Origin of the sequence: Haloferula rosea, assembly GCF_016595525.1 — a bacterium.
GTDB lineage: Bacteria > Verrucomicrobiota > Verrucomicrobiia > Verrucomicrobiales > Akkermansiaceae > Haloferula > Haloferula rosea.
Genome location: NZ_JAENII010000009.1, coordinates 173,015 through 227,201, shown reverse-complemented (window position 1 = coordinate 227,201; position 54,187 = coordinate 173,015). Strand labels below are relative to the sequence as shown.

Here is a 54,187-nt window from a genome sequence, read left to right as displayed (position 1 = left end):
GGCCGCGAGAAAGTGGCCGTGATATGGAAACTGTGGAGCATCATGCACAACATCGGCAAAATCGCGCTCTACCGTCCGGAATACGGGGTTGAAGGCGTGATCCGGGGATGAAAGGGCGGCTCAGAAGCCCTCGTGACCCCCAAAGAGAGGGACATCAGCGCCCCTCAGCGCCCCATTGCGCATCCCAGATCGAATCTGCTCCCGATTCACTCGAAACCGGACCTCCACAGCCCCCCCTTAGAAAACTTGGTTCTTCAAGGGCCTACTGGGGTTTCCCGACAGTCTCCTTAGCCTTGGTTGTGTAATCCCTAAAGCGGCCGTCCTTGCGTGCCTCCTCAAGAAGCCACAGTAGATCTGTGTCCCAAGTAGTGCCGCTCACCGACTCAGGCGGTCCGACAATCGCCCACAGGAGGGTAATCTTATCGACGAGATCCAACCTGACTGTCACACAGAATGCTCGAGCAGCGTCACGAACCTTACCCTCTCTTACCGCTCGGGACATGATCGTGTGATTGGTGATGCCGTCCGCCATGAACACGATCTTCTGATCCTTCCACGCTGTCACGGAACCAAGTTGTCCACCGGTGCTGCCGGAGCTCGGCACCAGGTAGAACGAGTGACTACCATCCCTGTTCTTGTGGACCTCGTAGTAGGCGCCCTTTGTATTCTTCTTTGTCACAAAGTCGGCGGATGCCGAGCCCGTAAGAACGGTGAGCGTCACGATAAGTGCTTTAGTGATCATGTTTTTAGGCTAGACCCTATGGCTGCCGGTTGATCTGGGCGCAGCATTTCGGGCCGAGTTCAGGTTGGTAAGAGAAGTGGTGGGTCTGGTTCAACTCGTGGGGCTACCCCGACAGGTCGGGGCCTATCCACATTCAATGCATTACGAAGAATGAAAACGAACTCAGACACACCGCAGAAACCCTACCTCGGACTCGACGTCCATAAAGCACAAACCACCGTCGCCATCGCCGATCCCGGCGCCGGAGGGGAGGTCCGCCATTACGGTTCGGTCGCGACCACCCACACCGCCTTGGAGCGGGTGGTGCGGCGAATCGCCAAAGCACACAAGATCCCGCTGGACGCCCTTGAAGTCTGCTACGAGGCCGGCGGATGCGGCATGTGGATCGCCCGGCATTTCGACAAGATCGGCGTGCCCTGCACCGTGATTGCCCCCTCGCTGGTCCCTTCCCAGTCCGGCGACAAGGTCAAAACCGATCCGCTCCCGCCAAGGCTACGGACGGCCAGGCAAGAAGGATGCGCGCCAACTCGCCCGTCTCCACCGCGCCGGAGAATTGACCGCCGCCTCGGCATCCACTACCCGGCAAAGGCCCATCCTCATTCGGCCCTTGGGAACGTGTCGTCAAAAACTACGGTTTCCGCCGTAGCAAGCTCTTGTCGGTCCCAACCACGCCCAGACATCGCTCGACAAGCGCCCTGCACGGCCCCTGCGTCTGCGACGCAAAGACCGTGGCCCCTGCCAATGAGCCGAGAGATCACTTCGAAACCCGATCACCACCGCAAGTGCCTGAACCTCAGGCACGAATCGATAGCGCATCGGCTTCGATCATCCCGCTGATCTCAACAAGGCCCGGCCCGTCCAACAACGGATCGCTGTAAGGCAAGCTCACCAGCCATCTTCGGGGTTCGACTCGGAGGAGACGGCTCGCAGCCACTACCTCCACCAGAATTCCTTGATTTTATCTACGGGAAGAACGCGACCGCCAGTCGCTTCTTCTAAGACGATATAGTTTTCATGAAAGTGAATTGCGCTCACTTTCTTTGGTTTCTCGCCTGTTCCAGCGGTCGACGTGGGACTTGTCTGGAGTTCGTAGAACACATCAAAGGATCCCCGTAGTGATTCAGGCGGCGAGGGAGCTACTGGTGAACCACTCGGAACATGCTTTTCTGTACATGCAGTTAGTGCAATCAACGAACACACTGTGCCGACTGCAAATATAGTTGTCAGTTGTTTCTTCATTTTTGAATCTCGGATTTTATTGCCGATGGTCCGAGGTCTGGCACCGCCTGCCTGGAAGCGCCGCTTCGGTTTCGCTCATGATGACCTAGCCACCCTAAGAGTTGAAGCCCTCAGCGGGCAGGCGGTTGTTCAGCACCGTCTTGTTCGCTGGAGTTGTTTGGCAATGGCGGTCTGGCCACCCACTTACTATCTCGCAGTTGAAACGCTCGTCCCGGAATCTCTTGCTCTTCGACGTTCTTCAGGAACCAGTCGAGTCGGTCGACAATAGCTTGCCGGTTAGGTTTCTTAAGCGCTATCACCACTATTCCCGTGTGGTCTGGGAAGCGGTGTTGCAGAGTATGGTAGAAGTCACGATCCGTGGTCAGCAACACGGCGCGCATTCGTCGGGATTCTGCGAGGAGAGCATCATCCTCAGCCCCCTCAAGCGCAGTTCCTCTTGGGTCAAAGCAGTCGTGTCCTGCCGCCTTAAGCAGGAGAGCAGCGGACTTCGGAAAATTCTCGTCGAGAAAAAACCTCACGCGACCGATTCGTAGCCGGTCTCTTGGTAGTCACTTAGCGCGCTAGCAAATTCTAGGGCAGCGCCGATATCTTCCCGCGCGATATTCGGATAGTCCTCTAGAATCATCTCCACCGAATCCCCTCCAGCAAGGGCTCCGAGAATGGTAGAGACCAACACCCGGGTGCCGGCTATCACAGGCTTGCCGTGACAGACTGCTGGAACTATGGAGATCCTCGGGTTCATGACTTTAAGTTCGTTGAACTGGGCTAAGAGTCAACACAGATGGTTCTTCAGCAAACAGTTTTCTTCGTAACACCCCAAGCCGATATGCGTGGGATTTATTAGGACGAGATTCCGCCATTCGAATGGGTCGAAGTCAAGAAGCCTCGGGGATTGGAGGCGGTCTACTCAGCTCGAATTGAATATCGGGAACCGACGTAGAATGGCATGGGTTTCGTTTCCGGAGGTCTTATTTCGCATATCACTTTTTCAGGAATCCAGGAACTTCAAGAAGTACCAAACAGCCTTGCTGATTCTGCGTCAGGGACGTCGAAGAGCCGGAGGTGGGGACGCTGTCGGTGGAGCCACGTGTGCTTTCGGTGTGACGAGGAAGCCGTGTGCATCCCGCCGGTGGATCGTGGGGACACGTGGCGGAATTCACTTCGTAGAGCCACCCCGTGAGGAAGAGATGACGAGCTCGCGCAGCACGCCGTGGCGGGGGGCGATGACGCTGCGACCGACCGCGAAGGGGCGTTGGCCCGATGCGCTCCCAAGGCGCGATTCATGGGGGAGAAGCCAGACGAAGCATGATCCGCTATCGCAAATTGCTTGCGTTAGTGGGTTTTGCAATTTACTTGCGTTAATCAATGAACGCTTCAGCCATTCCTTCCTGTTTCCGGCGAGATCTCTCGGACGGGTTGCAGCAGCAGATGTTCTTCTGGGGACGGGATGTTCTGCGACCGACCGGGAACTTCCTCACCGCCCAGGGCTTCGTGCGGAGTCCATCCCCAGGTTTGAAGGGGACAAGTTGCTACCGCCTGCCCTGGCAAGGTGGCCTGGTCGAGCTGTATGGCTCGTGTGCCGGATGGTATGGCCCGGAAGGAGGGTTCACGTTCTACCGGGCCCGCCGGCGCTGCTACCTCTGGACCTCGGGAACGGAAACCCCGATCCCGGGCCAATGGCAAAAGGAGCTTTTCGAATCCGGGACGGATCGGGAGCTCCACCACGCGGCGCTTCCTTTCCTCGACTGGTTGATCGCCTACGAGCATGCCGTCCTCGCGCGTTTCGGCCTTGCCTATCGAGCGGAAAACTTCCGCCAGTACCGCAAGGTTCCCAAAGCGAAGCAATGGGTCGAGCCGTCCGCTGCCTTGCAGTGGTTCCAGTGCCTGCGCGACTCGCCCGGCGAACTTCGACGACCGAAGCAGTACGCCCAAGCCGTCCATGCCTAGTGCGATTCGACCCGCTGGCCATCCGCTGAAACCTCCCGCTTCGCTTCGTCCCTCATTGCCCCTTTCCCGACCCATGAATGCCACGACTTCGATTCCCGCCACCCTCTCTCCCACCCTGCAGAAAGCCGATCGGGTCGGGGTGGCGGCCTCGGTCCTCTGTGCGATCCATTGCGCGCTTGCCCCCATCCTGCTGATCGCTCTCCCGAGCTTCGGCCGGGTGTGGGCGCATCCGGCCTCCCATGTTCTCGTCGCAGTCTTCGTCGTCCCGCTCGCGGTCTTCTCGATTCGCAAGGGATATCGGACGCACCAGAAGCGGTGGATTCCGATCACCGCCTCCCTCGGGATTCTGCTGGTGCTGATCGGTGCGATGCTCCCCGCCTTCAGCCAGTCCGGTGAAACCGAGGCTTCCGTATCACTCCGGGTTCCCGGTGCAGCGGAATCCACGAACCTCGTGAACCCGGCGGTGGCTTCGTGCGAAAGAAGTGCCGTGGGAGGGAGCAGCGATCGGATCGCGGCAACGGACGAGGCTTCCCCGACCACGGCCTGTGTCGACCCATGCTGTCCGAGCGTGCAGGTGGATGAAGCCGGAGTCACCAGCTTGCACATCCCGCCTGCCGCCATCGTCACCACCTTGGGCGGCCTCTTGCTCATTGCGGCCCACATTGGAAACCTGTGCTCCTGCGGCCACGCCTGCCGTGCAAGCCGGCGGTGACTGTGGGTGAGGACAAATCGGAGCCAGAATGGAGGGTGGGTGGAAGGTCCCGTGGTCGACGATGCAGGGCTTCGCAGACAGTTCGCTTATTCCGGAGATAGAATCAGCGTCGCGGGCTGGTTCTGCTTCAGGGCAGGATGAGCAACGGGCTTCAATTTGATTTCGCCCGAGGCGATGCCCTCGTGGCGGATGCGCAGCACGGATTCGTGGGCGTGCCAGCAAATCAAGAAGTCCCCCGTCATGTCCGGAAGATAAGGGTCCGTGAACTCACCGCCGCTGAATTCCCAGAGCAGACGCTCCGGCAGCGGGTCACCATCCGCGGATCGGATGAGCGATTCGATGGGGATGACCTCGTGATCCGGGATGACGACATCGATCCTGAAGGTGCTGGACGGTGGGGACTTCCTGTAGCCCGCGAGGTGCATCAGCAGTTCCAGATGCAGAGGCCTGGCATCGGTCGTGAACAAGGTTTCGTGGGATCGCCCGGTCGTCGCACAGAGGATCAGCTCGAGTTCGCCGGGATGCCGACTGTCACTCTCCTTCGGAAAACAGACGGCGACGGGAATCTCAATCTTCCCCGACTCCTTGTGGTGAACGATGCCGCCGAGCATGGTGCGTTGCTCCTCCTGTCGGAAGGGATGCTTCTCCTGCAACCGGTCGGTGATGCGGTGGATCCCGGCGGTCGCTTCCGCGCGTTGGGATGCGGTGGAGCCGGGGTTCGAGGCGAGGTCCTCGGCCTCCTCGAGTTGCCGCCAGAGTGTCCCCTCGATGACGGGAAGCAGGGGAAACTCTGCGGCGAGCCTCCGGCTGACTTCTCGCGGATCGGCGGGAGCCGCTTCGACGCTCCGGGGGTCGTCATGCTCGCATGAGCCGATGGCCAACAGCGTGCATGCCAGAAGGCCGGCGGTTCGGCAGGCCCTTACTGAGGCTGGATGGGCGGCAGGCACTTCGGGTGTTCCGATTGCGGCAGGGTGCCGCGTTTGGAAATCAGGTTCGGGTTGTGGTAGAAACGCAGGGTCTGGAATTTCATCGGGCTCCCATGCTTGATTTCCAGTCTCCACAGCGCGGCCTTGGTATCAGGGAAGGTGGGATGATGACTGGTGTTCACCGAGTAGTTGTCCCAGACGAGGGGAATCCAGGTCTCCCCATCCTGATACCAGACCCGGATGAAGCAGGACCCGCCGTAGTTGGCGTCGAGACCGTTCAGGGTGACCTCCTTGCCGAAGTCATACTCGATGATGCTCTTCGACTCCTCGCTGACGAAGTCACACGAAGTACTAGGGTCGAAGTCGTAGATGTCATCCTTATTGCCGTTGACGCTGCCTCGAATGCTCTTTTCCGATCGTGGTTTGAACAAGGTCACCTGGCTTGATTGATCAAACTCAAGCGAATGCACCCAGGGGCAGATGAAATTCTCGCTGGCGATGTCCACGATGACTTCGTCGCCCTCATGGATGTTGACCTGGTCGCCGTTCCCGGGTCCCTGGACCTCAAGCATGCGTTCCGCAGGATACATGCAGTCGAACGGAATCCCGGCGATCACCAAGGGCTGGCTCTGATAGTAGGCGCGCGGTGCCATGCTCAATCTGAGCTTCATCCGGCGGAGATTGTAATTGTTCGAGTGGGCGAATTCCTCGTTGAATTTCAGAGGCCGATCGTAGGTCACCGTGGTGGCACCGATCTTGAACGAGATCGTGGCGCTTCCATCAAACTGGGCGCGGCCAGCATCCTTGAGCGGCCTTCTTGCCGACAGCTTGCGGGTTCCCTGATCCAGATCGAAGTCCTGGGTCCCCTCGGTCTCGAAGAGAATCGGTTCAGCGAGGTTCTCGGCCTTGATCTCGACCTTCGTCCGTAGCGGGAAGGGCGATTTCGAGAACATGGTGGACTTGTCCTCATCGAGCCAGTTCAGCTGGTGAAGCGGCAGATTGATCTGCAGGTCGACCTGTTGGTCGCTGCCATTCATCCGGTCGTGGATCTGGAAATCCAGACCGCTGATGAGTTCGATGGCATGAGCCCGCTGCGCCTTATCCAGCGACCGGTCGGCGGCGATCTTCCTGACCAGACCGGGTGCATGTTTGAGAACGATGGCCCTCGTGCCGGGAACCATCCCGGTGGTTCGTGGAAGGACATTCATCTCTCTGATGCCGGACCATAACTCATGGGGTGCCCTGCGTCCCAACAGCTCGGCGGCGAGACACCAATTGCGCAGGTAGTAGGAGTGGACTTGCCCGCCCCATTCGCTGACGGCGACCGTGGGGATGCTCTCCTTGCTCCAGAGTTCCTTGCGCCCGGTGATGGCGAGATTCTTCTTGAGGGCATTGAGCACGAGGATGCTCCCCGCACTGCGAATCCATTCGGCGGTGACTCCTTCGCCACCCTGGAAGTCGAGCGGGAAGGCGGACTTCAGGAAGCCTCCCTCCCAGTTGTCGTCGAGGGTCAGCTTGTATCTGAAATTCTGCATGTGCTTGAGAAACACCTCCTCATCGGCGGCGGCGATGGCCAGCGAAGAGAAGATGAACGCGAGCGAGCTGGTGGCGTGGGAGTTGTCGCCATCGCCAATCGAGGCATCCATGCGTTCGACCATCTCTTGGATCGCACTGCGGTGTCCGCCGCCGATCTGCACACCGAGAAGCCCGGGGCCCGACATGGCATTTCCGCCGCCGTGCTGACGGGAATCATTGCGCGCCATGCGACGCCCCCGACCATAGGCGTAGGTGCCATTCACACAGACCTCACCCGCGTGCTGAATGATGGACTTCACCAGCGTGGAGTCCACCGTGATCGGGGTGCGGGAGGCAAGCGCGATGGCAAGGGCCAGGTGTCCCGTTCCGTAGTGTTGGCCGGCGGTGCCGTAGCCGAAGCCATTCACCTTGTGGCCCGCCATGTGGTCGGTTTTGCAGCAATCCAACAACTGGTGATAGGCGGCCTGAATGCCCGGCACGATCTCGGCATCCTTGGTGCGCAGGTAGTACTCGCTCAGGAACATCAGACGCATCGCCCGCTCGGCCGTCCACTCGCTGGGGGCATCCTCGTAGGCGATCCGGTAGGCCGCCTTGCGCACGGCTTCGTCGTACTTCGGGTCCCCGTCGGACATCAGCGCGAGCCCGCACCATGCGGTATCCCAGCCGTCGCGGGTGTAGCCGGCAAGCCGTGGCCAGCTTCCATCCTCACGTTGCTGGGCAGCCAGCCACTCCGTGTGGCGTTTCACCGTGATGGCGGTCTTGGCGCAGTCCTTCGGATAGGTCGCGCTGAAGCTCCCGGTTTTCCCGATCGGGAAGCGGACATCGACCAGCCTGTCCCGGTGGAGTCCGGTCAGCGGCAACGCCAGATTGGTATGGAACACCTTGGGCTGCACCTTGCCATAACTCAGCGCGGCGAAGCTGCCCTTGATGCGCTTGGTGCCTTCGGGGAGTCGCCACGTGGCGGCGCCCTGGGCATGGAGGTCGAGGGCTTGCGCGTATTCCTTGCCCTTCAGCGTGTAGGGCTGATCGGTCTGCAGTCTCGGCTTGCCGTATCCAGCGCGCATGGCTCCGGCCGGCAACTCCAGCAGGTTCATGGTGCCGTAGTCACCCTCGAGGGTGACATCGAGCCAGACCGTCCCATCCCCGTGGATCACGTCATCAAACTGGTTGGACTCCAGGGTGATGAATCCTTCACCGGGAACCTCGATGTCGAAGGATTGGAGGCCGACCGAGTTGTTACCGCCCTCGCCGCTCCAGAGTTCCTGCCGCCGCACTGGAAGACGTTGCTGTTCCCCCTCGGGAAAACGCAGCACGGTGAACCTGATGTCACCCCGCGCCTGGGCCTGATCGATCTTCTCGCCGAACATCAATTGGAGCTCCCGGGCATCCTTGTGCATGAAGGTCCATCCCGGCCGATACTGATTGCCGGACTGGAGCACCTCGCCCTCGATGCCGATGATCAGGTCGCCCAGCTGGAGGTGGTTTTCAGCTGGGGATCCGGGGGCGATCTGGACCACCTCCGCAGCGGTGAGTCCGAGCGACCCATCCTCTGCCTGGATGTTGTGGGGGATGATCTTCGCGAAGGCCGGACGGGATTGATGCTGGGGCACGTGGGAACGGATCCGGACTCCAAGGGGCCCGAGATAGTTTCCCCACGCCTTGGCCTGCTCAGCCTGGTCCTCGCCATTGGGCATCCACCCTTGATTCACCGCCGGATAGGTGCGCCGATACTCGCCGATATCAATCCGCTCGAACGCGACCTTGACCGGAAAACTTCCCGCCGGGGCGGGAGGAGATTCGGTCTGCACGCGCGGCGCGTCGTTCGGTGTCGGAGGTTCCTCCGTCTGCGCAGGCGGGGCTTCCTTCGTCGGCGGGGCGTCTACCGGTACATTCTCCGCGACCTCGGGAGGTGTGGCGGCTTCCTTCGGAGCTGCCGGAACAACAACGGGCGTTTCGACGGGTGCTGCAGTGCCTGCAGGAGGCGGGACCACCGGCTTCTCCGCTTCGGGAAGCTTGCGGTTCTCTGATTTCTCGACCGCCACTTCCGCGGGCCCGGGCTTCTGCGACTTCGAGTTCATCCAGAATCCGCCGACGGCCAAGAGCAACACGCACAGAAACCAAAGCACGGCCCGGTTCAATGGCAATGAGGAGGCCTTTTGCTTGGAAGCGGGTTCAGCCGCTTCGACCGCCTCCTCGACCCTTGTTTCCTCGATGATGAACTTCGTCTGACACACCTCACAGCGCCCTTTGCGCCCGATCATGGAGGCATCGACTTTGAGGGACTGGGCGCAGGATGGACAAGTGGTGGTGATGGAGTTCATGGCGAGTCGGTTCCGCCCAAGACCACCCGACAGGAAGGGAGCCCCCTCCACAGGTGGTTCAAGAGTGCACCCCAAGTACTACGAGCCCGGCCGTTCTCCAAGGCGGGATATCCTCGTCATCGTTGATCTACGGTGATCGCCATCGTTGGCCCAGACAGCGCACGATCCGAGCGCGTTCGAGGACGGTGCGCATCCATGGACGAGCTGAAAAAACCAATCGTGCAGGGACGGTTGGGATGGACACCCGCATTCAAGCCCCCCACCAGTGTTCGGAAGGACTCACTGGCCGGGAGAGGGGTCGGATGGTCGGGCTGGCGGGATTGCCTCCACTCCGTTCCGGCGATTCAAGTGTCGCTCGCCCCGCTCGCAGGATGACTTCGGTCGCCTCGGGCTCCCGCCGAATTCCAACCCACCGTCGCAATGCGCCGGTTGGGACTGCCTCCCGGCAGCTGGAAACCAATCACCCCCCACCCAGACAAGCTGGGTGGGGGGTGATTGGTCGGGCTGGCGGGATTCGAACCCACGACCCCCTGCACCCCATGCAGGTGCGCTACCAGACTGCGCCACAGCCCGCTACGTTTCCGTGAACGGACGCGCAGACAATCAGGGTAGATCCGGATTGGCAAGTCCGGAAAATCCTGCGATGCCCACAGGCATGAAGCGCATCAAAACGGCCATCGTCGGAGCCAGTGGATACACCGGACAGGAACTGCTCCGGCTGCTCCTGCTCCACCCTCACGTCGAACTGGTGGCTGCCACCTCGCGCCAGGAAGAAGGCCGCGCCTTGAGTGCCGTTTTCCCCCGCTTTTCAAAGGTCGACGGCGCCGATCTGCCATTCATGCTCCCGGACCCGGATGCGATCGCCGCCACTGGAGCGGAAGTGGCCTTCCTCGCCCTTCCCCACGGAGTGGCTGCGGAAATCGCCCGCGCACTCCTCGAACGAGGCCTGAAGGTCATCGACCTGAGCGCGGATTTCCGGCTGCGCAGTGCCGCGACCTACGAGGAATTCTACGGTCACCCCCACCCTGCCCCGGATCTCTTGGAAGAAGCCGTCTACGGCTTGCCGGAAGTGCGTGGTGAAGCCATTGCCGCCGCGCGTCTGGTGGCTTCGCCGGGGTGCTACCCGACGAGCATCATCCTGCCGCTCGTCCCGCTGCTGAAGGCGGACCTGCTCGAGCCATCGACCATCATCGCCAACTCGATGAGCGGCGTGAGCGGCGCGGGCAAGAAGGCGGATCTATCGCTGATTTTCTGCGAGTGCAATGAGAGTGCCCGCGCCTACGGCGTGCCGAAACACCGGCACCTGTCCGAGATCGAACAGGAACTCTCGATCGCCGCCGGAGAGGATGTCACCATCAGCTTCATCCCCCACCTCATCCCTGTGAATGCCGGAATCGTGACGACGACCACCGCCACGCTCAAGGACGGCGCTTCTGCCGAAGCCATCGGCCGGGTGTTAGATGAGGTTTACGGCGCCATGGACTTCGTCCGTCTCCTCGGTGAAGGAAGCTGCCCGGACACCAAGAACGTGACCCGCACAAACTTCATCGACATCGGCTGGACCTTCGATCCAAGGACGAACCGGGTGATCCTGATGAGCGCGGAAGACAACCTCGGCAAGGGGGCGGGCAGCCAGGCCGTGCAGTCATTGAACCTCATCTTTGGCCTTGAGCCGACGGCTGGGTTGCAATTTGTCTGATAGGTTGTCAGGCTCATCGCCCACTCCCATGGATTTCCCTTTCACCCGAATCAAAGGCGGCGTCGGCGCGCCAAAAGGTTTCGCCACCTCGGCGGTCGCCTGCGGGATCAAGAACCCCGACGTCGAGCGCCTCGATCTGGCCCTGATCCACTCGGAGTTCCCCTGCACCTCGGCCGGTACCTTCACCACGAACCGAGTGAAGGCCGCACCGGTGAAGCTCACCCAGAACCACCTGCGCCGGGGCGAAATCCGCACCATCATCGCGAACTCCGGGAACGCCAACGCCTGCACCGGTTTGCAGGGGGTCCACGACGCCCGCGCCATGGCCGACGGAGTGGCCAAGCCCCTTGGCCTGAAGCGCAGCGAAGTCGGCGTGTGTTCGACCGGCGTGATCGGCCTGCCGATGCCGATGATGCGGATCGATCCTCACTACGAGGCCTTGGTCAACGGTCTCGGGAGGAAGCAGGGCGACGATGTGGCCCGCGCCATCATGACCAGTGATACGCGGGAGAAGCAGCTGGCCATTTCCTTCGACATCGGCAAGCACCGCGTCCGGCTCGGCGGCTGTGTCAAGGGAGCTGGAATGATCTGCCCGAGCATGGCGACCATGCTGTGCTTCATCACCACCGACGCCAACATCCCGCGCGACTGCCTGCAGCGTTCGGTCCACGAGGCGGTGGACGAAAGTTTCAACCGGATCACCATCGACGGGGATACCAGTACCAACGACACCGTGCTGGTGCTCGCCAACGGCCAGTCCGGCATGACTCCGGCACGGCGCAGCGGACCCCGCTGCCGCCAGTTCGCCAAGGCCCTGCGCTGGTTGATGCTCGAGCTGGCCAAGGACATCGTGCGCGACGGCGAGCGGGTAACCAAGTTCGTCCACGTCAAGGTCAACGGCGCGCGCACCTTTGCCGACGCCCAGAAGGTTGCCGAGGCAGTATGCAAGTCCGCCCTGGTCAAGGCCTCATGGAATGGCGAGGACCCGAACTGGGGCCGCGTGATCCATGCCGTCGGGTATTCCCGGGCGCGCATCCGCGAAGAGTTGATCGACATCCACTACGATGGGATCCCCGCCTGCCTCGGTGGCCTGCAAACCGACACCCCGATGCAAAAACTCCGCGACATCGCTTCGAAACCGGAGTTTGCCATCGATATCTCGCTGAATCAGGGCCAGGCCGACTACGACATGTACAGCAGCGATTTCTCTCCCGAGTACATTGATTTCAATCGCTCGGAATACGCCTACTGGAAACAGGCACGGAAAGACGGGCTGGTCTGAGCGGGTATGCCATGGAGCGCGACCGAATGGTCGATCCATCGAAACGAGCCGAACCCAAGCCCGAATCCCAATCAGAATGCCCATGAGCCGAACATTCGCGATCCCTGCCGTCCTGCTCCTCATCACGTCCGGATGGTTGTCTGCCGAGCCCCTCTCGAGTGTCGACCGGATGGAACTGATCGAACGACTCAACACGCTCCGCGACGAAGCCCGCTCCCATGCGATCGGCCGCTTTGATGGAGCCTCCGAGGCATTCCGGGAAGGCATGCAAAGCGGGGAAGCCGCCACCGCCCTCTACCTGAAGTGCGTGGAAAAGGTCGACTTCATCGAGCGCGATCGGAAGGCCTCGGACTTCCGCGACTGGAGGAAGCGCCACGACGACCGGCTGGACGACGAAGCCCATGCCCTCGCGCTGCGCCACCAACTTCGCTGGACGGTGCTGACGATGAAAGCCGCAGGAAGCCCGGACAAGGCCTACTCCCTCGCCAACGAGGCCCTCGGCATGCTCGACAGCATCTATCAGGTGCCCGCCGAACTCCGCCCCCACACCGGGGTGCTCGCGCAATCCGTGAGCAGCACGTATTTCGCCCGCGCCTACGGTCTCACCGGCTACAAGGTCCCGGACTGGCCGATGTCGCCCCTGGAGAAGACCCAGCGCGGCATCCGGGTGGACGGTCCTTTCCAGAAGCTCATCTTCCCGGCCCTCCGCGAGAAGCGCGACTTCGCCGGGCTGCGTGCCGCTTGGCAGAAACGGATCAAATTCGAAGAACTCGCGGCAGGCTTCTGGTCCAGCGAGCCGATCGACAAGAAAAACCCCGGCATGACCGAGGCACGCGAAAAATTCCTCATCGAGACCAAGCCGAAACTGGATTGGCAGATGGAGGCCGACCTCTTCGCCGCAGGGGATGAGAGGGTGGCGGCCATCAACATGCTGAAGCACCTTCAGGACAACCTGACCCACACCGACGCACGGGACTGGGAAGCCCAGTTCCGCGAGTTGGTGAATCCGCCAGCCGCGGCACCCGACCCGGGCTGATTCCCGGTCAGGAAGCGAACATTTCGCGGGCTGCGGTTTCCAACTCCGCCAGCTTGTCCGACTTCGGTGCGGCACCCCGCGCCATCTCCGGCTTGCCGCCACCCTTGCCACCGACGATGGCGGAAAGCTCGCGCAGCACATCCCCGGCCTTCAGACCGCGGTCCAATGCCGAGGCACCGCAATAGACTCCGAGATGCAGTTTGCTGCCGTCATCGACGACCAGGAAGGCGGCCTCGCCGAACTGCTTCTTCTTCAGTCCGTTCAGCAACTCCTGGAGCACTCCGGCGTTCGATTCCAAAGCGGTCACGATCGGCTCGCCCTTCTCGATCAGCAGGGCCAGCGCGGAGTCCGCTTGCTTGGCAGCGGCGGATGCCTCCAGCTTCTTGACCTTCTTCTCGGCCGTGATGCCGGCTTCCTTCAACTCCTCCACCTTGCGGCGCAGACCGCCGAAGGTGTCGTTGATCTGCTTCACATCCCGGTTCTCGGCCAGCATGGCCGCCATGATCCGCGGCATCTTGCCCACCTCGAGTGGTTCCTCACCGAGCTCTGAAAGGCGCTCATTGGCGGCAGCCAGCTTCTCGGTCAGGCCCTCCGCCTCAACCCGCAACTGCTCGGCGTACTGCACGAGGTATTCCCATGCCCGTTCACCGCAGGCCGCCTCGATCCGGCGGACTCCCGAGGCGATCGCGCCCTCCGACTTGATCTTGAAGAAGCCGACCGCACGCGTATTGCCGACATGCGTTCCACCGCAGAGTTCCATGGCGAAGCCATCGAGCTTCCCGGCTTCCCCGCCGATTTGTACGACGCGCACCGTATCTCCGTACTTGTCGCCGAAGAACTGCATGATGTCCTCACGGTCCTTCGCTTCCGAATACGGGATCTCCTTCCAGGAAACGGAGACATCCGCAAAGATCTTCTCGTTCACCAGTTCCTCGATCTGCTCGATCTGCTCGCGGCTCACCGCTCCACTGTTGAAGTCGAAGCGAAGACGCTCCTCATCCACTGCCGAACCCTGCTGGGCGACATCCGAGGACACCACCTCGTGAAGCGCCCAGTGAAGCAGGTGGGTCGCGGTGTGATGCGACTCGATCGGGCGGCGGCGGCGGTGGTCGATGCGCAGCTTCACGCTGTCACCCGGCTGCACGTCGGCATCCCCGGGAATGGCGTGGGCGCGGGCACGTCCGATTTGCTGGACCGCGCTGACGTCGTGAGCCAGCGGCCCCTTGACCAGAATACCCGTATCTCCGACCTGACCACCCATCTCCGCGTAAAACGGAGTGGCATCGGTGATGACGAAGAGCGCGTCTTCCTGCGGATGCACTTCAAGCACCATGACATCCGCTTCATCCTGATCGAACCCGACGAACTCAGTGATCGCATCGGTCTTGATGTCGAGGGCACGCACGATCGTCGTCTTCTGTGCCGCCTGCGCCTTCTTCTTCTGCTCGTCCATCAGCTCATCGAAGCGCTGCATGTTCACCTTGATGCCACGCTCTTCGCAGAGCAGTTGCGTCAGGTCGACGGGGAAACCAAAGGTATCGTAAAGCTGAAAGGCCACTTCACCGGAAAGGATGCCGTCCTTCACCGCGGGCAGGGCATCCTCGAAGCGCTTGAGTCCGCGGTCGAGGGTCTCGTTGAAGCTTCCCTCCTCGCGCTCGAGCGTCAGCCGGACCGAGGCCTCGCGGTCCCTCAACTCCGGGAAGACATCGCCGAGCTGGGCCGCCAGAGTGCCAACCAACTGACCGAAGAACGGCTTCTCTCCCGAGAACCCGAGCTGGCGACCGTAGCGCACGGCACGGCGCAAAATACGACGAAGGACGTAGTTCCGACCGTTGTTTCCCGGCTGGATCCCGTCGGCGATCGAGCAGGATAGCGTCCGCAGGTGATCGGCGATCACACGAAAGGCGATGGCCTCCTTCATCTCGTCGGAGAACGCGGAACGATCCGCATCCGGCTCCGGATAGATGTCGTGGTAGGTCTTGCCACTGAGCTCCTCCAACTTGCGGAAGATCGGCGTGAACACGTCCGTCGCGTAGTTGGTCGGCTTCTCCGAGAAATCCGTGAAGCCCTTGGTATTCTGAATCAGCGAGCACACGCGCTCAAAGCCCATGCCGGTATCGACGTGGCAGGCGGGAAGGTCACGGAAGGTGCCGTCCGACTCGGCATTGTACTGGATGAAGACGAGGTTCCAGATCTCGATGCACAGGTCGGAGTCCTTGTTCACCAACTCCCCGCGGGAATCGCCTTCCGGAGTCATGTCGACGTGCAGTTCCGAGCACGGGCCGCACGGACCGGTTTCACCCATCATCCAGAAGTTGTCCTCCACATTGCCGTCGACGATGTGGATGCGTGGATCCAATCCCTTCGAACGGAACAACTCGGCCCACAGGTCCCATGCCTCCTGATCGAACTCACCGGGGTCTCCCTTGCTCTTGTCCGGAGAATAGACGGTCGCGTAAAGACGGTTGGCTGGCAGACCCCAACGTTCCACCACCAGCTCCCATGCCCAGGCAATGGCCTCCTTCTTGAAGTAATCACCGAAGGACCAGTTGCCCAACATCTCGAACAGGGTGTGGTGATAGGTATCGTAGCCGACGTCCTCGAGATCGTTGTGCTTGCCACCGGCGCGGATGCATTTCTGGGTATCGGTCGCCCGCGGCGGACTGAAGGGAGGCTCCTCCGTTCCGAGGAAATACGGCACGAAGGGATTCATCCCGGCATTGGTAAACAGCAGACCCGGTGACTGCGGAAGCAGCGACGCGGAGGGCACGATAGTGTGCTGCTTCTCATGGAAGAAATCGAGGAAGCTCTGGCGGATTTCAGCGGCGGTCATGGGTGCAGGAAGTCGTTGAAGACGAAAGGGCCGGGACCATGAGAGAATCACCGCGGGGAGTAAAGCCCGGGCTTCGCGCTCAGGACGCCGGGGATTTCCCCCACTCCAGCCATGCCCGCGCATAGCGATTGCCGAACTCGATCAGCGAACGGCGACCGAAATGGACGTCGTCCACCCCAGTCAGCCCCTCGCTCTCGATGAACGCTGCGAACGGGTCCGTGCTTGCCACCTCCCGCAGTCCCGCTCGAACTTGCGCATTCCACTCGGCCATCGGTGGGTTTCGCTCGCTCTTGAAGGTCTGCGTGAACTCGGCAAGATCACCAATCAGGAACGGAAGATCCGCTTGGTCGACCTCCCTTCGGAGATCGCCCATGAACGCCCTGAGCAAATCTGCATGAACCGCGGCGGCATCAGCCGTGCGCGTATCGGATTCCCCCTGATGCCAAAGCACCCCGCGGAGTCGGCCGACCCTCTGGCCATGCCTGACCCTGCGGACTGCATTCCGGAACAAGGGAGTGCCGCGGTGGATTTCCGAAATCGCCGCTCCTCCCCACGCACACGGGATGAGCCCGACCATGCGCTCTGGCGCGGCTTCTCTGAGGCTGGACGCAAAGGGCAGGCCGAGGCCGAATCCACAGCTCCTCTGATTCAAATGCAAGGGGTGGGCCGCCGGACGCCAAACCATCCGACCCTGAGGACTCTCGGAACGCACCTTCGACTGCCCACCAAATACCAGAACACCTGGCTCAGGATCAAAATCCCCGGGGCTCCAAGGATCGTCGGAGCGAACGCACCCAAAGCCCGCCATGTTCGACTGCCCCATCAGAAGGAACAGATCGAAGCGGTCCGGATCCGCAGGAATCCGCCATGGTCCCGCAGCGCGTGGCGGAAACCAGTTGAGCTGAAACCGCCGACGGGCGGTCAGCTTCATGAGTCACCCAGGAGCGCACTCAGATCGATCGCCTCATCGCCTTCGTAGCGATAGTGACCGGTGATCTTGAAATCGAGCAGGCAGTTTTCCCACACGGGACCTGCGCCCATGTTGTGAACCACCCATGGGGAGTCGCGGTGCTCGCCGGGTCCGGGAACCACGATGCCAATGTGCGGACGACCACCGGCAAGGCGCCAGGTGACGACGTCACCGGTCAGGTAGTCTTCGCCATTCCGGCTTGGAACCTCTTCGCCATCCTCATTCGTCACGAGGAGTTCGGCGCCGCAGCGACGGAAAAAGCGCTGCAGGTTGGGAGTCAGGCGGTGGTCGATGTTCGGGTCCGCACTCTTGCGCCCGAAGATCTGCGGGTACTCCGCGAAGTGGCCCTTCATGTCCTCATGCACCCGCTGCTGCAGGTCGACCCCGAGCGCACGGTAGGAACGGACGATCAAATCTTCAGCCCGCCCCTTGTCGGACGGGATGTCGCCATTCGGGTAGTCGATGGCATAGTAGGCGTCTTCGTAAGACACTTCGAAGCGGGTCCGCTGGAGCGCTGCGGCAGCGAGCCGATCCCCCGCACGGGCGGAAGGCTGGAGCGCTGCAATGAGCACATCGGCACGCTCACTGTTGGGCGCTGTGTTCTGCGCCTGAAGCAGAGGCAGGAACGGTTTGCCGAAGAAATAGACCGCGCCAGCTGCAATCAAAAGCACGACCCAGCCACCCAGAAAATTCGGGCGTTTCGCCTGCGGTTTCTGCGGGCGAGGACCAATATACTCGATGGTATCCAGAGAGTTGCGCGATTTGCGGGACATCGATTTAGAGCTCAAATAACAGGCAGAGAAGTAAATACAATACGGGAATTCTTATTTTCTCTTTCCCCTAATGAGGCCCACGCCTAACCCTTACAAAACAAAGGACTTGGAGCAGAGAGAATGGCTGGTTTTCCTGCACACAGGGATTATCTCGCGCTCGACCACCGGTCAAGCACACGGTATGCGAAGTCATGCATCTTGTGCGATTTGACCAGCCATTGGTCTGGGGCGAGCTCGACGTTTCACTCCTTGGGATCGTCCGGGATTGGGATGGCTCGCCCGTGTCACCTCCGGCAGCCTATTCGCTCGCCGTTGATCCACAACGACTCTGGTTCATCGCCACCCGGAGCCAGCCCGCTGAACTCCACCCGAAGGCCCGACCCGGTCGCTTCCAGGCCGAGCTGTGGAAGCACGATGTGGCCGAGCTCTTTCTTCACGACCCTGCCCGCGGGCACTACGTGGAGTTCAATCTCGCCCCGAATGGCGCGTGGTGGAGTTGCGAGTTCTCCAGCCCCCGGGTCCGTGTACACCCGGAAGACCAGCCGTGGCCGGGAGTCGAAACCTTCGCTGAACTCGCACCGGATGGCGGCTGGGTCGCCGCGATGGCCATCCCCCTCGAATCGCTGAAGGATCAACTGCACCTTGGCCCCGACACCACCGCGAACGTGGCCTTCATCATCAACTCACCCGACCAGCAATTCCTCACCGCCGCTCCACTCGGCGGAGGCGAACCGGATTTCCACCGCCCAGCCGCATTCACTCCGCTCCGCGTCCACGAAGGCAGCTTGCCCGGAGCCGAGCCCAATTCCTAAGTCCATCCATCGTGGCTGATCCCTCCTGCCCCCTCTCCGACGATCCGCTGTGGATCGTCGCTCCGGCCCAGTGGCGGGACGCCTGCTTCTCCCTGCCTGCCACCCGCGCCTTGGCCGAGAAGCGGGCGGTCCACATCCTTTGTCCGGACTTCCAGCGCGAGTTGTGGGAAGCCACCGGTCTCCGGGAAGTCCGCTCCTTCGAGCCATCGACGAAACCCCGGGTGCTCGCCAAGGAACTGGATGGGATCGCCCAATGCCTGCTCTGGGAGAACAGCATCGGTGCCCAGGCGATGATCCACGCAGGGGTTCAAGCCAGACACGGCCTCCCCGCGAAGGGATTGGCCAAATCGCTCACCCACCCGATCACGCTCACCCGACGCCCCGGACCTCCGGAGCACCAAGTCCGTCGGTTCCTCGATTCCGTCGCCCACCTCGGCGCCGGTCCCCTTGAACCCGGCCACTTCAGCCCGCTGCCCGGCACCTCCGATCAGCACACCGGGGTTTGGCTACTCTCACCCGATTCGGATTTTGGTGATCACTTCCAATGGCCCGCCGAGCGATGGTTGGAACTGATCGAGCGGCTTCCCCTCGACCGGGAGCGCATCCACATTCACGACTCCGGCCCCATCGCCCGCCGGATTGCCGAAGCGACAAGCCTTCATTTCGTCGAACCGCGGTCCCCCACACAAACTGCTGCCTACGCCTACTGCCTGGCGGCGGATTCCTCCTTTCCTCACATGGCCGCTGCGTTCGGAGTCACCTGCGTGGTGCTCTTCGGACCCGGTGACCCCGGCCGGACGCGACCGCTCGGCAAACAGCACCTTTCCATCCGCCGGAAGGCCGAGTGCTCACCCTGCCTGCTCGATCGATGCGCTCTCGACCTGCGCTGCCAACTCGAGCTCGAGGTCGATCAAGTCCACGACGAGCTGACGACCTTCATGGAAACATGAGCACATCGAGGAGCAGGCCCTGCAACACCTGATAGAAATGCGAGCGGATCCGCGCCGCAGCCCTCTCCTCACTCATTTCCTCGAGCTCTTCCTCATCGTCGAAGCCATGCTGGTCATGAAGCGCCAGCCGCGCCTGATTCAGCGCGCCATACCACGAATCCGAGTCCTCCTTGCCAATGAAGAGCGGGACCCCCGGTTTCGCCTCGGCGAGCACACCGGCCACCGTCAATACCTGTTGGTTGAATTGCTCTTCGAGATCCGGCTTCACGAAATCCTCCCAATCTTCGGACGCACTTGGATCCATGCCAGTTCCAAGCCGGGCAGCCAGCGCCTCCCCGTTGCCCTGGGCATCGGGAATGATCGAGCGCAGCACGATCAGATCCAGCTCGGACTCAGGATCGATCCGGACCCTGCCATCCAGTGTCGGTGCCGCCTTCATGACCCTGCTTTCTCCATCGCCGTCTGCAACTGATGCGACTGGAGCTGTTGGGTGTAGAGTTCCGCCCTCTCCCGGCCGCCGGTCCACACCACCGATCGTCCAAGTTGATGGACTTCGAGCATCAACTCCTCCGCCCGCGGACGCCCGTAGCCAAGCACCTTCATGAAGACCATCGTGACATAGGTCTGCAGGTTCACCGGGTCGTCGTAAACGACCACCTGCCACGGCTGATCGAGAGCCGTGGAATCCTGCAACAAGGTCTCACTCTCCGACATGGCTAAACCTCAACGGGTTCGCCCTCAGGAGCGTCGATCCATTTGCCGTGGTCCCTGATCAGATCGATCAGACGATCCACCGCCTCGTCCTGCGGGATATTGAACTTCACGGCCTGCTTCCCGACATACAGGTTGATCTTCCCGGGAGCTCCGCCGACGTATCCGAAGTCGGCATCCGCCATCTCGCCCGGGCCGTTCACAATGCAGCCCATCACCGCGATCCTCACCCCCTTCAGGTGACCGGTTGCCTCGCGGATCTTCTGCGTGGTCGTCTGCAGGTTGAAAAGCGTCCGACCACAACTCGGACAGGCCACATAATCGGTCTTGAAGATCCGTGCGCCCGCCGCCTGGAGGATGTTGTAAGAAATCCGCAGCGACTGTCCCGGCGCGGATTCCCCCTGCACGATCACCGCGTCCCCGATCCCGTCGCAGAGCAGCGAGCCGATCCGGCGCGCACCGACGAGCAGGCTTTCGGTGAAATCATTCTCACCATCAACCGGCTCCAGCGTGTCCTTGAGCAGGATCGGGTGTCTGGGGTCCAGCTTGAAGGCAAGCATCCGGAAGGCAAAGACCACCGGCATATCCAGATGATCGACAACGGTCACCAGGACCGGAGAGTCCTCGCCGTTGAGTTGTGAGATCCTGTCGTCATCCCTCGGATCCAGAGCCACCACGCCGGACTGCTCGATGACGATCTCCGGCTTGTAGTCGCCCATCTTGGCAATCTTGTGGGCAACGGCATTCCACTTCTCCTGTGAAGTGAAGACCCGGATGGGCTGCTCACCCCCGAGCTCGAGCCCACCGACTTCCATCACCTCGCTACGACGCCTCTCGTAGCTGAAGGGATCATAGGACGGCTTCGGACCCTGACAGGTGGCTGGAGCGTCCCGCTCCACCTTGTCAAACGGCGCCGCCAACTTCTTCGCCACGGGGATCTCATGGATCGCATCCTCCGTTAGAGAAACCCGGATCGTGTCGCCAATGCCGTCCCCGAGCAACGAACCAATCCCGATCGCGCTCTTGATCCGGCCGTCCTCACCGTCACCGGCTTCGGTCACGCCCAGATGGATCGGATAATTCCAGTCGCCCCCCTCCTGCTCCAGCCGCGCCACAAGAAGACGGTACGCCTCGATCATGACCTTCGGATTCGATGCCTTCATCGAGAAGACGAAGTTGTGGTAATCCATCTCCCGCGCGATGCGTGCGAACTCAAACGCGCTCTCGACCATGCCCAGAGGCGTATCGCCATAACGGTTCATGATCCGGTCGGAAAGGGAGCCATGGTTGGTGCCGATCCGCATCGCCCGGTTCTTCTCCTTGCACAGGTCGACCAAAGGCGCGAACTGCTCGCGGATGCGCTCAAGTTCCTCCTCATACTGCGCGTCCGTATACTCGCGGACCTCGAACTTCTTCTTGTCGGCGTAGTTCCCCGGATTCACCCGGATTTTCTCGACCCACTTGGCCGCCTCGAGTGCTGCGTCGGGTTTGAAATGGATATCGGCAACCAACGGCACATCACATCCGGCCGCCCGGACCTCCCTTGCGATATTCTCCAGGTTCTCGGCATACTTCCTCGTTTGTGCCGTGACCCGGACGATTTCACAACCCGCCTCTGCCAGGTCGAGGGTCTCCTTCACACACGCCGGGGTATCGCGGGTGTCCGCGGTGATCATCGACTGAATCCGGATGGGGTTGCCCCCACCGATTCCGACATTGCCCACCATGACCTCCCGGCTCTCGCGGCGGGAGTAGTGAAGCAGATCAGGACAGTATCTCAGGTCTTTGGACATGCGCAGGAAGGGAATACACCAATCGGTGGGAGCTTGCCACTGATACCAGCGCAAAGGTGATGGAGAGAAACAAAAAGGCCCGCGCTCCCAAGCAGGGAAGCGCGGGCCTGGGAAAAACTCAGGCTCAGTGGCGCGTGCGGCGCTTCAGGTTGAGCTGGGCGGTCGCCTTGGCAATCGAAGCCTGAAGGTGGGCCATCTCTTCCGCGTCATGGTCGTGGGACATGCCGGCGAGCTGCTCTTCGGCACGCTTCATGGCCGCTTCCGCGGAATGCTCGTCGATTTCCTCCTCACCGAGCGCCATGTCGGTCAGGATGCTGACGCGCTCCTGCGTGATTTCGGCGAATCCGGAACCCACCGCGAGAAGAAAGGTGCTACCATCCTTCTCGTAGCTCAACTCACCTGGCTCCAGAGCACTCACCAAGGCGGCGTGGCCTTCGAGAATGCCCATCTCGCCATTGGCACCCGGCAGATACACGTTGCCAACGGTGTCCGAGAAGATCTTCTTCTCGGGAGTGACGATTTCGAGGTGGAGTGACATAGACTTTTCAGTTCCTGGGGCTTGGTCTTCGGCGCCGGCTCCGGTGGGTCACCCCAGGGATGCCGGACGCTGAGAACCTGCAAACCCGGTTCAATCGCGCGACACGCTTTCGATGCCGCCCTTCATGTAGAAGTTACCTTCCGGCACGTCGTCCCACTCACCGGCGAGAATCTGGGCGAAGCCCTTCACGGTGTCCTCAACGGAGACATACTCGCCGGGAACGTTGGTGAAGACTTCGGCCACGTGGAACGGCTGGGTCAGGAAACGCTGCAATTTACGGGCGCGGAACACGCTGAGCTTGTCCTCGTCGGAAAGCTCGTCCATGCCGAGAATCGCGATGATGTCCTGAAGGTCCTTGTAGCGCTGAAGCACCTGCTGGACGCCGCGGGCAACACGGTAGTGCTCTTCACCAACCACTTCCGGCGCGAGCGCCTTCGAGTTGGAGGCAAGCGGGTCAACCGCTGGGAAGAGGGCCTGTTCCGCAAGCGAACGCTCAAGCACGACGTTGGCGTCGAGGTGGGCGAAGGTGTTCGCGGGAGCGGGGTCGGTAAGGTCGTCCGCAGGAACGTAAACGGCCTGGAGCGAGGTAATCGATCCCTTGTTGGTCGAGGTGATCCGTTCTTGGAGACCGGCCATTTCCTCGGAAAGCGTCGGCTGGTAACCCACGGCCGATGGTGTCCGGCCGAGAAGCGCGGAAACCTCGGAACCCGCTTGCGAGAAACGGAAGATGTTGTCGACGAAAAGAAGCACGTCCTGGTTCTCCTCATCACGGAAGTGCTCGGCCATCGTCAGCGCGGAAAGCGCAACACGAAGACGGGCACCCGGAGGCTCGTTCATCTGACCATAAACGAGGGCCACCTTGGATCCTTCGGCGAGGACCGGAGTGCCGTTGTCGTTCATCTTCGGATGACCGTTCTCGTCCTTCTCGGTGGCGATGACGCCACCTTCGATCATTTCCCAGTAAAGGTCGTTACCCTCACGGGTCCGCTCACCCACACCGGCGAACACGGAATAACCACCGTGGCCTTTCGCGATGTTGTTGATCAGCTCCATGATGACCACGGTCTTGCCGACACCGGCACCACCGAAGGCACCCACCTTGCCGCCCTTGAGGAAGGGAGCCACGAGGTCGATCACCTTGATGCCCGTTTCGAGCACTTCGGCAGTCGCTGCCTGGTCGGTCAGGGCCGGAGCAGGGCGGTGAATCGGAGAGCGATGATCCGCATCAGGAAGAGCCTTGTTTTCGTCCACCAGATCGCCGGTGACGTTGAAGATACGGCCGAGCACCTGACTTCCGACAGGAACCGCGATGGGCTTGCCGGTATCGGTCAGGACCATGCCACGCTTGAGGCCGTCCGAAGTCGACATGGACACGGCGCGAACCCAGCCGTCACCAAGGTGCTGCTGGACTTCGAGCACCAGAGTGGTGTCGACGCCGTTCAAGTTGTAGGTGACTTCAAGGGCGTTGAAGATGGCGGGAAGCTTGGTGGCTTTCGAGAAGTCGGCGTCGACGACGGCGCCGATGACCTGGACGATGGTTCCTTGGTTGGACATTTCCGTTATCAGTTAATCGTTAATCGTTATCAGTGGGTCTGGCGTGCGGTCATCAGACAAACTGACAACCAATAACAGAGAGGGATCATTCCATCGCCTTCATGGCGGTGGTGATTTCGAGAAGTTCTGCGGTGATCGCTGCCTGGCGCAGCTTGTTGTATTCCAACGTGAGTTCCTTGATGAACTTGTTGGCGTTGTCGGTAGCGGCCTTCATGGCAACCATCCGTGCGGAGTGCTCGGACGCACGACTCTCCACCAGCATCTGGTAAACCTGGAAGTTGATGTAGAGAGGAAGGAGCGATTCGAGCACGCCTTGGGAGCTGGGCTCGAAGAGATAATCCTTCGAGAGCGCGGCGGCGTGATCCGTCTCCTCGACCTTGACGTCGTTGCCCATGCCTTCGTAGCTGCGCTTCTCACCGAGCTTGTCGCTGGTGATGGGAAGCAACTGCACCACGGTCGGCTCCTGATTCAGGGTGCTGACGAAGTTGTTGAAGGCCACGCTGACCTTGGAGTACTTGCCGTCGAGGAAGAGCTGGGTGAGGAGCTTCGCAATCGGGCGGGCTTCCGCAAATGGAACGGGATCCTTCACCTCGAAGTCCGCCACGAGATCGCGGCCGAGCTTGGTGAGCTGCGTGCGCAGCTTGCGACCCACGGTGACGATGTCCGCATCTGCGGAAATGTCACTCCGAACGGCCTTGCCGAGGTTCGTATTGAGTGGTCCACAGAGGCCCTTGTCGGTCGAGATGACCAGGACCAGTTCCTTCCCTTCCTCGCGTTGTTCGAGAAGGGGGTGGGATTCCTCATCCGCGTTCTCCTTCAGGTTGACCAACACCTTGTTGAGAAGATCCGCATAGTCCCGGCCGGCAACGGCCTGGTCCTGCGCCTTCTTCATCTTCGCCGCAGCGACAAGCTGCATCGCCCGGGTGATCTGGGCGGTGTTCTTGACCGACTTGATGCGTCGGCGGATGTCGCGGAGGTTGGCCATGGTCTAACGAACGAACGGGGTGATTAAAAAACGGGAAAAAGGAATTACTTCCAGGTGCCCTTGAAGTCGTTGAGCGCCTGCTTCACGGCGTCGACCATCTCGGTGTTCTTCTTCAGGTCCGGCTTTTCGTTCCGGATCTTGTCGAGAAGCTCGTTCTTGCGGCTTTCGAAGAACTCACCCATGGCCGCCTGGAATTCCTTCACGCGCTCCACTTCGACGTCGTCGAAGTAACCGTTCTGCATGGCGAACAGATAGATCGACTCGAGCTCCATGGAGAGCGGCGAGTACTGGTTCTGCTTGAAGAGCTCCACGATGCGGGCACCGCGGTCGAGCTTCGCCTTGGTCGATGCGTCGAGGTCCGATCCGAACTGGGCGAATGCCTGGAGTTCGCGATACTGGGCGAGGTCGAGCTTGGTCGTGCCGGCCACCGACTTGATCGTCTTGGTCTGGGCGGCGGATCCCACACGGGACACCGAGAGACCGACCGAAATCGCCGGGCGGATACCTTGGTTGAACAGGTCGGTTTCGAGGTAGATCTGACCGTCGGTGATGGAAATCACGTTGGTCGGAATGTAGGCCGAAACGTCGCCAGCCTGGGTCTCAATGATCGGCAGGGCGGTGAGCGAACCACCACCGGCTTCCTCGGAAAGACGGGCGGAACGCTCGAGCAAACGGGAGTGGAGGTAGAACACGTCACCCGGGTAGGCCTCACGACCGGAAGGACGCTTCAGAATCAGCGACACCTGACGGTAAGCCACAGCGTGCTTGGAAAGGTCATCGAACACGATCAGGCAGTCTTCACCCTGATCCATCATGTATTCCGCAATCGCGCAGCCACCGTAAGGGGCGAGATACTGCATGGCGGCGGCGTCCGAAGCGGAAGCCGAAACGATGGTCGTGTATTCCATGGCACCGGCGTCTTCCAGGGTCTTCTGGATCCGGGCGACGTTGGAGAGCTTCTGGCCGATGGCGACGTAGATGCAGTAGAGCGGCTTGTGATTCTTCAGCTTGCCCTGCTCGGCTGCCTTGTTCTGCTTGGCCTGCGAAATGATGGTGTCGACGGCGATCGTGGACTTGCCGGTCGAGCGGTCACCAATGATGAGCTCACGCTGGCCACGGCCGACGGGAATCATGGCGTCGATGGACATGATGCCGGTCTGCACGGGCACCGAAACCGACTTCCGCTTAATGATACCGGGAGCGATCTTCTCCATCGGGTAAGAGGCATCCGCTTCGATCTCGCCCTTGCCGTCAAGGGGCTCACCGATGGCGTTCACCACGCGACCGAAAACCTTGCGACCAACGGGAACGGAAAGCTGCTTGCCGGTGGTCTGACACTCGGTGCCTTCGGTCACCTTGGCATAATCCCCAAGAAGCACGACACCGACTTCACTTTCCTCAAGGTTCATCGCCAGACCGGTCACACCACCTGGGAAGGCGATCATTTCGTTCAGGCTGACGTCCGAAAGGCCTTCGACCTTGGCGACGCCGTCACCGACTTCGCGGACCACGCCGACGTTGGTCTTTTCAACGGAGGTCGAGACGTTCGAGATCTCCTTTTCAAGTTCCTGCAGGATGCTGCTCATATCAGTGCGAGTTGGGAATGATCGGTGAGTTTAGAAGGCTTCAGCGAGACGATCGAGCCGGCCCTTGACGGAGCCGTCCCAGACGTCGTTGCCGATGCGGACCTTGAGTCCGCCGAGAAGTTCCGGATTGGTCCGGTATTCGAAGTTGAATGTAGCGCCGTGCTTGGCATTCAGATCGCTCTGGATCTTCTGCCGGGTCGCTTCGTCGAGTTCAGTTGCGCTCTCGATGAGCACGTTGTTGCGCTGGAGCTCGAGGCGCACGAGGCGCTTCAGGGACACCAGCACGCCGCGGTAATCGCGGGGCTTCCGCGTGGCGACCATCTTGACCGCCTTGCTGAGTTTCTCTTCATCAAGACGACCATCGGTCTGGCACATCGTGAAAATGCGACGTGCCGTGGATGCTGCGACCTTGGAAACCTTCATGATGAGATCGTGGGAAAATTGGGGAAAAACGGATCAGCTCTCGACCTTGGCGAGGGCTTCCTGATTGATGCGGCTCTGATCGTCGTCGGTGAGGACCTTGCCGGTCACCTGGGCCGTCGTGCTGGTCACGAGGCGACCGAACTCCTTCTTGAGCTCGGAAGCGATCTGGGCGCGCTCGGCTTTGGCCGCAGCTTCGGCCTTGGACAGGATGAGCTGGGCTTGGGCCACGGCTTCCTGGGCCTTGCTTTCCGAAAGGGCAGCGGCGCTTTCCTTGGCTTCGGTGATGAGGCGCTGGGCGTCCTCGTTGGCCTTGGCGATGGCGGCGGCCGTGGTCTCCTCGGACTCGGCGAGCTGGCGCTCGATGCGCTTCAGCTTCTCCTCACCTTCGGCGATCCGGTTGCGGCGCTGCTCCAGGATTTCCTGGATCGGGCCGAAGGCGAACTTCTTGAGCACGAAGATCACCAGGAAGAAGTTGATCAGCTGGGCCAGGAAATACCACGGATGCCAACCGAAGGGAGCAAGGGGCCCTCCTTCAGAAGTGGCTGCGCCCGCATCGGAGGCAGCGATGATCTGCGTCGCGGAATCAGCAATCAGGGAAATCATGGCGGAGTCGGAAAAAGGTTGAGAAGAGGAAAAGAGAAAAGGGGTGCTCCATGCGCCGAACCTCGGCGCATGGAGCGGAATCAGACTTTAGAAGCCGACAGCGAAGGCCGAGAGAATGAAGATACCCTCGATAAGCGCGGCAAGAATGATGGAGATCACGAGGATCGGAGTCGCAGCGCCCGGATTGCGTCCGGTTGCTTCAGCGGCCTTGGAACCAAGGATGCCGATGCCGAGTGCGCCACCAATGGCTGCGAGAGCCACTGCGAATGCTTTGCTGAATACCATGATGTTAGTTGGTTGTATTAGTGTTGTTTTCCGCGGCCCCCACAGTCTTTGCCATGGTCAGACCAACGAAAGGTTTTAGTGATGCGCTTCGTCGCCGTGATCACAGATCAGCTTGAGGAAGATGGCGCACAACAGAGTGAAAACGAGGGCCTGGACGAAACCGACCAGCAACTCGACAAAATAGAAGGGAAGGGCCGGCAGGAACGCGAGCCACTTGGGTGCCAGCGTCATCAGCGACTCCAGGGTTTGCTCACCGCCGTAGATGTTACCGAAGAGACGGAACTTCAGGGCCACCGGGCGAATCAGGATGGAAATCACCTCCAGCACGCCGACGAAAAGGAAGACCGGGATCATCGCCAACAGAAGACCACCCTTGAAGTCACCCTTCGGCGCGAAGATGTGGGCAAGGAAGTTCTTCATGCCGTTCTCCGTGATCGCCCAGTAGAACCAGAGGATCGCGAAGGTGAAGGCCATGGCCGACGTCATGTTGAGGTCGGCATTACCACCACGGAGCAATGGGATGAACTCGGCGTGCCCTTCGGCGTCCACCTTGTTCCAGCCGATCGTGCCCACTCCGGGGAGCAGACCGAGGTAGTTGGTCGTGAGGATGAAAAAGAAGATCGATCCGAAGAACCAGAAGGTGCGCGAAGTCAGGTGCTTGCCGAGGAGACCCTCGAGGAAATCGTAAAGAGTCTCGATCATCCACTCGGCGAAATTCTGGAGACCCGTCGGGATGAGCTTCATCTCCTTGGTCGCCGCCTTGCAGAAGAGGACGATCAGGCCCACTGCGATCCAGACGGCGATGGTGGAGTTGCTGATGGGCAGGAACTCGCTGAGCTTCGGCGCATACAACGGCAGGGCATGATGCTCACCGTCGCCCGCAGCCGCGGCCGTTCCGATACTGCCGAGGGCAGCAAGAGTCGTCGTGATTGTCGTCCTGCGGAACATGGAAAAAGAGTGCCACCTGCGGCAGCGCGGGGGGCGTTTAGCAGACGGATTCCAACAGGAGCAAGAGCCTTTTGTGAAAATTTTCACAAGCTCGGCAAATCCTTGGTTCTCCAGTGGTTAACCACACTGAAGTGCTTGAGCAAAATACGCCCAGTCGGGACACCAATCCCAAGCATGAAACGACTCAGCCGGATGCGCCCGATCCTTCCCACCAGACTGACTTTCAACCAATTCCCGCCCCTCCTCCACCAATCCGCATCGCCAGCTCAGATCCCACAGCGCGTCGAGTGCAGCGCCATCTCCGCGGCCCTCCCCTTCAGCAGCCCGCCTTTGCCGACACCACAGGTCGCCACCACCTGAAACCCCTGCTCCAGCGCCTGATGAATCAGGGCCTCGGCCGGCAAGCACAGCCGCCCACCCGTCGGCAGCAGCTCGAAACCCAACCCGCCCAGGCCGTGGTAACCCCGGTAAATCACCTCGGTGCAGGCAAGTCGGTCGCTCGAGCGGAAATCGAACACGAAATCGTAAAGCTTCCCCGCATGCCCCGAAGCCCGCTTCAGCGCTTCCACCTTGATCTCGTCGTTCACCGGAGGCCTCAGGATCACCGCACAATCCACCTCCAAGGTCTCCTCCGCGTGCCGGAAACGCACCCCGTCCTTCTTCGCCTCGAGAAATCTCACCGGATCCGCCGCCAGCCGCGCCAGCCCGGGCGCCAATGCCAACCCGAGCCGTCCCCGCTCGGCTTCATCGCCGAAAAACAGCGCCCCGTGCGGCCAGAAACCCGGCAGGAACAGGTTGCTCATGGCATCGTCGTGCCGGGTGAAGAACACATCCCCCGGCCGCGCCAGAGCCACCAACTCCTCGCGCAGCGCCGGAGTCACCCGTTTCGGTGCGCCGCTGGGCTTCACCCCCGGTTGCTTCAGATCGGCGATCAGACTGCCCGACCACCGGAACAGGCGGAACACCGAGTGCTTCCACGCCGAATGGTGCCGCCTGCGGAACGAAAACCAACGGTAGCGCAGCCGCCGGCGCACGCCGACCCCGTCGTTCCTCGCCCGCTCCACCTCCGCCTCCAGCCGGGGAATCAACTCATCAAAGGGAGGCACTCCGGCCTGATCCGCGAATTCCAGGCGGGTCTCCAGGTAGAAATCCAGCGCATCCCGCAGCCGCGTCAGCCGGCGGATCGACGTCGTCGCCCGATACAGCTGGGTGAAGGTCTTCCGCGGCAGCCCATGGATCGCATCCGCCTCATCGAGCTTCTTGCGCAGCAGGCGCGACCGCCCGGCAATGGCAAGAAGCTCACGGGTCCGCCGGACCAGCAGCGTGGATGCCGCCAAAGCGACCAAAAACGCCGGCCTGCGGCCACCCCAGGCCTCCCCCGAGGACCCGCAGACCGCCTCCATCCCCTGCAGTGCCGAAAGGAGGGCCGCCCGCTCGGCCAGATACTGTGCATATCGCAACCTCACCCTCTCATCCTCATCCGGGAGGAAATACCCCCGGGACTCCGCCACATCGACCCGCTCGAAGGATTCCTCGATCGGCACCTCCCGGTCGATCGCCTCCCACACCCCCAGGACCGTCGAGGCTGCCCGGCGGACCCGCGGATCATCTGGAAGGACTTCGTTCATCACCGACATGAACCCGTGCTTACCTACTACGAACGCAGTAATTCACACCGTCATCATCTACCCGTTAGCGGCCGAAACCCCTGTTGGCAAAGGAATTCCAAGCCCCGACGCAGGTTTATTTTAGCTTGCCAAATTACACAAACCGGCGCATTACGGTTGTCGCCATGAACAAAGCTGAACTTGTTGAAGCCGTCCAGAACGCCCTCGGAAAAGACGCCACCAAGCGTTCCGCCGAAGATGCCGTTGCCGCCGTCCTTGGGTCCATCACCTCCGGTATTCAGGGTGACGGCAAGGTCCAGATCATCGGATTCGGCACCTTTGAAGTCAAACACCGCGCCGCGCGTATGGGCCGCAACCCGAAGACCGGCGAGCAAATGCAGATCGCTGCCTCCAAGTCCGTCGGCTTCAAGGCATCGGCCAGCCTTAAAGGCTCTCTGTAAGTGAGTTGCGGGGATTCGCCCTTCGGATCCACGCACCAAAAAACCAATTCCAATCACTGAAAACCCCGGCCTCTCGGCCGGGGTTTTTCGTGCAAAATGAACGGAATCGACCGCCCGTCGATCAGAACCAGGGCTTCTGACCCTTCACATAAGTGGCATCAAACTCCTCATCGGTCTTGGTCAGGTAGAGGATCCCCTCAATCAGACCGATCACCGAACCAATACCACAAGCGAGACCCAGAAGGAGCTGGATCACCCCCTCCTTCGTGTAGCCGAGATAAAATTTGTGCACGCCAAGTCCTCCCAGGAGGATGGCAAAAATGCCGGCGATGAGCTTCTTTTCGCTCTTCGTCCCTTGTGGCGATGGGGTCGGTGGATCTTGAGGCGCAGGTGTCGGAGACTCAGGTGTGGGAGTGTCAGGTTCGTTGGACATGTCAGCGCATATCTACTAAGTCCTGCCGCGCACCGCAAGAAACCATGAAGCCAAGGGTCATTCTAGAACAAGCCACCTTGCCCGACGGCTCGGTCATCGTCCTCCACGAACATGACGGGCGACACTACCTGACCGTCGACGGCATCCAGACCGCCGGCCCGACCACCCGGGTCAGCGAGTCCGAAATGGGAGCCTTGGCCAGCGCACCCTTCCGACCCGCCCGCCAGCCGAAGGTCTGGATCGCCGGATTGGGAACCGGCTCGGTGCTGAAGGGGCTCCGCAAGACCCTGCTACAGAAACGCGCCACCTTCATCGTGGCCGAGCCATGTGCCGAACTGCCCATCTGGCTGCGGAAACACCTGCCGGACACCGATTTCCTCGACGACGATGCCGTCGTCATCCAACAGGATGCCGGACCCGACGGACTGCTCGCCTTCCCGAACACGCTGCACGCCATCCTTGTCCATGCCGACACCGCCCCGGTGCTGCAGCGCAGCCAACTGCTGTTCGACAACCCGCGCTGGCTCACCGCCGCCTACGACGCCCTGCAGACCGGCGGACTCGTCGCCATCGCCTCGGCATCCCCACTCCCCGGAATCGAGAAAAAGCTTGAGCGCTGCGGACTTACGCCGATGCGACACGAGATCGACGCCGTCCCGAATGCCAAACGTCCGAAAAAACATTTCCTCTGGCTGGGTCAGAAAGGCAAATACGTCTCCTAACTCCGCTCCTTCCACCCAGACATGCGATACCTTTCCCTGCTCCTCGCGACACCCCTCTGCGCCGGTGACCTGACCGTCAAACCCGAGCCCTTCCGCATCCAACACAGCTTCGATGCGGCCGTGCTCCCCGCCGAGGCCCCAGGTCTCACCCTCCGACCCGAGAGCTGGAAGACCTACACCATCGAGTCCATCGCCGACCACGGCAGCAGCGTGAAGAAGGGCGACGTGCTAATCGCCTTCGAACGGGAAGCCTACGATCGCAAGCTCATCGACCAGACCCGGGCCATCGCCGCCGCTGAACTCGCACTGGCCACCCAGGAACTCAACTTTGCCAAACTCAAGGAAGAAGTCGCCCTCCAGCTCGCCGCCGCCCAGCAGGCCAAGCAGGTGGCCGACGAGAACCTCGACTACTTCGTGAAGATCGGCCGTCCCGCCGCCGAGCAAGGTCTGGTTCAGGACCTCAAGGAGTCGGAATTCCGGCTGGCCGCCGCCAAGGAAGAGCTCAAGCAGCTCAAGCAGATGTATGACGCGGACGACCTGACCGAGGAAACCGAGGAAATCATCCTTGAGCGACAGCAGTTCTCCGTCGCTTCCGCCGAGTTCTCCCTCGCCCGGGTAAAACGGGCGATCGACTCCAAGCGGACCTTCGGCCTGCCACGTGAGCACGAGCAACTGAAGAAAGCCGCCGCCGAAGCCGCCATCGCCCTGGCCAAGGCGGAAAAGAACCTGCCCCGATCGGTGCAGACCGCCGAACTCGAACTGGAAGGCGCCCGCGAAGGACTGAAGCGGCAGAAGCTAGAGCTCGAACGACTCAAGAAGGATGGCGCCCTGTTGACCTGGAATGCCCCGGCCGACGGCCTGTTCGTCCACGGCTCGCTGGAAGACGGACGCTGGCAGCTCGGCGACCTCGCCAAGGTCCTCAAAGTCGGCGCCTCGGTGCCACTCGAACGCTCCATCGCCGCCCTCGTTCCCGCCGGGGCCGCCCCGAGCCTGACCGCATGGGTGAGCCCCGCTGTGGCACGCACGCTGGCTCCGGAAGCTGCCGTTTCGCTCACCATCCCAGGCCACGAAAGCATCCAACTGTCCGGCAAAATCGGCACGATCTCAGCCCAGCCGAGCATCGAGTCCATGCATTCGGTCACCCTGACCACCGAGTGGCCGGCCGACCTTCCCGCCCTTTGGACCAGCCCCATCAAGTGCAGCGTCGTCGCCTATGAAAAGGCCGACGCCCTTCAGGTGCCCACCAACGCACTCCAGCTCGGAGCCGACGGCGCATGGACCGTCGAAGTGAAACTCGCGGACGGTAAAACCGAGCGCCGCACCGTGACCCGCGGCCGAGTCAGCAACAAGTCGACGGAAATCCTCTCCGGCCTCGAACCAGGGCAGGTCGTCGTCACCCCCGGAGAGTGATGCGTGCCCTGCTCACCAGCCTCCTCCTCGCCAGCTCGGCAGCCCTCCCCGGCCAGGAGAAACCGGACGTCGAAGTCACCCCCGAGGCCATCGCCTCGTCGCTGACCCGTGGCGTCGATTTCCTCATCGAAACACAGAACAAGAATGGCTCGTGGGGTGGGCCGACACGCACCAAGCGGCTCAATATCTACGCCCCTGTCCCCGGCGCCCACCACGCCTTCCGCGCAGCCAGCTCGGGACTCGCCCTGGCGGGCATCATCGACAGTGGAGACCGCCGACCCGAGACGCTCGCTGCCGTCGAAAAAGGAGCCGCATGGATGGAGGAGCACCTTCCCAACCTCCGCCGGGCCGACCAGACCACGACCTACAATGTCTGGGGCCACGCCTACGGACTCCGATGCCTGACCGCACTCCATCGCTTCGCCAAGGACGATGCCGAGAAATCGAAATGGCGTACCCTTGCCCAAGGCCAGGTCGACCTCCTGAACCGCTACGAGGAAATCGACGGAGGCTGGGGATACCTCGACCTGTTCGACGGTCTCACCACCCGCAAGCCATCCGGCACCCCCACTTCGTTCACCACCGCCACCGTCCTTCTCGCCATGCAGGAGGCCCGGGATGAAATGGGCGTGAAGCTCGACGACAAGCTCATCCAGCATTCGATCGACAGCATCGTCCGGCAGCGCACACCCGACTTCGCCTACACCTACTCGCACAGCCACCGCATGCACCCCCGGGTCGCCATCAACCGGCCGGCGGGATCACTCGCGCGCAGCCAGGCATGCAACGCCGCCCTTCGCGCCTTCGGAGACGAGGCCGTGACCAACGAGGTGATCGAAACCTGGGCGGACCGCTTCGTCGCACGCGAGGGTTTCCTCAGCATCGGCCGGAAACGGCCGATCCCCCACGAAACCCACTTCTCCATCTCGGGTTACTTCTACTACTACGGCATCTACTACTTCGCCGAATCCGTCAGCTTCCTCCCCCGCGAGCGGCAGGAGCACCACGCAGAACAACTCGCCGCCCTGCTCCTCCATCGTCAGGAAAAGGACGGCTCCTGGTGGGACTATCCACTCTACGACTACCACCAGCCGTACGGCACCGGCTACTCGCTGACCGCCCTCGCGTGGTGCCACGAACGACTCAAGAAATAGTCGTTCACTCCCCGTCCTTGGCAGGAAGCATCTCACTGATCTCGGCCGGCGTGTGCCCGAGCCGCTGCAGCACAGGGACCAGATCGTCCCGCACGAAGCTGCGATGGAAGGGGTTCTTCTCCCCACCGGCAGTGAAGAGCTCGTAGCGGCTCTGGCTGTCCATCATGTTCAGCAGGATGGCCCGGGTCGTGTCGTAGCCTCCCCCCGAGGTACTCATCGACCGTTTCAGCAGACCCTCGATATGCACCGACTCCCCACCATGGGGCGCCACGTCGGTTAGAAACTGCCTCACCGCGTCCTCGTCGGCCACCTCGCTCAGGGCGTCCCAGGCCTGATCGTAGCGCTTCCGCTCATCCATCGAGGGGTCGAACAATTCGGCCACGAATGACCCGATCTCCTCGTCGCTGGCGATCTCGGCGTATCCATCGATGAACTCATCGAGGCCCGAATTGAAACTCAGCTCCTTGCCCAACTGCACCCAGTCAAAGGCGGCCTGCGGGTCACGCTTCGCCCACTCGGAAAGCAGGTTCGACGGCAAGGAAGACAGACTCCGGCCTTCTCCCGCATTCTCCTCCAACTCCACCAGACCATTCAGCGCAGCCTCGAAATCAAAATCCGTGGCGTATTTCAGACCACTCCCACTCGAGCCATCGCTCTCGCCCAGCCCCGCGGCGCAGACACGCAGCATGGTTTCCACATCACGATCCGCTCCCTTCTGGATCAACGAGGAAGGAATGCTCATTCTCCCCTCCACCTGCTGATTGAATCCATCGAGCAGCGCCAACGCCCCGTCGAGGTCCTCCTCGGCCTCCAGATTCACGAAATCAATGAGCAGCTCCCGCCGATCCTCTTCACTCTCCAAGGCCATCACCCAAGCAATCGCCCCTTCCGGATTCTGTTGATACCAGCGCTTGAGGGTCTTTTCCAACAAGTCCTCGTCTTCCCAGCTCAGCCCTCCAAGTCCCGCCTTCGCCGAGAGAGCAGCGAGGAACTCCGGGATCTCCGACAAGCTGAGTTCATCCAAATCCTTCTCCAGTCCCTCCGAGTCATACCGATTCTCACGCATCCGCTCGAAGAGCGGCTCATAGTCCTTCTGCGGACGACTCGGGGCTCTTGAGGAGAGGCTCTGACGATTGCGCTCGGGAACGACTTCCGTCCCGTCGCCCCCCGGCCCGCCATCAGCCGTCGGCTTGACCGCCCAGGCCACTGCAAACCCCACACCGAAGGCGCACAGCCCAACGGGAATCCAACTCGCTTTCATTCTGTCATTCACCGGGTTCCACACCCTCGGGCCAATCGAGACGATAGGTCACCGTCGCTTCCACCGGTTTGCCAGCGCCGCCCTTCACGAGCACCACCTCCACCTCCTTCTTCGCCTCGCGATAGCTCAGTGTCCGTTGCTCCACATCGCCAATCGTGAAGGTCGAACTCCCCGAACTCGAGAATGAACCCAACTCAGTGTCATAGAAATCCTCGAGATCCTGCACCGCATCCGTGCTGCTGTACGATAGCAATCCCTTGATCGATGCGCCCTTCTCGCGATGGAACAGCGCCTTCTCATCGGTGGCGCCCGCATATCGGGGCACCCACGCCGGCACGTCCGCCAAGTCGCCCTGCCCGAGCGTCGTGCTCATCCCGTCAGGACCCTTGAAGGTCACCCGGCCCTCGGTCAGCTCCTCAGGTGAAAAGGTCAGTTGTTCTCCCGTTCCCTCCACCAGCACGGTGATCTCGCCGGTTTCCGGATCCTCCGAAAGCATCTCGAGCTCAGAATTCATCTCGATCAGCATCTCCGCAGCCGACTCCTGTGCCGTCGTTGCGAGTTCGTGCTGCACCTCCTTGAACTTCCGCTTCCCCCAGCCGATGAGTAGCGCCACGGCAAGGATCGCGACCACCAGCAAACCGCCACAACCGATCCCCACCCAAGCCATCGGGTGCAGGCCTTTCTTGGAAGTCGCAGCAGATTCAGGCATGGGCGGCATCGGAGAGGGAGAGCTCATGCTTCAGGGTCTACGAACTTCGCGGAAATCCATCAAGTAGAGGAACCGCGCGATTTTATAGCCGGAGCGACCCCGTCACCCAAGAACCTCTCCGATCGCCTTGGAAAATGCCTCAAGACCCCACTCGATCTCCTCGAGGGCAATCGACAGCGGTGGGAGGAAGACCAGCGTGTCCCGAATCGGGCGGGAGAGCATTCCGTGTCCCCGGGCCGCGATCGACACCCGCTCCCCGACCCGTTCGTCCGGGGAAAAGCCGACCCCATCCGGGTGGCGCAGCTCGATCCCGGCAATCATCCCGCACTGCCGGACCTCATGCACCCACGGGTTGCCGGAAAAATGCGCCGCAAGCGAGTTCTTCAGGTGCGTGATCTTTGCTGGAAGCCCACTCAGGACCTCGTCGCGCTCGAACAGCTCGAGGTTGGCCAGCGCCGCCGCGCAGCCGACGGGGTTGGCCGTAAAACTATGCCCATAGTAGAATGCGTTCTCCGGACCTCCCCGGAAGGCGTCGTAGATCTCCTCGCGCGTCAGCGTTGCCGCCATCGGCACATACCCCGCCGTCAGCCCCTTGGCGAGGCAGAGGAAATCCGGCACCACGGACTCCTGCTCGCACGCGAACATCGTCCCCGTGCGACCAAACCCGGTCATCACCTCGTCGAGAATCAGATGGACTCCGCGGGCATCACACCAGGCACGCAATTCACCCAGCATGCCCGCCGGCCAGGGCCGCATCTCATTCACTCCCTGGATGAGCGGCTCGATGACCACCGCAGCCATGCCGTCCGCATCCAGCGCGTCCAGCTCCGCCACCGATCTGACGAAATCCGCCGTCACCCCGAGACCACGGAAGCGCTCGAAAAAACGGGACACCCCGCCGAGCGAAGCCGCACCCATCGTATCGCCGTGATACGCATTCGTGAATGCCACGAACCCGGTGCGCTCCGGTTCGCCGGTCTGGAGCCGATACTGCACGGCCATCTTCATCGCCACCTCGATGGCCGTCGATCCATTGTCGGAGAAGAACACCCGATCCAGGCCGTCCGGCGACAGGCCCACCAGACGTTCCGCCAGCTCGCTGGCCCGCGGATTGGCAAACCCGAGGTAGGACGTGTGGGCCACCTCATCGAGTTGCGCCTTGATCGCCCCCGTCACATGCGGGTGACCGTGACCGTGGATGTTCGTCCAGATCGATGCATTCCCATCGAGATACTTGCGCCCTTCCGAATCCCACAACCAGACGCCCTCACCCTTCACCAGCACCAGCGGCTCATGGGAGGGATCGGTCCACGAGTCCTGAGGCGTGAACGGATGCCAGGCGCATGATTTGTCGGATTCAATCCATTGCCGAGTGTCCCCGCGCATCGGCCTCAGGCTGAAGGGAACCCGAGGCAATGCAAATCCCAAGTGCCCGCCGAATTGACCCAATCCTTCCCCTCGGTCCCGACTTCCGCTTCCCGGGTCACGCAAGCAATCTGACGATGCATCCTTCGAAATGACTGAGATTCCGTTTCCCCTTGTTCAACTTGGTAACCCAAGCGTGACGTGGACTCCATTTGTAAACACATTGTATGAGTAGGTTTACAATAGTTACCGATTGCACGAGTTGGCCTACCCAAGCCAGCTCGATCATCCCACAAACCCATGAAACCCCGATCCACGAGACCCACCGGTCCCGCGCGCCACGAAGGCGGCTTCGCTCTGATCATCACCATCAGCCTGATGGTTCTCTTGTCCCTGCTTGCCGTCGGGCTTCTCTCACTCTCCACCGTCTCACTTCGCAGCAGCACCCAGGGAGAAGCGGCCATGGAAGCCAGGCAGAACGCGCGTCTCGCCATGAACCTCGCCATCGGACAACTGCAATCCCTGGCCGGTCAGGACACCCGGGTCACCGCCAATGCCAGCCTGCTCGATGACAGCAACGCCAAGCTCACCGGCGTCTGGAGAAGCTGGGAAGGCACCGACCGGGACGCCTCCGGCCGCCCCGTGGCACCGGACTATTCGACCAAGCTCACCTCAGGCAATCCGGGCGATGAGCCGGGAGCCTCCACCAACGGCCGCTTCCTCGGCTACCTCGCCTCACCCTACGTCGGCGAGGATCCCGATGCAGGCAGCTTCTCCAGTGTCACCACCGGCGGCACGGCAAGTGCGGATTTCACCACGCTTCTTGGCGAGGGCAGCGTGATCGAGAACGACGATCAGATTCGCGTCAAACCCACCCTTCTCGACGAATCGGAAGGCGCCATCGCCTGGTTCACCAGCGGGGACAACAGCAAGTCGATGATCAATGTCGACCGCGACGACGAGCCCGGCGGAGCCGTGGCCTGGCAGGAGCGGGTGCGCTCCAACGGCCGCCCCGACGCCAGTGTCTTCGCCCTCGGCGATGTGGACGAGCTCTACGGGAAAAGCACCATCCCATCCGTTTCCACCCTTGAGCGTGTCAACTCCAGCGCCGAACTCCGGCGCTTCCATGATCTCACCAGCTTCAGCCGGGGTCTCCTGACGAATACCGCCAACGCCGGCTGGAGACGGGACATGTCCCTGTTCGCGCACAGCTACAGCCGTCTCAGCTCCAGAGGCTTGCCACTCCTCACCCTGCGCCCCGGCGAAGAACAAACCTTCTCCAAGGCCCAGTCGAGTTCCCACCCTTCGAACCCGCTGATCTACCCATGGGCCACCTACCGCAGCAGCCCCGGTCAGCCGGGATGGAAGCAGGTCCCCCCGATCTGCTCGTGGACCGCCCTGGCCGATTACCTCACCCAGTACACCCGCCTCACCACCACCAGCGCCTCGAGGACTGCGATGCGTTCCAACTACGCCGGTCTGAAATCCGGAGAGCGCTTCAACTTTCAGGATCAGGTCCGCCGCGTTCCCCAGATCGCCCGCATCCACTGGATCTACTCGCTGTCTTCCGCCCAGTCGAACTCCGCGAACAACCCCAACCACACCGCCGCACTCGAAGGCCGCTACATGGCAGCCCTGATGATCACCCCGGTGGTCACCCTGTGGAATCCCTACAACGTCGAACTGACCATCAGCAACTTCGGGATCGACATCCAAGAGACCGCACCGCTCGCGTTCCGGTTCAGGATGGGACGCCGTCTCTACAGCGAAACCTCCCTCTCCGAGATCACCAATGCGGGCGACGGCTACACGCGCTTCAAGCTCAACATCAACTCCGGCATCACCCTCGCCCCCGGTGCCACCCAGATCTTCGGGCTCAGCGACAACGAACCCAAGGAGAACTCCAAGGCCAGCAATGTCGTCCTGACCCCCGGTTACAAGCCGGGTGGTGGATTCCTCTTCTACGGGCTCAACAAGGGAAACCGGATCTACGCAGGCAGCGACGCCACCATCTCCGTCGACAGCATCACCTACAACGGAAAGACCAAGGAGGGAGGCAAGGAAGGAATCGGCATCGTCTACAACATCCGCATCGGGGATGCCTCCACCGCCCACCGGATGGCCTACACCTCGGCCGAACTCGGTGGCGACACCGTGGTCGACACCCTGTATCCGCCACTCACGACAAGGATCTCCGCCACCCTCGGGGAAGTCGAAGGCCTCCGCAGCCGCGCCTTCGCCAGCGCCGTGTTCGGATATCGCCTGGCCACGCCCCTTTCCCGCGCGCCGCAGCACCGACACCTCTACTCCAAGGGCATGCTGCAAACCAACCCCCTGTGCTACTACACGGAGGTCGGCTACGCCGACAACAACGAGGCCGCGAACTCGATGGCAGGCTCGGGAGTCTACCACCCGATCAATGCTCCCTACGACTTCGTCTTCCAGGAAGTCCAGGGATGGAACGATACCGAAAGCATCCCGCAATTCGAACCCTCCTCCAACAGCGGCTACATCGTCTCCGGCGTGAAGGCAGGCAATGGCCTGACCCGCTGCGTCATGGCGGAGCTGCCCACCCGCCCGCTTCAAAGCCTCGCCCAGCTGCAGCACTTCGATGCCCGGAACAACAACCCGATTCCTCCGTTCCAGTTCAATCTGATCGGCAACAGCTCCGCCCATCCGCTTTTCGCTCCGGATTCGCTCTTCGTGCAGACGGACTACAACAACGGCATGTGCAACGATGACGCCTACTTCCTGAACAATATGCTGTTCGACGACTGGTTCTTCTCCTCGGTCGCGAACGATTACCGGGATTTCAGCAACCGGACCGACCGCAGCATCAGCAACGTCTACCAAGAGCACCTCGAGGGCACCCAGCCACTGCCGAACCGCTTCTACATCCCGGCACCCGGCGCCGACCTGCCCACCGTGACCGAAGCCGTTCAGAAAGCCACTTCCACCTCCAAGGACCGCGATACCAACAAGTATTCCTTCCAGACCATCGCGTCGAAATTCGAGGTCGAAGGCATGTTCAACATCAACTCGGTGTCCCTCGATGCATGGAGAGCCCTGCTTCGCCAGGCCAAGGACCTCGAAGTCCCCTACCTCGACAGCAAGGGCAACACCAACGAAGGCGCACCGTCCTCCTTCAGCTACCCGCGAACTTCCATCGCCGGCGATCGATCAACGGACTCCAACTCCAGCGAATCCAACCCGCTCTACTCCGCCGCCGCCGAATTCGCCGGCCACCGGACCCTGACCGAGGAACAGATCGACGCACTGGCGGAAGAGATCGTCGAGCAGATCCGCCAGCGGGGCCCATTCCTGTCCCTCTCCGAGTTCGTCAACCGCCAGGTTTCCTCGGACAAGGATCTCGCGATCGCCGGAACCATCCAGAAGGCCCTCGACAACCTTTCCCAGCGCTCCTCCGGCGAGAACCCCTACCGGGTGCTCCAGGAGGAATCCGTCGAGATCACCTCCGCTCCTCCGGGAAATGCCGACTACAAGTTCCCCGAGGCCGCACTGGGTTCCTCCGCTTTCGGGGTCCCCGGCTGGATTCGTCAGGCAGACATCCTCACTCCCATCGCTCCCATCATCTCGGCCCGTGACGACACCTTCACCATCCGCGCCTACGGCGATGCACGTGACCCGAACGACGCGAACAAGATCCTCGCCAAGGCGTGGTGCGAAGTGGTCGTCAAGCGGGAGGCATCCTTCGTGGACTCCGCCGACGATGCCACCGTCCTACCCCACTCGACCGAGATGACTTCGGACGTCAACAAACGCTTCGGCCGACGCTTCCAAGTGGTTTCTTTCCGCTGGCTCAAGCAAGAGGAAGTCTGACACCCTACCCAAGTCAATCCCATCACGTGAAAACCCGATCTCTCCACGCCTCTCTCGGCGCCGCCCTCCTTTTCCTCGCGGCAACCAGCATGAGTCACGCGCGCGAAATCCGCGCCATGTTCATCCAGCCGCCGCAGGACGCCCCCCAGACCGTCCACCTTCATTCCGGCAAGAAGTCCTTCGAGCTGGAGCTTCCCAGCCGCAGCCTCTCCCCTGAAGTCAAGGTGCCCAATGGCGAGCTGGTCTTCGCCGTGCTTCCCGAAGCCCTCGCCGCCGGTGCCACGCCACCCGAAGGAGCACCAACAGTGACCATCCCGGAATCATGGAGCCGCTGCATCCTGCTTTTCTTCCCCGATCCGAAGAACCCGGTCGTGCCGGCCCGGATCATGCCCGTCGACGGCTCGACCGCTCGCTTTCCCAAGGGAGACACCCTCATCTACAACGTGTCCTCCGCCACCATGGTCGGAAAGTTCGGCGACAAGGTCGTCTCCGTAAAACCCGGCAAGACCGGAGTGGTCAAGCCACCCCGCGATTCCTTCGGAGCCTATCCAGTCGCCATCGACTGCATTCTCAAGGGCAGCAAGGACCGCAAGGCCGTCTGCCGCACCAACTGGCAGCACGATCCGGAAGCCCGCCAGATCCTCTTCGTCACGCCTCCCTCACCGGGCAACAAGGTGCCCCGGGTCTGGGGCGTCCTCGACCACGAGACTGCCAAGGAGGCGAAGAACGCCAAGGGCAGCTGAGCCCGTCTCAGGAGCGCGCGGAGTCGATCGGCTCGACGTGATACGTCATGCCTTCCTTCACGATCTTCACTTCAGCGCCCTTCTCGATCAGGCCCACATCGCAAATCGCATCCTTTCGCACCCCATCGATCATGATGGTCCCGGTCGGACGCAGGTCGGAAACCACCACCGCCGTGGCACCAACGTAGCTTTCCGGCACATGGCCGTCGTCCCCGGAGCCTGACGGAAGTTCCTCTTCCGCCACCAGGCCACGGAACAGGGGTATACTTGGCAGATAGCGCATGAAGAGCAGGAGAATGCCCAGCCCACCGAGCATGCCATACACCAGATAGGCACCCGGCTTGAACAGCACATCGGTCACCGTCGGCGCATCCTCCACGCCATCGGTCAAGCGCTCGAAGTCCACCTTGTCCGCCATCGCGAACCACAGCGAGCCCATCATGAGCAGAGCGCCCACCACCCCCGCGACCATCCCGGGAAGCACGAAGATCTCAAGCAGCACCAGCGCCACCCCCAACAGGAACACCGCCATCAGTTCGTAACCCGCGAGATTCCCCGCCACGCTGTTGCCAAAGAAGAACACGGCAAAAATGCCCAGAGACACGAAGCCGAACACCCCGAAACCGGGCGCCTTGAGCTCCAGATAGGCCGCGCCCAGGCCAAGCGCAATCAACAGCGGCGAGAAGGCCGCGACCCACCATGCAAAGGACTCGAAGCCGGTCGGCTTGGGACGGATGACTTCAAAATCATCCAGCTCCTCCACCTTCAGCACCTCCTCCAGGCTGTTCGCGATCCCCGCGGCAAGCAGCGGCTTGCCATCCACGATTTCGACGGCCTCGCTGGCCGTTAGATTGAGCAGGCCACCCTTGCGGACCGTCACCGACCCGAAGGTCCGCTCGTTGTCCTCATCCACGAACATCATCGCCTGAAGCACATCGAGGCGATGCCCCTTCTTCTTCACCACCGGTCGGAAGGATGCCTCGAAGGCACTCTCCAGCTTCGCCCGGGTCACCTTCTCGATCTCCTGCCCGGTCCCGTTGATGAGCCCGGCGGACCCGATCCTCGTTCCCTCGGCCATGTAGATCCGGTCGGTCGAAAACGCGATCAGAGCCCCCGCGCTGAGGGCTTCCCGTTTCACCCAGCTGATCAGCGGCAGTTCGGGCTTGGAAAACTCATCGGTGACGATGTCGCGGGTATCGAAGGCCAGTCCACCCGGCGTATCGATTTCCAGGACGATGGCCTTCGCCTTGTCCTCCACCGCCCGGTCGATCGTCCGGTTCCAGAACCGGAAGGCCTGCTTGTTGATCAGGTCCTTCTGACCAATGGGAATCACCACCACCTTGTCCGCCAGACTGACCTCATCGGATTTCCCCATCAGCCGCTTCTCCGGAACCTCCTCGGCGTGGAGGGCGAACAGGCTGAACAGAAACAGAAGTAAGACACGCGTGATCATGCGGATGATCGTTCGGACGGGGATTTCAGGGCCAGCGGCGGGCCGAGGATCTCGGTCAGCAGGATGGCGTTCTTCGCGGCCGACGGTGAGCGCAGCAACTTGTCGACCTCTGATCGATGACTCGTCCGTCTTCTCGGCTTCCGACCCAGCGAATCCTCGAACTTCGTCGCCAGGGCGGCCTCCTTCTCGGAAACCTGCCGCACCTTCATCGCTGGCGGCTTCACCGGAGCAGGTGCTACGGTGACCACCGGAGGTCGTGGATCGACCCGGATCGAACGGGAGGGCATCGGTGGCGGCACCGGGTCCCGGACCGGTTCGAAGACATCCTCATCGACCGGTTCACCAATCTGGCGCCGCCAGATGATCTCCCGCATCGGATCCTCCTCCTCGAGCTCCTCTTCCTGCTTCTTCTGCAGCGCCCGGTTCTTGATCCAGTTCGCGAGCGAGATGAGCAGCAGGAACAGGACCGAGATGACCTCGGCCGGAATGTCCAGGTTGGCCAGCAGCGGAATCATTCAGAGGGATTGGTTCTCGGGACCGCTGCCGTCCTCGTCCGTGGCGATCGAGGAACGCATGTCGGTATCGGCCATGATGTTCTTGTACTTGGTGTAATCCATCACACCCAGATTGCCGGCACGGAAGGCCTCCGCAATCGCCTGAGGCACCTGGGCTTCCGCCTCCACCACCTTCGCACGCATTTCCTGCGTCCGGGCGGACATCTCCTGCTCCACAGCGACCGCCGCGGCCCGACGCATTTCCGCCTTGGCCTGAGCCACCCGCTTGTCGGCCTCGGCCTGTTCGGTCTGAAGTCGGGCTCCCACGTTGTCGGCCACGTCCACATCGGCGATGTCGATCGAAAGGATCTCAAAGGCCGTCGACGAATCGACGCCCTTGCTGAGCACCAGCTTGGAAATGCTGTCCGGATTCTCAAGGACCGCCTTGTAGCTCTCGGCGGAACCCACCGATGTCACGATGCCTTCGCCCACCCGCGCGATGACGGTCTCTTCCGTGGCACCGCCGATGAACGAATCGAGAGCGGTCCGGACGGTCACCCGGGCGCGCACATTCACCGCAATGCCGTCCTTGGCCACCGCAGTGATCTTGTTCACTCCGGACGTTTCCGGGTTCGGGCACTCGATCACCTTCGGATTGATCGAGGTGCGCACCGCTTCGAGCACCGTCTTGGTCGTGCCCTTCACCGCAAGGTCGATCGCACATGCCCGGTCGAATGGCAGCTCCAGGCGCGCCTTGTCGGCGGCCACCAGCGCCAGCACGACATTCTCCACATCACCCCCCGCGAGGTAGTGGGCTTCCAACTGCTCGGCGGTGAGCGGCAGGCCTGCCTTCACTGCGGTGATCCTCGCATCAACGATGCGTCCAAACGGAACCTTCCGCAGAAGCATCCCGATCAAGCTCCCCCAGGACACCGGCGCATTGGACAGCTTTGCCCTCAACCAGGTCTTGAAGAACATCGCGATGACCAAGCCCGCGACGACAAGGATGATGAGTCCTACGATGAGAAAAATGAAGGACCATTCAATGGCTGCAAGTGTGTTCACGACGCCACTATATCCCTCTTCCCCATCGCGGCTAGTCCACAAATTCGATGAATTTCCACGAGCCGGAAACCCCATGCCGGATGACAAGCCGGAGCGCCCCACCCCGTATCCTCCGCGAACCTGAAACACCCATGGCCAACCATCGATTTTCACGCGCCCGACACCCCAAAGCTTCCCGCCCTTCCATTCTAGCCATCGGCTCCCTGGCGGCGCTGGCGCTGACCTGCTTGGTCCAGCCCGCCCAGGCGGAAGCCTCGACCCGCGAACCCACCACCTTCATGGAAGATGCCGGATGGTGCTGGTTTCAGGACCCCCGGGCCATCATCCATCAGGGGAAACTCATCGTCGGCGGCCTGAGTGGGACCACCGGCGACGTCAAAGTGAGCGTTTACGACCTTGAGGCCGGGAAAGACCTCGGCACCACCGTCCTTCACGCCGGATTCGAAAAGGACGATCACAACGTGCCCGCCCTCCACGCCCGTCCCGACGGCAGCATCCTTGCCGTCTATGCCAAGCACAACCGAGACCGCGTCCACCACTACCGGATCTCCTCGCCCGATGATTTCCTCAGTTGGGGCGAACCCCAGAAGTTCGTCCACGACTACCCGAAGGCGGCCAACGTCACCTACATGAACCTCTACACCTCGAAGTCGGAAGGGAAACTCTACAACTTCTTCCGCGGCATCGGCTTCAACCCGTCCGTCATCAGCTCGTCCGATCATGGCGAGACCTGGGGTGACCCCCACCACCTCATCTCCGACGAGGTCGATGGCGTCAACCGCCCCTACCCGCGCTACGTGCAGCGCGATGAAAACACGGTCGGCATCTCATTCACCGACGCCCACCCACGGAACTTCGGCAACAGCATCTACTACGCGGACTTCCGGGACGGAGCATTCTTCCGTGTCGACGGCACCCGCATCAAGGCGCTGGAGGATGGCCCCCTCACCCCATCCGAAGCCGACCTGATCTTCAAGGGCGGTGGCAACAAGGGACCAGGTGACCATTCCCTCAGCGCCGAGCGCAGCGCATGGACCAGCTCGATCGCCGTCGATGAGTCCTCCCGACCGCACATCGGTTACTCGCTTTATCTGACCAACGACGACCACCGCTACCGCATGGCCCACTGGAACGGCAAGACATGGGTGGATCGCGAGGTCGCCTACGCCGGCACCTGCCTCTATCCACGGGAAAGCAGCTACACCGGGCTGATCGCGCTGGATCCCACCCATCCCAGCCACGCAGTGATCTCGACCGATGTCGACCCATCCACCGGCAAGGACCTCGGCGGCACCCACGAGATCTTCTCGGCCACGGTCGGGACCGACGATGATCGCTCCACCATCACCTGGAAACCACTGACGTCGAAATCCACCCATCCCAACCTGAGGCCCATCATCGTGGCGGGCGAAGGCTACTCCGTCCTACTCTGGCTCCGCGGCCCATGGAAAACCTACACCGACTACCAATCCGATGTCGTCGGCTGGGTCCTGAAGCGTCCTGACTAACAGAAACCCCCGACGGCTACGCGATCACGGCATGGCCATCGGCCGGAGATCACGTCACTTTCTCTTCAAGACCAGCGGATGATCCGCTCTCCCTGGTCGATTGGACCGGCGGAGTTTCAGGGTTTGGCGACCAAGGAAGCTCCCCGGTCTTTTTCTTTCCCCCCACACCTGTCAGTCCAGCTTCGGCCCGAGCCGGGGCGGCTTCGGTTGCGGATTGGGGTCCGGCTTGGCGGGTGGAGGTTCCTTCTGCCGGCGGATCTCCACATCACTCAGCGTCACCGCATACATCTGGTTGAAACGGATCTCCCAACCTGCCGGGAGATTCACCGCATCGGCCAGCGGGCGGGCCTTGAGGTAGGTCGGGAAGGAATCCGGGTGCACCCAGAACATGAGCACCGCGCCACGGATCCTCGATAGCGCCTTCACACTGGCGGCAAACTGCGAGTTGGGCTCGGCGAGTTGCTCGGTCGTTGTCCCCCCCTCTTTCAGATCGGGGCGAATTTCGATCCGCATCCGCGTGCCGGTCGGCGGCGCCACCAACGTCACCCGCTGGTTCCGGCGGTTCTTGAAATCGAAGTCCTTGAAGTGGGCCTCGATCTTCCGGCCGTCGTAGATGTACCGATCGGCACCCTGACGCTTCACACGCTCCAGCAGCCAGTGCCGCTTCTCCTGCCGGAACTCGTCCTCAAACAATTCGACAGGCGTGAACGGATCAATCAGATGCACCCGGCCCCGTTGGACGATCGCGTAGTAGATCTTCGCCGTCGCCGGGATCGGCCGACTGCTGGGAATGGTCACAATGTCCGGCTTCGCCACCTTCTCCGGCGTCGCATCGAGCTGGGCGAGCAGGCGCGCGATCTCCTCTTCGATCTTCGACGTCTTCTCCTGTTCCACATCGCGCTCCAATCGCAGTTTCCTCTCCAGCCTCTTGAGCTCATCCAGATCCGCCAGCAGTTCGCTGTTGTCCTTCAGCTCCTTTTCCAACAGGGCGATCGACCGCTTCTCCTCCTCGATCGCCGCCGGCGTCGGCGCCTCCTGTTGGAGAAGCGCCTGCTTCCGTTCGAGCTCCTCGCGGACCTTCGCCAACTGCTCCTTCGATTGCTGCACCTCCTCGGGCGTCGCCGGCTTCAGGTTGTCGAGGAATTCCTCGACCTTCTGGGTCACGTCCGCCTGCACCAGGATCAGCACCAGGATCAGCACCGCGACCACATTGGTCAGCGCATCCATGAGTGAGTCGAGACTCACTCCGGCTTCATCCGATGATCGCTTGCGTGCCATGAACTCAGTCGAAAAGGGATAGGTCGATCTTGCCGTCGTTCGGGATCGGCAACTTGCCCGTGGTCAGATTGAACTTGTTCTCCGCTTCCGAGGCCGCCCAGAGATACGACTCGTTGCCGCTTCGCCGGATCAGGAAGAGGACCATCGAATCCCGCGTCTTCTTCACGTTTTCGAGGAATCGCTTGTAGTCACCGTTGCTCGGGATCGCCCCTTTGGAAATCCGTTTCCCCTCCTTGCCATCCTCCATCAGCACGATGCCCGTCGAGTTCGCTTCCACGAAGAAGATGTTCCGCGCCTTGTTCAAACCCACCCCCCCCGGCTGCACCTGGACCGACTTCGGTGGCTCGGGTGCCTCCTTGCGCTCCTTCAGCTGCTTGCGCAGATCCTCGAGCTGCTTGTTGAGCGGCGGACGTTCCTTTTTCAGGGCCACGATCTCCTTCCTCAGGTTCTCCGCGATCTTCTGCAGCTCCGCATCCGACTTTGTTTCATCCTCCGCCTTCCGCAGATCAGCTAGCTCTTCCTTCAGCACGACCTGACGGTCCTTGAGTTTCTCGAGCTCCGCCACCGTCGACCGCTCCCGCTTGATCTGCTCCTCCAGCTTCTTGATTTGCTCCTCGAGCTCCTTCGCCTCACGCTTCAGATCCCGGTTCTCCACCGCCCGCGCCCGCTCCTCCTCCGTCTGTCCCTTCCGGTCCATGTTCTTCACCTGCATCGTCACGCTGATCAGCAGCGTCAGGATGCCGATGAGACATGCGAGGATGCTCATGAAGGGGAATAGCGAAACCCCACCCTCGGAACTGGATCGGCGGCGTGGCATGACTCAACGACGGAACAACCCGCGCTTGCGCTTCGCGTCATTCGGAATCTGCTTCTCTCCAAGATCACGCAGGGACTGGTTCATCACATCGATGCCCGTCGCAATCTTCTCGAAAGTCCGGTTCAATTCCTGATCCGAGCGGATGAAAATCTCACTGCTCGTGTCGGTCAGCTTCTTCACCGCATCCGTGAAGCTCGTTTCCACCGTCTTGCGATGCTCGTCGAGCCCGCTCCGCAGCGCCTGTCCGCTCTCCTTCAGCTGGATCGTGCTCTCATTGAGATTCACCAGGAACGTCTCATGCGCCTGAGCCAGCGATTTCACGAGCTGCGGAATGCTCTCCGCCTTCTCCAGAAGTTCATCCGTCCCCGCATGCTTGCTGTCGTTGAGCTTCGGCAGGACCTTCTCGTTGCAGAAGGCATCGATGATCGTCAGCGTCTCGTCCTCCTTCTTCTGAACCGCCGCCATCGGGAAGCTCATCAGAATGCTCAGGATCAGCCCCAGCAAGGTCGTGTCGAAGGCCAGCCCAAGCCCGCCCGTCAGGTTGTTCACCGAAGCCATCAGTGCTTCCGGGTCGCTGTTGTCCCCCACCGCCAGCGAGCCCACCGCCGTGGAAAGCCCCATCACCGTGCCGATGAAGCCCAGAATCGGAATTGCCCACAGGAACACCTTCAGCAAGGAGTAGGAACCCATCGACCGGTTCGCATCCAACTCGGACTGCGTGCTCAGGAAGGTCGCCACCTCGGTGTTGTTCGGACGCGCTTCGAACAACTCGAGCGCCTTCCGGATGCGGTTCACGATCAGACTGTCCCGCAGGGACAACGGCACCTGATAGATGTTGTCGATGAAGCCCGAGACCGTTGTCCGGTCGATCTGGCGACCAAGCCGTTGCGGAAATAGATCCAACAGGGCCGCGCGCTCCTGCCGCTGGTTCATCTTCCACTTCATCCCCAGGATCGTCAGCCCCCAGAAAAACAGGAAGGTCTCGGCGAAGTTCACCCAGCCACGCTCAAGGAAGATCGCCCCCACCCGCGTGCTCTTGAAGGGAAACATCAAGGCGAGGAAGGCAACCGTGATGCCGATCCCGATGAGCAACCCCTTGATGAAGTTCGGGTTCGCATGATCCTTCTCCGCCCAGCCCTCCCGTTCCGGGTGGTTGCTCGCCGCAGACTCCTGCGCCAGATCTTCACTGGAAAGCGTCAGCCGACCCTGACAGGCCGGGCACTGGAGGGTCTGGCCAGCGTGCTCGGGAGCGACGTCAAGACCAGTGGAACAATGGGGGCAGGAAACAAGCATCGATTCGTGGGTAGGGACCCGTAAATAGGACCTCTGTCTCCATTTGCAAAGCGAATGCGCCCAAATCCCCACAAAACGGTCGGCGGAGCCACGCGCCTCCAGTCATGGGCCACGCGTGGGCCACCGCCACGACCACCGCGAAGCCCCCGAGACCGACCTGCTTCCTAGTCCACACGGATCACTGTCACGACCGGATCCGGCAGTTCCTCCGGCAGCTGGATGACCAACTTGTCGCCCTCGCGGGAAACCTTCAGTGCCAACTTGCCATCAAGAAGCGTGGCCTGCCGACCCGAGTGATCCAGCGAGATCGTGCCACCCTCCGGCCGCGCATACACATGGAGATAGAGCGCATCGCCCTTCGCCGTGCAGCGACCCTCGAATGACACCTCCTCCAGCGGATTCGCCGTGGTGCCGTAGATCGACTCCCCGTTGACCTTCAGCCAATCCCCCATGGCCGAAAGTCCCTTCACCGACTCAGGCGGGATCGACCCGTCCCCCGTCGGCCCGATGTTGAGAAGGAAGTTCCCCCCCTTGGATGAAATGTCCACGAGATGCCGGATCAGTTGTTCGTCCGACTTCCACGCCTTGTCGTGCTCCGAGAACCCCCACGTCGTGTTCATCGTCATGCACTGCTCCCAATCCACGCCCGCCACCCCACGGGACGGCACCGTCTGCTCCGGCGTCGTGAAGTCCCCATGGGACGGATTGAAACTCAGCAAACGACCGACCGCATCGTGCTTCTCGATTTTCGGAATGCCATACAACCGATTGTTCATGATCACCGCCGGATTCTCCGCCCGAACCATCTTCATCAACTCCGTGGCACGCCACGCCTCCCCTTCCGCACCCTTCTTCGAATAGTCCCACCACAGCACATCGATCGGACCGTAGCCCGTCATCAACTCCTTCACCTGGGCATGCAGGAAATCCACATACTTCCCATGGTCACGCTTCGTCACCGCCACATTCGCACTCCCCTTCGTGTAGGGCAGCGCCTTCATGAACTTGAAGTCATACTGCGGGTGGTGCCAATCAATCAGCGAGTGGTAGAAACCCACCTTCAGCCCCTCGGCCCGCAGCGCATCGACAATCTCCCTCACCAGATCACGCCCGACCACGTCACCCGCATCGTAGTTCGTCACCCCCGAGTCATGCAGGGCGAAGCCGTCATGATGCTTGGTCGTGAACACCACATAGCGGCATCCCGCCCGTTTCGCCATCCGTGCCCATTCCTCGGCGAAACCTTCCTTCGGCACGAACTTCGGAATCGCTTCCGCCGCATACGTGTAAGGGTCCGCCCCCACACGCTGCTGGATCCACTCCATCCCCCCGTGATCGTTGACCATCTTCCCCTTCCACGTTCCAGCCAGCCCCGAATACAAACCCCAATGTACGAACATTCCGAAACGCGCATCGCGCCACCATTCCATGCGTGCATCACGTTCCGCCGCAGTTTCGGCACCGTGCAAGGACAGCGCCATGACCAGGATCAGGCATAGGGTTCTCATCGATTCACCCAACCCATACCCGACCACCAACCTCCCAACCTCCGCACATCCTGCCGAGATCCCAGCACCCCTTGCCAACCATCGAATTCACCGACCCGACCACGGACCCATCGCATCACCATCCCGGTCCAAGTCCGAAGCCGAAGGTCCAAGTCGGGTAGTGAAAAGTAGAAAGTAAAAAGTGGAAAGTGAGAGATCAATGGGCAGGAACCTCGCCAAGCGCGGACATCGCCGACCATCATCACCCCCTACCGCGGAGCCTCCCCTTCCTTGCCAAGAGATCAGGGACTGAGGGATCAGGGGCCAAGCGATGCCAGCGAATAGGGAGCCAAACCCGGACCGCGTGACGCCGTCGCGCATCCCCAAAAGAGAGCGGAGCTCCCCCCACTTTCCAGTTTTTACTTTCTACTTTCCACTCAAGAACCGCAGAGCATGCTGAGCTCCCATTTCGCGCCCCTTTCGCGGTTCCCTCAACTCTTCAAACCTCAAAGCCCACTCCGACCAAGGGTTCAGGGACTGAGGGTTCAGGGGCCAAGCGATGCCTGCGATTAGGGAGCGCGGCTTTCCAAGCCGCTGCAGTTCACCCGCCCTCGCACCACCCTTGCGCTGGACCACGCAACTGCCCTCATCCCTCATCCCTCATCCCTCATCCCTCATCCCTCATCCCTCATCCCTCATCCCTCATCCCTCATCCCTCATCCCTCATCCCTCATCCTTCATCCTTCATCCTTCATCCTTCATCCCTCTTCATCCCCCGCTCAAGTCATCGACAAAAGCCAGCATCTCACTCCCCGACCACCCCCACTCGGTGCCGCCGCTCCAACGACCTGTTAAACCAGTTCGACGGCTTGAAATCCCCTGCCAAATCAACAAGTCCACCCTCGATCTCCTAACAAGGACGATCCAGAAATTCGGTCCGGATCATCTACGAACCAATACTGTTCGCTACGAAATGGAGAGACCTTGGCTTCGATACCTCACAACGAGAGTCGTCCAGTTTTCGCTAGCGCTTGTGATTTGAGCACTCGCATTCTCCTTCTACGTGCTTTTCACCCCGATTGATGAAACTTGGGCGACTCGATTCGGCAGGGCTGGGTTTACCTTTCCACTTGGGACAGTGGGGTGGTTGCGATCCGGTTTGGAGACGAGTAGCGCGTCCTAGACTTCAATGAAAGGTGATGACACCACGATCAGCAGTCTTGTTGTGATCGGCTTTTGGTGATTCAATGCGACAAGGAGAATCGGCGAACCTCCATGTGGGTCGGGTCGCTTGTTCTCATTCTTTCGCCCCGATGATTGCCTTTCTCTCCTCCCTGTTCTTCTTGCTGGCCTCCTGCATCTTGCTTGCTGGAGATGCCTCGCGGCAATTGCGGTTTACCAATCAGGATTCAGAGGTTTCGGATTGGGTGTGGCTACCGGTCACGTTGGACGAAAGCGAGCGGGCGATTCTTGAAACTCGTTCCGATCCACCGCGTACGGCTCTCGATTTCTATCTTCTTTTGGCCAGCCACTATTTTGGCAGGATCGAGGATTCGGTGGAGCGCCGGATCACCTTCATCCAAAGGGAATCTCTTACGGACCAATTTCTACACGCCCATTTCACCATACCGCAGGTCGACGCCGGCGCGTTCTTCGTGACGATCCGGGTTTTTCATGGCGGGAAGGAACCTTTGATCATGATCGGGAGCCGGGGCGCCAGAACCATTTTTCGCAGCACCGAGCGGAAGCAGGCACGACTGGATTACATCAGCGTCGGATATCCGCAACTGTGGCGATTTCGTGAGGGCAGCTGGATTCGTGAGGGCGATGAGATTTTGCCACAGATCAAGGCGGACGCCGTGATCGATCGATACCGGAATCAC

47 protein-coding genes and 1 tRNA gene (1 of these 48 only partly in view) are annotated in these 54,187 nt (G+C 61.3%); 15 read left to right on the top strand and 33 right to left on the bottom strand.

Features of this window, described 5'->3' with window-relative positions:
- Positions 1-262: 262 nt before the first annotated feature.
- The 4 genes from JIN81_RS12955 to JIN81_RS19590 form a co-directional block, all read right to left on the bottom strand.
- Positions 263-742 (bottom strand): hypothetical protein, encoded by a 480-nt coding sequence (locus tag JIN81_RS12955; RefSeq protein ID WP_200280284.1) that lies wholly within the window; start codon positions 740-742, stop codon positions 263-265.
- Between the two features lie 933 nt (positions 743-1,675).
- A complete protein-coding gene (locus JIN81_RS12950) occupies positions 1,676-1,981 on the bottom strand; it encodes a hypothetical protein (RefSeq protein ID WP_200280281.1) in 306 nt (101 codons plus the stop codon).
- A 110-nt stretch (positions 1,982-2,091) separates the two neighbouring features.
- Positions 2,092-2,499, bottom strand: a complete 408-nt coding sequence (locus tag JIN81_RS12945; protein WP_200280278.1) for a DUF5615 family PIN-like protein — start codon at positions 2,497-2,499, stop codon at positions 2,092-2,094.
- Positions 2,496-2,723: a DUF433 domain-containing protein gene (locus tag JIN81_RS19590; protein WP_200280275.1), complete on the bottom strand. Its 228-nt coding sequence runs from the start codon at positions 2,721-2,723 to the stop codon at positions 2,496-2,498. The genes JIN81_RS12945 and JIN81_RS19590 overlap by 4 nt, the downstream gene beginning before the upstream one ends.
- Positions 2,724-3,346: 623 nt before the next feature.
- Between JIN81_RS19590 and JIN81_RS12935 the strand changes: the two genes are divergently transcribed.
- The gene (locus tag JIN81_RS12935) at positions 3,347-3,928 is read left to right on the top strand and encodes a hypothetical protein (RefSeq protein WP_200280272.1); all 582 of its coding nucleotides are present in this window, start codon (positions 3,347-3,349) and stop codon (positions 3,926-3,928) included.
- Between the two features lie 73 nt (positions 3,929-4,001).
- Entirely contained in the window at positions 4,002-4,640 is a 639-nt protein-coding gene (locus JIN81_RS12930) for a MerC domain-containing protein (RefSeq protein ID WP_200280268.1), read from the top strand.
- Between the two features lie 86 nt (positions 4,641-4,726).
- Here the strand turns inward: JIN81_RS12930 and JIN81_RS12925 are convergent, their stop codons facing one another.
- The 3 genes from JIN81_RS12925 to JIN81_RS12915 all read right to left on the bottom strand — a co-directional run bounded on the left by JIN81_RS12925 (position 4,727) and on the right by JIN81_RS12915 (position 9,996).
- Positions 4,727-5,587, bottom strand: a complete 861-nt coding sequence (locus JIN81_RS12925; RefSeq protein WP_200280265.1) for a hypothetical protein — start codon at positions 5,585-5,587, stop codon at positions 4,727-4,729.
- The gene (locus JIN81_RS12920) at positions 5,560-9,423 is read right to left on the bottom strand and encodes a DUF6288 domain-containing protein (protein ID WP_200280262.1); all 3,864 of its coding nucleotides are present in this window, start codon (positions 9,421-9,423) and stop codon (positions 5,560-5,562) included. The genes JIN81_RS12925 and JIN81_RS12920 overlap by 28 nt, the downstream gene beginning before the upstream one ends.
- 496 nt (positions 9,424-9,919) lie before the next feature.
- Positions 9,920-9,996: transfer RNA gene (locus JIN81_RS12915), tRNA-Pro, on the bottom strand.
- 82 nt (positions 9,997-10,078) lie between these two features.
- On the opposite strand from JIN81_RS12915, the gene argC reads away from it, so the two are divergent.
- From argC to JIN81_RS12900, 3 genes are all read left to right on the top strand, one after another.
- Positions 10,079-11,122 (top strand): N-acetyl-gamma-glutamyl-phosphate reductase, encoded by a 1,044-nt coding sequence (gene argC, locus JIN81_RS12910; protein ID WP_200280259.1) that lies wholly within the window; start codon positions 10,079-10,081, stop codon positions 11,120-11,122.
- A gap of 28 nt (positions 11,123-11,150) precedes the next feature.
- Positions 11,151-12,404 carry a bifunctional glutamate N-acetyltransferase/amino-acid acetyltransferase ArgJ gene (gene argJ / locus JIN81_RS12905; RefSeq protein ID WP_200280256.1) on the top strand — a complete coding sequence of 418 codons (1,254 nt, stop codon included), beginning with the start codon at positions 11,151-11,153 and terminating at the stop codon, positions 12,402-12,404.
- Between the two features lie 82 nt (positions 12,405-12,486).
- On the top strand, positions 12,487-13,440 hold the full coding sequence (locus JIN81_RS12900; RefSeq protein WP_200280254.1) for a hypothetical protein: 954 nt from the start codon (positions 12,487-12,489) through the stop codon (positions 13,438-13,440).
- 7 nt (positions 13,441-13,447) lie between these two features.
- On the opposite strand, the gene alaS is transcribed toward JIN81_RS12900, so the two are convergent.
- The 3 genes from alaS to JIN81_RS12885 form a co-directional block, all read right to left on the bottom strand.
- On the bottom strand, positions 13,448-16,273 hold the full coding sequence (alaS, locus tag JIN81_RS12895) for an alanine--tRNA ligase (RefSeq protein ID WP_200280251.1): 2,826 nt from the start codon (positions 16,271-16,273) through the stop codon (positions 13,448-13,450).
- 79 nt (positions 16,274-16,352) lie between these two features.
- Positions 16,353-17,204, bottom strand: a complete 852-nt coding sequence (locus JIN81_RS12890; RefSeq protein WP_200280248.1) for a sialate O-acetylesterase — start codon at positions 17,202-17,204, stop codon at positions 16,353-16,355.
- Positions 17,201-18,016, bottom strand: coding sequence for a DUF1287 domain-containing protein (locus JIN81_RS12885; protein ID WP_200280245.1), 816 nt, complete (start codon positions 18,014-18,016; stop codon positions 17,201-17,203). The genes JIN81_RS12890 and JIN81_RS12885 overlap by 4 nt, the downstream gene beginning before the upstream one ends.
- A 191-nt stretch (positions 18,017-18,207) precedes the next feature.
- On the opposite strand from JIN81_RS12885, the gene JIN81_RS12880 reads away from it, so the two are divergent.
- Together JIN81_RS12880 and JIN81_RS19325 are read left to right on the top strand one after the other, a co-directional pair.
- Positions 18,208-18,828, top strand: a complete 621-nt coding sequence (locus JIN81_RS12880) for a DOMON domain-containing protein (RefSeq protein WP_200280242.1) — start codon at positions 18,208-18,210, stop codon at positions 18,826-18,828.
- A gap of 11 nt (positions 18,829-18,839) precedes the next feature.
- The gene (locus JIN81_RS19325; protein WP_200280239.1) at positions 18,840-19,778 is read left to right on the top strand and encodes a glycosyltransferase family 9 protein; all 939 of its coding nucleotides are present in this window, start codon (positions 18,840-18,842) and stop codon (positions 19,776-19,778) included.
- Here JIN81_RS19325 and JIN81_RS12870 read toward each other — a convergent pair.
- From JIN81_RS12870 to JIN81_RS12815, 12 genes are all read right to left on the bottom strand, one after another.
- Entirely contained in the window at positions 19,765-20,217 is a 453-nt protein-coding gene (locus JIN81_RS12870) for a DUF2017 family protein (protein ID WP_200280236.1), read from the bottom strand. The genes JIN81_RS19325 and JIN81_RS12870 overlap by 14 nt on opposite strands.
- Positions 20,214-20,492: an ATP-dependent Clp protease adaptor ClpS gene (locus JIN81_RS12865; protein WP_200280234.1), complete on the bottom strand. Its 279-nt coding sequence runs from the start codon at positions 20,490-20,492 to the stop codon at positions 20,214-20,216. The genes JIN81_RS12870 and JIN81_RS12865 overlap by 4 nt, the downstream gene beginning before the upstream one ends.
- Before the next feature lie 2 nt (positions 20,493-20,494).
- The gene (ispG, locus tag JIN81_RS12860) at positions 20,495-22,282 is read right to left on the bottom strand and encodes a (E)-4-hydroxy-3-methylbut-2-enyl-diphosphate synthase (RefSeq protein ID WP_200280232.1); all 1,788 of its coding nucleotides are present in this window, start codon (positions 22,280-22,282) and stop codon (positions 20,495-20,497) included.
- A 124-nt stretch (positions 22,283-22,406) separates the two neighbouring features.
- Positions 22,407-22,820, bottom strand: coding sequence for a F0F1 ATP synthase subunit epsilon (locus tag JIN81_RS12855; RefSeq protein ID WP_200280230.1), 414 nt, complete (start codon positions 22,818-22,820; stop codon positions 22,407-22,409).
- Positions 22,821-22,910: 90 nt separating this feature from the next.
- On the bottom strand, positions 22,911-24,374 hold the full coding sequence (gene atpD / locus JIN81_RS12850) for a F0F1 ATP synthase subunit beta (protein WP_200280228.1): 1,464 nt from the start codon (positions 24,372-24,374) through the stop codon (positions 22,911-22,913).
- Between the two features lie 85 nt (positions 24,375-24,459).
- Positions 24,460-25,359 (bottom strand): ATP synthase F1 subunit gamma, encoded by a 900-nt coding sequence (atpG, locus tag JIN81_RS12845; protein ID WP_200280226.1) that lies wholly within the window; start codon positions 25,357-25,359, stop codon positions 24,460-24,462.
- 44 nt (positions 25,360-25,403) lie between these two features.
- A complete protein-coding gene (atpA, locus tag JIN81_RS12840; RefSeq protein ID WP_200280224.1) occupies positions 25,404-26,945 on the bottom strand; it encodes a F0F1 ATP synthase subunit alpha in 1,542 nt (513 codons plus the stop codon).
- Positions 26,946-26,975: 30 nt separating this feature from the next.
- Positions 26,976-27,368 carry a F0F1 ATP synthase subunit delta gene (locus tag JIN81_RS12835; RefSeq protein ID WP_200280222.1) on the bottom strand — a complete coding sequence of 131 codons (393 nt, stop codon included), beginning with the start codon at positions 27,366-27,368 and terminating at the stop codon, positions 26,976-26,978.
- Between the two features lie 33 nt (positions 27,369-27,401).
- Positions 27,402-27,971 (bottom strand): F0F1 ATP synthase subunit B, encoded by a 570-nt coding sequence (gene atpF / locus JIN81_RS12830; protein ID WP_200280219.1) that lies wholly within the window; start codon positions 27,969-27,971, stop codon positions 27,402-27,404.
- A gap of 87 nt (positions 27,972-28,058) precedes the next feature.
- A complete protein-coding gene (locus tag JIN81_RS12825) occupies positions 28,059-28,256 on the bottom strand; it encodes an ATPase (protein WP_200280217.1) in 198 nt (65 codons plus the stop codon).
- 75 nt (positions 28,257-28,331) lie between these two features.
- Positions 28,332-29,204: a F0F1 ATP synthase subunit A gene (locus JIN81_RS12820; protein ID WP_200280214.1), complete on the bottom strand. Its 873-nt coding sequence runs from the start codon at positions 29,202-29,204 to the stop codon at positions 28,332-28,334.
- Between the two features lie 266 nt (positions 29,205-29,470).
- Positions 29,471-30,832: a YiiX/YebB-like N1pC/P60 family cysteine hydrolase gene (locus tag JIN81_RS12815; protein ID WP_234044858.1), complete on the bottom strand. Its 1,362-nt coding sequence runs from the start codon at positions 30,830-30,832 to the stop codon at positions 29,471-29,473.
- Between the two features lie 164 nt (positions 30,833-30,996).
- Here JIN81_RS12815 and JIN81_RS12810 point away from each other — a divergent pair, with 164 nt between their 5' ends.
- Positions 30,997-31,272: an HU family DNA-binding protein gene (locus JIN81_RS12810; protein ID WP_200280208.1), complete on the top strand. Its 276-nt coding sequence runs from the start codon at positions 30,997-30,999 to the stop codon at positions 31,270-31,272.
- A gap of 121 nt (positions 31,273-31,393) precedes the next feature.
- On the opposite strand, the gene JIN81_RS12805 is transcribed toward JIN81_RS12810, so the two are convergent.
- A complete protein-coding gene (locus tag JIN81_RS12805) occupies positions 31,394-31,705 on the bottom strand; it encodes a TM2 domain-containing protein (protein WP_200280205.1) in 312 nt (103 codons plus the stop codon).
- Positions 31,706-31,749: 44 nt separating this feature from the next.
- On the opposite strand from JIN81_RS12805, the gene JIN81_RS12800 reads away from it, so the two are divergent.
- Genes JIN81_RS12800 through JIN81_RS12790 form a run of 3 tightly spaced genes read left to right on the top strand, consistent with a single transcriptional unit; the run spans position 31,750 to position 34,991 of the window.
- Entirely contained in the window at positions 31,750-32,427 is a 678-nt protein-coding gene (locus tag JIN81_RS12800; RefSeq protein ID WP_200280202.1) for a hypothetical protein, read from the top strand.
- A gap of 21 nt (positions 32,428-32,448) precedes the next feature.
- Positions 32,449-33,837, top strand: a complete 1,389-nt coding sequence (locus JIN81_RS12795; protein ID WP_200280199.1) for a permuted SH3 domain-containing protein — start codon at positions 32,449-32,451, stop codon at positions 33,835-33,837.
- The gene (locus tag JIN81_RS12790; RefSeq protein ID WP_200280196.1) at positions 33,837-34,991 is read left to right on the top strand and encodes a prenyltransferase/squalene oxidase repeat-containing protein; all 1,155 of its coding nucleotides are present in this window, start codon (positions 33,837-33,839) and stop codon (positions 34,989-34,991) included. The genes JIN81_RS12795 and JIN81_RS12790 overlap by 1 nt, the downstream gene beginning before the upstream one ends.
- A 4-nt stretch (positions 34,992-34,995) precedes the next feature.
- Here JIN81_RS12790 and JIN81_RS12785 read toward each other — a convergent pair whose 3' ends face one another.
- The 3 genes from JIN81_RS12785 to bioA all read right to left on the bottom strand — a co-directional run bounded on the left by JIN81_RS12785 (position 34,996) and on the right by bioA (position 38,347).
- The gene (locus tag JIN81_RS12785; RefSeq protein ID WP_200280193.1) at positions 34,996-36,252 is read right to left on the bottom strand and encodes a hypothetical protein; all 1,257 of its coding nucleotides are present in this window, start codon (positions 36,250-36,252) and stop codon (positions 34,996-34,998) included.
- Between the two features lie 4 nt (positions 36,253-36,256).
- Positions 36,257-36,961 carry a hypothetical protein gene (locus JIN81_RS12780; protein WP_234044857.1) on the bottom strand — a complete coding sequence of 235 codons (705 nt, stop codon included), beginning with the start codon at positions 36,959-36,961 and terminating at the stop codon, positions 36,257-36,259.
- 102 nt (positions 36,962-37,063) lie between these two features.
- Positions 37,064-38,347 (bottom strand): adenosylmethionine--8-amino-7-oxononanoate transaminase, encoded by a 1,284-nt coding sequence (gene bioA, locus JIN81_RS12775; RefSeq protein ID WP_200280186.1) that lies wholly within the window; start codon positions 38,345-38,347, stop codon positions 37,064-37,066.
- Positions 38,348-38,626: 279 nt separating this feature from the next.
- Here bioA and JIN81_RS12770 point away from each other — a divergent pair, with 279 nt between their 5' ends.
- Both JIN81_RS12770 and JIN81_RS12765 read left to right on the top strand, forming a co-directional pair.
- Complete coding sequence (locus JIN81_RS12770; protein ID WP_200280183.1) at positions 38,627-42,166, top strand: hypothetical protein; 3,540 nt, start codon at positions 38,627-38,629, stop codon at positions 42,164-42,166.
- A gap of 26 nt (positions 42,167-42,192) precedes the next feature.
- A complete protein-coding gene (locus JIN81_RS12765; protein WP_200280180.1) occupies positions 42,193-42,909 on the top strand; it encodes a hypothetical protein in 717 nt (238 codons plus the stop codon).
- Between the two features lie 7 nt (positions 42,910-42,916).
- Here the strand turns inward: JIN81_RS12765 and JIN81_RS12760 are convergent, their stop codons facing one another.
- Genes JIN81_RS12760 through floA form a run of 3 tightly spaced genes read right to left on the bottom strand, consistent with a single transcriptional unit; the run spans position 42,917 to position 45,921 of the window.
- Positions 42,917-44,362 carry an NfeD family protein gene (locus tag JIN81_RS12760; RefSeq protein ID WP_200280177.1) on the bottom strand — a complete coding sequence of 482 codons (1,446 nt, stop codon included), beginning with the start codon at positions 44,360-44,362 and terminating at the stop codon, positions 42,917-42,919.
- Positions 44,359-44,877 (bottom strand): hypothetical protein, encoded by a 519-nt coding sequence (locus tag JIN81_RS12755; protein WP_200280174.1) that lies wholly within the window; start codon positions 44,875-44,877, stop codon positions 44,359-44,361. Before JIN81_RS12755 ends, JIN81_RS12760 begins: the two co-directional genes overlap by 4 nt.
- Positions 44,878-45,921, bottom strand: a complete 1,044-nt coding sequence (gene floA / locus JIN81_RS12750) for a flotillin-like protein FloA (RefSeq protein ID WP_325100886.1) — start codon at positions 45,919-45,921, stop codon at positions 44,878-44,880.
- Positions 45,922-46,052: 131 nt separating this feature from the next.
- Here floA and JIN81_RS12745 point away from each other — a divergent pair, with 131 nt between their 5' ends.
- Positions 46,053-47,429, top strand: a complete 1,377-nt coding sequence (locus tag JIN81_RS12745) for a BNR-4 repeat-containing protein (protein ID WP_200280171.1) — start codon at positions 46,053-46,055, stop codon at positions 47,427-47,429.
- Positions 47,430-47,600: 171 nt separating this feature from the next.
- Here JIN81_RS12745 and JIN81_RS12740 read toward each other — a convergent pair whose 3' ends face one another.
- The 4 genes from JIN81_RS12740 to JIN81_RS12725 all read right to left on the bottom strand — a co-directional run bounded on the left by JIN81_RS12740 (position 47,601) and on the right by JIN81_RS12725 (position 52,325).
- Positions 47,601-48,707: a hypothetical protein gene (locus tag JIN81_RS12740; protein WP_200280169.1), complete on the bottom strand. Its 1,107-nt coding sequence runs from the start codon at positions 48,705-48,707 to the stop codon at positions 47,601-47,603.
- 4 nt (positions 48,708-48,711) lie between these two features.
- Complete coding sequence (locus JIN81_RS12735; RefSeq protein ID WP_200280166.1) at positions 48,712-49,473, bottom strand: hypothetical protein; 762 nt, start codon at positions 49,471-49,473, stop codon at positions 48,712-48,714.
- A 54-nt stretch (positions 49,474-49,527) separates the two neighbouring features.
- The gene (locus tag JIN81_RS12730; RefSeq protein ID WP_200280163.1) at positions 49,528-50,817 is read right to left on the bottom strand and encodes a MotA/TolQ/ExbB proton channel family protein; all 1,290 of its coding nucleotides are present in this window, start codon (positions 50,815-50,817) and stop codon (positions 49,528-49,530) included.
- Positions 50,818-50,981: 164 nt separating this feature from the next.
- Entirely contained in the window at positions 50,982-52,325 is a 1,344-nt protein-coding gene (locus JIN81_RS12725; RefSeq protein ID WP_200280161.1) for an alpha-L-fucosidase, read from the bottom strand.
- 1,292 nt (positions 52,326-53,617) lie between these two features.
- Here JIN81_RS12725 and JIN81_RS12720 point away from each other — a divergent pair.
- A protein-coding gene (locus JIN81_RS12720) for a hypothetical protein (protein WP_200280158.1) crosses the window boundary here: on the top strand, positions 53,618-54,187 show its 5' portion. Its footprint extends 276 nt past the window's final position; only the first 570 of its 846 coding nucleotides appear in the window; the start codon lies at positions 53,618-53,620; its stop codon lies beyond the right edge, outside the window.

Bases quoted from the DNA above. Each gene is read 5' to 3' on its own strand.
- JIN81_RS12770 (WP_200280183.1), top strand. From the start codon at position 38,627: ATGAAACCCCGATCCACGAGACCCACCGGTCCCGCGCGCCACGAAGGC.
- JIN81_RS12935 (WP_200280272.1), top strand. From the start codon at position 3,347: ATGAACGCTTCAGCCATTCCTTCCTGTTTCCGGCGAGATCTCTCGGAC.
- JIN81_RS12825 (WP_200280217.1), bottom strand. From the start codon at position 28,256: ATGGTATTCAGCAAAGCATTCGCAGTGGCTCTCGCAGCCATTGGTGGC.
- JIN81_RS12780 (WP_234044857.1), bottom strand. From the start codon at position 36,961: ATGCCTGAATCTGCTGCGACTTCCAAGAAAGGCCTGCACCCGATGGCT.
- JIN81_RS12740 (WP_200280169.1), bottom strand. From the start codon at position 48,707: ATGGCACGCAAGCGATCATCGGATGAAGCCGGAGTGAGTCTCGACTCA.
- atpF (WP_200280219.1), bottom strand. From the start codon at position 27,971: ATGATTTCCCTGATTGCTGATTCCGCGACGCAGATCATCGCTGCCTCC.
- JIN81_RS12855 (WP_200280230.1), bottom strand. From the start codon at position 22,820: ATGTCACTCCACCTCGAAATCGTCACTCCCGAGAAGAAGATCTTCTCG.
- alaS (WP_200280251.1), bottom strand. From the start codon at position 16,273: ATGACCGCCGCTGAAATCCGCCAGAGCTTCCTCGATTTCTTCCATGAG.
- JIN81_RS12730 (WP_200280163.1), bottom strand. From the start codon at position 50,817: ATGCTTGTTTCCTGCCCCCATTGTTCCACTGGTCTTGACGTCGCTCCC.
- JIN81_RS12800 (WP_200280202.1), top strand. From the start codon at position 31,750: ATGAAGCCAAGGGTCATTCTAGAACAAGCCACCTTGCCCGACGGCTCG.
- JIN81_RS12880 (WP_200280242.1), top strand. From the start codon at position 18,208: ATGCATCTTGTGCGATTTGACCAGCCATTGGTCTGGGGCGAGCTCGAC.
- JIN81_RS12835 (WP_200280222.1), bottom strand. From the start codon at position 27,368: ATGAAGGTTTCCAAGGTCGCAGCATCCACGGCACGTCGCATTTTCACG.
- ispG (WP_200280232.1), bottom strand. From the start codon at position 22,282: ATGTCCAAAGACCTGAGATACTGTCCTGATCTGCTTCACTACTCCCGC.
- JIN81_RS12745 (WP_200280171.1), top strand. From the start codon at position 46,053: ATGGCCAACCATCGATTTTCACGCGCCCGACACCCCAAAGCTTCCCGC.
- JIN81_RS12930 (WP_200280268.1), top strand. From the start codon at position 4,002: ATGAATGCCACGACTTCGATTCCCGCCACCCTCTCTCCCACCCTGCAG.
- JIN81_RS12790 (WP_200280196.1), top strand. From the start codon at position 33,837: ATGCGTGCCCTGCTCACCAGCCTCCTCCTCGCCAGCTCGGCAGCCCTC.
- JIN81_RS12955 (WP_200280284.1), bottom strand. From the start codon at position 742: ATGATCACTAAAGCACTTATCGTGACGCTCACCGTTCTTACGGGCTCG.
- JIN81_RS19590 (WP_200280275.1), bottom strand. From the start codon at position 2,723: ATGAACCCGAGGATCTCCATAGTTCCAGCAGTCTGTCACGGCAAGCCT.
- JIN81_RS12785 (WP_200280193.1), bottom strand. From the start codon at position 36,252: ATGAAAGCGAGTTGGATTCCCGTTGGGCTGTGCGCCTTCGGTGTGGGG.
- JIN81_RS12755 (WP_200280174.1), bottom strand. From the start codon at position 44,877: ATGATTCCGCTGCTGGCCAACCTGGACATTCCGGCCGAGGTCATCTCG.
- JIN81_RS12820 (WP_200280214.1), bottom strand. From the start codon at position 29,204: ATGTTCCGCAGGACGACAATCACGACGACTCTTGCTGCCCTCGGCAGT.
- JIN81_RS12920 (WP_200280262.1), bottom strand. From the start codon at position 9,423: ATGAACTCCATCACCACCACTTGTCCATCCTGCGCCCAGTCCCTCAAA.
- atpG (WP_200280226.1), bottom strand. From the start codon at position 25,359: ATGGCCAACCTCCGCGACATCCGCCGACGCATCAAGTCGGTCAAGAAC.
- JIN81_RS12805 (WP_200280205.1), bottom strand. From the start codon at position 31,705: ATGTCCAACGAACCTGACACTCCCACACCTGAGTCTCCGACACCTGCG.
- JIN81_RS12795 (WP_200280199.1), top strand. From the start codon at position 32,449: ATGCGATACCTTTCCCTGCTCCTCGCGACACCCCTCTGCGCCGGTGAC.
- JIN81_RS12810 (WP_200280208.1), top strand. From the start codon at position 30,997: ATGAACAAAGCTGAACTTGTTGAAGCCGTCCAGAACGCCCTCGGAAAA.
- JIN81_RS12885 (WP_200280245.1), bottom strand. From the start codon at position 18,016: ATGTCCCGCAAATCGCGCAACTCTCTGGATACCATCGAGTATATTGGT.
- JIN81_RS12725 (WP_200280161.1), bottom strand. From the start codon at position 52,325: ATGAGAACCCTATGCCTGATCCTGGTCATGGCGCTGTCCTTGCACGGT.
- JIN81_RS12760 (WP_200280177.1), bottom strand. From the start codon at position 44,362: ATGATCACGCGTGTCTTACTTCTGTTTCTGTTCAGCCTGTTCGCCCTC.
- atpA (WP_200280224.1), bottom strand. From the start codon at position 26,945: ATGAGCAGCATCCTGCAGGAACTTGAAAAGGAGATCTCGAACGTCTCG.
- JIN81_RS12950 (WP_200280281.1), bottom strand. From the start codon at position 1,981: ATGAAGAAACAACTGACAACTATATTTGCAGTCGGCACAGTGTGTTCG.
- JIN81_RS12900 (WP_200280254.1), top strand. From the start codon at position 12,487: ATGAGCCGAACATTCGCGATCCCTGCCGTCCTGCTCCTCATCACGTCC.
- JIN81_RS12815 (WP_234044858.1), bottom strand. From the start codon at position 30,832: ATGAACGAAGTCCTTCCAGATGATCCGCGGGTCCGCCGGGCAGCCTCG.
- atpD (WP_200280228.1), bottom strand. From the start codon at position 24,374: ATGTCCAACCAAGGAACCATCGTCCAGGTCATCGGCGCCGTCGTCGAC.
- argC (WP_200280259.1), top strand. From the start codon at position 10,079: ATGAAGCGCATCAAAACGGCCATCGTCGGAGCCAGTGGATACACCGGA.
- JIN81_RS12890 (WP_200280248.1), bottom strand. From the start codon at position 17,204: ATGAAGCTGACCGCCCGTCGGCGGTTTCAGCTCAACTGGTTTCCGCCA.
- JIN81_RS12735 (WP_200280166.1), bottom strand. From the start codon at position 49,473: ATGAGCATCCTCGCATGTCTCATCGGCATCCTGACGCTGCTGATCAGC.
- argJ (WP_200280256.1), top strand. From the start codon at position 11,151: ATGGATTTCCCTTTCACCCGAATCAAAGGCGGCGTCGGCGCGCCAAAA.
- JIN81_RS12870 (WP_200280236.1), bottom strand. From the start codon at position 20,217: ATGAAGGCGGCACCGACACTGGATGGCAGGGTCCGGATCGATCCTGAG.
- bioA (WP_200280186.1), bottom strand. From the start codon at position 38,347: ATGCGCGGGGACACTCGGCAATGGATTGAATCCGACAAATCATGCGCC.
- JIN81_RS12865 (WP_200280234.1), bottom strand. From the start codon at position 20,492: ATGTCGGAGAGTGAGACCTTGTTGCAGGATTCCACGGCTCTCGATCAG.